The following is a 57,671-nucleotide window of genomic DNA, read 5'->3' as shown; positions in this document are numbered from 1 at the left end:
TGCGGATCCCATGCCGGATAGTTCAGATGTACCTGCCCTGCCCGGATGCGGGCGGCCACCGCGCGTACGCTTTCGTGGTCGCTGCCCTGCACATGCGCGCCGAGCCCGTACACCGTGTCGTTCGCAATGGCGATCGCTTCTTCCACCGTGTCGTAGGGAAGGATCGCGAGGACCGGACCAAAAATCTCCTGTTGCGCGATCGTCATGTCGGTGCGCACGTCGGAAAAAATGGTCGGCCGCGCGTAGAAGCCCCGATCGAATCCCGCCGGCCGCCCCGGGCCGCCGGCGACGAGCTTCGCCCGTTCGTCGATGCCCGCGTCGATCATCTGCGCGACCCGCCCGAACTGCGCGCGATTGGCAAGCGGCCCATGCGTCGTCGCCTCGGCGAACGGATCGCCGACCACCAGCCGCTCCACTGCCGCGACGGCCAGCGCCTCGACCGCGCCGAGCGCGGCGCGCGGCACGATCATGCGGGTCGGCGCGCTGCACGACTGGCCCATGTTCCTGAACGCGGCGGCGACGCCGGGTGCGATCGCCTGCTGCAAGTCCGCATCCGGCAACACGATGTTCGGCGATTTGCCGCCGAGCTCCTGCGCGACGCGCTTGACGGTCGGCGCGGCTGCCTGCGCGACCAGCACGCCCGCGCGGGTCGATCCGGTGATCGACACCATGTCGACCTCCGGATGCGACGAAAGCGCGGAGCCGACCTCCGCACCATTGCCGCTCACCAGGTTGAATACGCCTGCCGGCACCCCCGCATCGGCGATCACTTCCGCAAACAGCAATGCGCTGAGCGGCGACAGCTCGCTGGGTTTCAGGACGACCGTACAGCCGGCCGCGAGCGCCGGGCCGACCTTCGCGGTGATCTGGTAGATCGGCCAGTTCCACGGCGTGATCAGCGCGCACACGCCGATCGGCTCGCGTACGATCGCGGTCGTCCCGCGTCGGGAAACGAACGGATAACGCGCGAGATTGTCGCGCGCGACCCGGATATGCTCGGCCGCGAGCGGCACGTGCGCGGCGCGCGCATAGGTGATCGGCGCACCCATCTCGGTGGCCAGCGCCGTGGCGAACAGTTCCGCCCGCTCCAGCATCAACGTGTGGACGCGATTGAGCAGCGCGGCGCGCGCCTGCGGCGAAGTGGCCGACCACTGTTCGAAGGCCCGACGCGCGGCGGTGACGGCCCGGTCGGCGTCACGTGCGCTGCCGAGCGGGATGTCGCACACCGTGTCCTCGGTGGACGGGCACACGACCGCGAACCGGTCGCCGCCGTCGGGCAGGACCCAGTCGCCGTCGATGAAGAAACGATCCAGCCTGCCGGCTTGCATCAGGTGACGAACGGGGGAAATGACGGATGAATTCATTGCAGGATGTCCTTGAGGCGGTGCTGCACGCCCGCGAACGGCACGAACGACGGTCTGCCGAAGCGGTCGGATAAAACGGGCCGATCGAAGCTTGTCGACGGGTTGAGAGCGGCGCGTCCGTCGACGATTCGCGCCATCGGCACGACCACGGTCCGCGCCGTGGCCGCCATCGCCCCGCGTACTAGAAATCCGCGACCTTGCCCCACGCGGAATCGCTGAACCGTTCCGGCCGATACGGCACCGGGTCGACCAGCGGTTGCGCACCGGTCGCGAGATCCGCGATCAGATGCCCGGCGCCCGGCCCGATGCCGAAGCCGTGACCGGAAAAGCCCGCGGCAAGGATCAGCCCCGGCACACCCGGCACTTCGCCGATGCCCGGCACGCCGTCCGGCGTGCTGTCGACGAACCCGGCCCATGCGTGCGTGATCTTCGCGTCGCGAAGTTCGGGAAACAGTTCGGCGGCGCGGCGGTGGGTCTCGTTGACCGTCGGCATGTCCGGTTTCGGATCCAGAATGCGTACCGCCTCCATCGGCGTCGGTTCATCGAGCCGCCAGCGCTTCAGCGTTTCATGCCCGCCGCGCACGCCTTCGAGCCAGCCCGGCAGAAGATTGCGCCAGCGCTTCGCGAACATCGGCAAGAACTGCGGCGCGAATCGCAGGAACTGCGGCGTCACGTCCACGCGCGCGCGACCGCTGATCGCCAGCGCGTAGCGTCCGTCACTGCGGCGCGTCACGGACACGCCGGACGTATACATCGCATCCGGCAGCGGATGCTCGACAGGCGACACGCTCAGGATCGACTGACGGATCGACGCCTGCGGAAAGCGGATGCCGAGCTGGCGGCAGAACGACGACGCCCATGCGCCGCCGGCAAGCACGACCGTCCTGGTCTTGATGACGCCGGCCTCCGTGACGACGCCGCCGACACGCCCGCCCTCGAGTTCGATGCCGCGCGCCGCGCAGTGCTGGTGGACACTGCCGCCGAGCTTCATCAGCGCGGCGGCGACGGCCGGTGCGGCCTTCTCCGGGTCGGCCGTGCCGTCGGTCGGCGAAAAGACGCCGCCTTTCCACGTCCGCCCGGTCGCGTGCCCGCGCTCGGTGGCCTGCTTGCGGTCGAGCATGTATGTCGTCACGCCCGCGGTCTTCGCGAACTCGCCCCAGTTCGCCCAGCGCGACAGCTCGGCCTCGTCGTTACTCAGATACAACAGCCCGCAGCGATGAAAGCCGGTGTCTTCGCCGGATTCGGCGGCGAATCGTTCCCACAGATCGATGCTCTTGCTCGCCATCGGCAATTCGCGTTCGTCGCGGTTCTGCTGCCGGCACCAGCCCCAGTTGCGGCTCGACTGCTCGGCGCCGATTCGCCCCTTCTCGACGAGCGCGACCGATACCCCGCGCCGGGCCAGGTAATAGGCGGTAAAGACGCCGATGATGCCGCCGCCGATCACGACGACGTCGGCCGATGCCGGCGGCGTGGGCGAGGTTTCTATAAGGCGCAGCGGTGGGGACATGGTCAGTCTCGTTCGGTTGAGGCACGTACGTTCTGCACGACGTAAAACTTCGCGACGCGTTCGCTGCTTTCCCACCCGATCGATGCGCCGCGCGGCACGAACAGCGCATCACCGGTGCCGAGCGACAGCACGCTGCCGTCGGGGGCGGCGAACCGCACGCTGCCGGCCAGCAGGAGCATGAACTCGTTGACGCGATGCGGGCGAACGATCCGGTGATAGGGCGTCGAATCCCACGTACCGGCGCAATACCCGGCACCGTCGTCGAGGAACACGTTGTCGCTGCGGCATTGCGGTGCGGGGCCGAGCAGCACCTCGGGCGGCAGCGATGCGGAAGGCTTGAAGTCGGCGTCGGCCCGCAGCGGAAACAGGCCGTGTTTCGTCGGCGTCGTGCACTCGGCTGCGCAGAACATCAACAACACGCGCGATTCCGCGGCGATGCGAAGCGCCGTGCCGGCGCCGATGACTGCCCCTTCCCCCGGCCCGAGCACCAGCGGCGCGGCCCCGGCCGCTTCGAGCGTCAGCTCGCCTTCGATGACCGCGATCGTTTCGATGTGCGGAAAGCGCGCCACGTCGAGTTCGCCGACGAAGGCGATACGTCCCGCGGCCATCGAGTCGGGGCCTTCCCAGGCGATCTCCCGATGTCGCGCAAAGGGATCGCCCTCGCCGAACGCCTGCTTGCGGAACGAGGTGGAACAAGGCGCGCCGTCGGCACGATGCAACACGAAAGCTGCGGTCATTTCTGCTCCTCTGCAGTGCGCGGCGGCCGGATCGAAAACCGTCGCGCAATATTGGAAATCTCCGTTCGCCGGCGAACCCGCCGGAATCCCGTCAGGTGTGCACGCCGCCCGCACTTGCGCCCGCGCGGCGTTCGGTGTGCGCGCGCGCCGACGTCGTGCGCGCCGATGCACCGCCCGGTCGCGCGACCACGCAATCGCGCGGCGTGATCCCGAGCACCCGCCGAAAATGCCGGCACAGATGGCTCTGGTCGAAGAAACCGACGTCGGTCGCGACGACCGACGGCGCCACACCGGCGCGCAACAGGTCCTGCGCGCGCCGCACCCGGACGAGGCACAGATACCGGTGCGGGGACAACCCGGTTTCGCTGCGAAAGCGCGCGGTGAAACGCGATACGCTCAACCCGGCCACCGCCGCGAGCGTGTCGAGATTCAGCGGCTGCGCGAACGACGCGTCGATCGTGCGCAGCACATCGCCGATCGCCGGCGAGACGGGCCGCGCGACGCGCGGTGTGCATGGCGTCGTGTCTTCGACCGAATCGTGAATCAGGTCGAGCATGCTGGCAGTCCTCATGTCGCCGCCTGCGGTGTCACGCCCGGCAAGGCGACGCCCGCTGACGGGCAAACGAAACGCGCTTTCATGTTGAATTCTCCCCGGCGCCCGCTTCAGTGCAGGAAATCCTGCACCCGGTAATACGCGCCGACGAACGGCAGGAACCACGCGTGCCCGAAATGCCCGGGCATCGCCGGCCAGTCGAGCTCGCGCCACGGATTCGAGGCCGTCGCGCCATACAGCACGTCGGCCATGACGCGGCCCATGTGCACCGACATCTGCACGCCGTGGCCGCTGTAGCCCATCGAGTAATAGAGTCCGTCGTGCTGGCCCGCGCGCGGCAGCCGGTCGGCGGTGATGTCCACCAGCCCGCCCCAGCAGTAGTCGAGCCGGACGTCGGCCAGTTCCGGGAAATAACCGGCCATGCCGGCCCGCAGGATGTCGCCGCTTTTCGCGTCGGAGCGCGGGCTCGACATCGCGAAGCGGGCGCGGCCGCCGAACAGCAGCCGGTTGTCGGGCGTCACGCGGAAGTAGTTGCCGATCTGGCGCGACGTCACGTACGCACGGCGATGCGGGAACAGCCGGTTTAACTGCGCGTCGGCGAGCGGCTCGGTCACGACGATGAAGCTGCCGACCGGCGCGATGCGCCGCCGGAACCATCCGAACGGGCCGTGCTGCGATGCGCCGGTCGCGACGAGCACGCGATCGGCGACGATCCTGCCGCGCGTGCAGGTAATCGCGTGCCGCTCGCCGTCGAGCCGGTCCAGCTGCGTGACGGCCGCATGCTCGTAGACGCGTGCACCCGCGCGCACCGCCGCGTGCGCAAGCCCGACACCGAACTTGCCCATGTGCATCTGCGCACCGTTGCGCTGCAAGAGTCCGCCGTAGAAGCCGTCGGACGCGACTTCATCGCGAATCCGCGTGGGTTCGATCAGTTCGATATCCGGATCGACGTCGCGCCGCAACGCGTCGAACGTCTTCGCCAGCCCCGCGAAATGCTGCGGCTTCGCGGCGAGCTTCAGCTTGCCCGCGCGCCGGAAATCGCAGTCGATCGCGTGTTCGGTGACGATCGTCTCGACGCTCTTCACCGCGCTTTCGTATGCGCGATAGAACTGCTTCGCCGGCTCCGCGCCCATGCGCGCGGCCAATGACGCGTAATCCTGCGCGACGCCCGTGTTGCACTGGCCGCCGTTGCGGCCGGACGCTTCGCCCGCGACCTGCGCGGCCTCGAGCACGACCACCGATACGCCGCGCTGCGCCAGCGCGAGCGCCGCCGACAAGCCGGTAAAGCCGCCGCCGATCACGACCACGTCGGCGCGCCCTTCGACGGGGCCTTCGCAGCCCGCGCGAAATGCGGGGCGGGTATCCAGCCAGTACGATTCGAATTTCATCGGGTCCTTCTCGAGCTTGTTGGCGACGACGATCGGCTGCCGTTCACGGGAAATCATTTAATCACCATCAAAAACCGCAGTTGCCGCGTATTCGCGCACGGCACGCGCGCAAATCGCCGTTTTGCGCGACCGCCGCAGCAGACTATGCGGTGCACCGGCCGCCACGTCGCGCGCGCCGAACGGCGGCGTGTCGCGCATTACAGCTGCACGGGCTGCCCGGGCGCGGCACCCGCCTGCGTCGGCTCGGCCTGGAAGCGCGCCAGGTCTTCCTCGTTGCGATGGCACAGCACCTGCGCGCCGTTGTCGAGCCTGCGCAGCACCGGTGGCGTCCGGTTGCAGAGGCCGTCCACCCGCATCGCGCAGCGCGACAGGAACGGACACAGCTCGCCGTCGTCCGCGCGCTCGCCGATCGGCACCAGCGGCCGATGGCAGCGCTCGGCCGCATCGTCGAGCCAGCCCGCGCGCAGCTCCGGCGCGGACGACACGAGCAGGTGCGAATACGGGTGATAAGGCGGCGCGCACAACGCGTCGCGGCTGCCCGTCTCCACGCGGCGGCCCGCATACAGCACGACGATGTCGTCGCTGATCGCGCGCACCTTCGCGATATCGTGCGTGATGAACACGTAGGACACGCCGAGCTTCGCCTGCAGGTCGCGCAGCAGGTCCATGATCGCGGCGCCGACCACGGTGTCGAGCGCCGACGTGACTTCGTCGCACAGGATCAGGTCGGGTTCGGCCGCGAGCGCGCGCGCGAGGTTCACGCGCTGCTTCTGCCCGCCCGACAGCTCGCCGGTGCGCCGCGCGGCCACCGCCTGCGGCAGCCGCACGAGTTCGAGCAGCTCCGCGACGCGCTGCCGCGCACGCGCGCCCTTGATCCCGTGGTAGAACGCGAGCGGCCGCGCGAGCGTGCGCTCGACGGTATGCACCGGATTGAGCGCGGTGTCGGCGTTCTGGAACACGATCTGCACCCGGCGGTGCTGCTCCTTGGTGCGCTTGCCGATATCGCGCGCGAGCGGCTCGCCGTCGAGCAGGATCTTCCCGGCCGCCGCCGGCACCAGACCCGCGATCACCTTGGCGAGCGTCGTCTTGCCGGAGCCCGATTCGCCGATCACGCCGACCGTCTGTCCGCGCCCGATGCGCAGGTCGACTTCGTTCAGGATCAGCTTCGCGGGCCAGCCCTTCGCGTTGCGGCCGCCGTAACCGGCGACCGCGCCGCGCACCTTGAGCAACGGCGCCAGGTCGGCCGGCGCCGGTTTCCCGTCGCGTTGCGCATCGTTCGGCGTGACCGCCGCGATCAGGCTCTGCGTGTACGGGTGCGCCGGTGCATGCAGGATCTGTTCGGTGTCGCCCGTCTCGCGGATCACGCCGTCGCTCAGCACGACGATCCGGTCGGCCATCTGCGCGACCACGGCCAGGTCGTGCGACACGTAGACCGCGCTCATCCCGTAGCGCCGGATCACGCTCTTGAACGCCTGCAGCACGTCGATCTGCGTGGTGACGTCGAGCGCCGTGGTCGGTTCATCGAGAATCACGAGCTCCGGATCGGTGATCAGCGCCATCGCGGCCATCAGCCGCTGCAACTGCCCGCCCGACACCTGGTGCGGATAGCGCTTGCCGATCGTCTCCGGCTCCGGCAGCGCGAGCGCGCGGAACAGCTCGACCGCCTTTGCCTGCGCATCGCGCTTCGACATCGTCCGGTGAATCAGCGCGCTCTCGATCACCTGGTCGAGGATCGTGCGTGACGGGTTGAACGAGGCAGCCGCGCTCTGCGCGATATACGCGACCTTGCGGCCGCGCAGCGCGGCCAGGCCCGACGCCGACAGCCTGCAGACGTCCGTGCCGCCGATCTTCACCGAGCCTCCGGCAATCCGGCAACCGGTGCGCGCGTGGCCCATCAGCGACAGCGCGATCGTCGTCTTGCCCGAGCCGGATTCGCCGATCAGCGCGAGCACCTCGCCGCGCCCGATCTCGAAGTCGACGTCGTGGACGATCGTCGTTTCCGCGGCGCCCGGGCGACCGCCGACAACGCGCAGCCCGCGCACCTCGACGAGCGGAGTCGATTGATCTCGCATCAGTGTTCTCCGGCGGCCGCGGCCGCGCCCTTGCGGCGGCCGCGATGCGGCAGACCGTCGATCAACAGGTTGACGCCCACCGTCAGGATCGCGATCGCGACCGCGGGCATGATCGCGACAGCCGAACCGTCGCCGAGGCTCGCGATGTTCTCGCGCACGAGCGAGCCGAGGTCCGCATACGGCGGCTGCACGCCGAGCCCGAGAAAGCTCAGGCCGCTCAGCAGCAGCACGACGAACGTGAAGCGCAGGCCCGTATCGGCGAGCATCGGATGAATCATGTTCGGCAGCATCTCGACGCACGCGATGTACAGCGCGCTCTCGCCGCGCGCCTTCGCGACCTGCACGAATTCGAGCGTGCTGATGTTGACCGCCAGCGCGCGTGCGATCCGGTACGAGCCCGGCATGTAGCTGACCGCTGCGGTCAGGACCAGCAGCGGCAGCGACGAGCCGAACGCGGCGACGAACATCAGCGCGAACATCTTCGACGGAATCGACGTGAGCGCGTCGAGCAGCCGGCTCATCGTCTCGTCGACCGCGCGGCCCGACACGGTCGCGAGCAGCCCGAGCGTCGTGCCTGTCAGCGCGGCGAGCAGCACCGCGGCGAGCGCGAGCAGCACGGTCAGGCGCGTGCCGTACAGGATCCGGCTCAGCATGTCGCGGCCGAGGAAGTCGGAGCCGAACGGCAGCTTCGCGCTGAACCGCGCGAACACGTCCGGCGTGACGATCGCGCCCACGTCGTGCGGCGCGAGCAGCGGGGCGAACACCGCGATGAACAGCATCAGCCCGACCATCGACAGGCCGACACGGCCGCCGGCCGTCAATTCGATGCGTGCGGAACGGCGCTTGCGCGGCTGGTCGGGGGCCGGGGCGGCGGGCGGCGTCGCGCCGCCCCACGGCGGGCGCGGTTCGCCGGACGGCGGCAGCGTGTTGCTGCGTTGAACGGGGTCGGTCGGGTGCATGGGCGGCATCTCGGAAGAAGGGCGGGACGGTCAGGTCCGCAGTCGCGGGTTCGACACGATCGAGCACAGGTCGGCGAACAGCACGAGCGTCAGGTAGGCGACGCAGAAGATCATCGTGCACGCCTGGACCAGCGGGAAATCGCGGTTGCTGACGGCGTCGACCATCAGGCTCGCGAGGCCCGGATAGTTGAAGATCGTCTCGACGACGATCACGCCGCCGAGCAGATACGACAGGCTCAACGCGATCGCATTGGCGATCGGGCCGATCGCGTTCGGCAACGCATGGCGCAGCACGACGCGTGCGGGGCTCGCGCCCTTGAGCACGGCCATCTCGACATACGACGCGCTCAACTGCTCGATCACCGCGGCGCGCGTCATGCGTGCCATCTGCGCGATCACGACCGCGCACAGCGTCAGCACCGGCATCGCATACGCACGCAGGAAATCGTGCAGGCTTTCGATCTCGCCGCTGTACGACAACGCGGACAGCCAGCGCAGCTTCACGGCGAACACGAGCACGGCGACGGTCGCGATCAGGAATTCCGGCGTCGCGACGAGCGACAGCGTGCCGAGGCTGATCACGCGGTCGACCAGCGACTCGCGCTTGACCGCCGCGAGGATGCCGAGCAGCAGCGCGATCGGCACCGACACGGCGGTCGTGATCGCCGCAAGCGTGAGCGACTTCGGCAGGCGTCCGCCGATCATCTCCGACACCGGCATGTCGCCGGACAGCGAACGGCCGAAATCGCCGTGCATCAGGCCGGCGAGCCAGTGCGCGTAACGCACGTGCGCGGGCATGTCGAGGCCGAACTGCTGGCGCAGCGCGGCAACCGTCTCCGGTGTCGCCGACTGGCCGAGCGCGGCCTGCGCGGCGTCGCCGGGCAGCAGGTTCGTGATCGTGAAGATGATCGCGGACACGATCAGCAACGTCAGCGCGGTGAGCGCGATGCGTCGGACGATCAGGCCGATGAGAATTCGGTTCATGAAGCGACACTCCCGAAAAGGCCGCGCGTGGCCGGCGCGGTCGCCCGCACCGGCCGCAAAGCGGCCGCCAGCAACGACGTCACGCGTTCCACCACACGTGCTCGGCGAACATGAAGCCCATCATCCCGCCGGTCGGGATCGAACCGAGACCGGCGAGGCGCTTGTCATAACCGTCGAGGAAGCTGATGAAGGCCGGAATGCCGACCCGCCCCTGCTGCGACACGATCACCTGCATGTCGCCGTACATCTGCTTGCGCTTCGCGTCGTCGGTTTCCGAACGCGCGGCGAGCAGCAGCTGGTCGAACTTCGCGTTCTTCCAGCCCGACTCGTTCCACGGCGCGTCCGACTTGAAGAACTGCGTGAACAGCACGTCGGCGCTCGAGCGCGGGTTGATGTTGCCGAAGGTGAGCGGGTGCTTCATCCAGTGGTTCGACCAGTAGCCGTCGGGCGACGCGCGGTTGACCTGCAGGTTCAGCCCGATCTTCTGGCCGGCCTGCTGCAGCAGCACGGCCATCTCGACCGACCCGTTCGCGTCGGACGTCGCATACATCGGCGGCAGCGTGACGCCCAGCGCGCCCGCCTTCTGGAGCAGGAATTTCGCCTTGTCCGGATCGTGCGCGCGCTGCGGCAGCGACGCGTTGAAGTAACGATGCCCCGGCGGAATCGGCTGGTCGTTGCCGATCACCGAGTAGCCGCGGAACACCGCCGAGCGGATCTGCTCGCGATCGAACAGGTACTTCATCCCTTCGACGAAATCGGGATTCGAGACGATCGGGTTGTCGCTGCGCATGATCAGGTCGGTATAGAGGCCCGACTTGGTTTCCTTCAGCGCGTAGCCCGGCGTCGACGAGACCCGCTGCGTCGAGCGCGGATCGATCGCGTTGATCAGGTGCACGTCGCCCGACAGCAGCGCGTTCAGGCGCGCGGCGCTGTCGCCGATGCCGATCAGCTCGATCTCGTCGAGATACGGCCGGCCCGGCTTGAAGTAGCTGTCGTTGCGCACGCCGACGGTCGACACGCCCGGCTTGAACGACTTGAGCTTGTAAGGGCCGCAACCGATGCCGGTGCTGAAGTCGGTCGTGCCGTCCTTGACGATCACGAGCTGCGGCGTCGCGAGAATCACCGGCAGATCGGCATTCGCGCTGACCAGCGTGAGCGTGACTTCGTCCGGGCCGCTCGCCTTCGCGTCGGCGAACTGGTCGGCGAGCGGCTTGACCTTCGATGCGGTGGCGGCGTTCTTGTGGCGCATCAGCGAATACACCACGTCGGCCGGGCCGACCGACTTGCCGTCGTGGAACGTGACGCCCTTGCGCAGCTTGATGACCCACGTCTTCGCATCGGTGGTCTGCAGCGACTCGGCGAGATTCATCTGCGGCGTCAGGCTCGCGTCGAGCTGTGTGAGGCCGCTGTAGAACATGAAGAAGCGAATGTAGTCGGCGCCGGTCGAGCCCTTGGCCGGGTCGAGCGTATCGGCCGTCGAACCGGATTCGTTCGCGACCCGGATCTTGCCGCCGCGTTTCGCCGCGGGCGCCGCGAATGCGCTCGCGGGGTTCATCAGGAGTCCGCCGGCGCCGGCGGCCATCATGCCGCTCGCCGCCATGACCTTCATCATGTCGCGGCGAGTGAAACCACCGTTGCCGCCGCCGTTGTCGATATCGTCGCTCATCCGAACTGCTCCTGACTGTTGAAAGTGGGGTCTGGGGTCCAGCGTGGTTCTCGCATCCCGCAGTGCCCGCTTGCTGGTGGCGGGCGCAACGTCGTACACATGCAATTCATTTAAGCATCGCCAAAATGCGGTTTGTCGCGATTCGGGCCGCCCGCACGATACGAATCGACCGTTTTGAGCCGCCCGCGCAGCATGAATTGCTGCGTGCGCCCACGTGTCGCCGTGTACCCGGCGGCGTGTCGCGGCGGTTGCCCAACCCGTGTCGATGCAGGAAATCGTAAGGCCGCAGCCGCCGCAGATTGCGCCGACAAAATTGTCCGTTCGGCATCCGGCGCGCGTTTGGCACACGCAAACCGCACGTTTGTGTCGAATGCGTGTCCGCATGCCGATGACGGCTGAAACGCACGGTGTATTGCGGCAGATCGCCGCATGCACGGGCGTCGACGGTGGGGATCGCGACGGGACGTCGCGCAGGAAAGTTCAGAAGAATGCCGCTCGATCGGAACGGCTTGGCGGGAAGACGGGAGGATGACGGGACCGCCGGGAAACCGGACCCGTGCGGCCGTGCAGTCGTGCAGTCGTCAGGCAGCGAGCCGGAATACCGATACGGCGGCCCGCAGGCGCGCCGCCTGCTCGTCCAGCGACGAAGCGGCCGCCGCCGCCTGCTCGACGAGCGCGGCGTTCTGCTGGGTGACTTCGTCCATTTGCGCGACCGCCAGCCCGATCTGTTCGATGCCGGTGCTTTGCTCGGCCGACGCCGCCGAAATCTCGCCCATGATGTCGGCCACCCGGTCGATCGACCGGACGATCTCCGTCATGCGCTCGCCGGCCGTCTCGACGAGCCGGCTGCCGCTGCCGGCCCGCTCGACCGACGCGTCGATCAAGCCCTTGATGTCCTTCGCGGCCGCGGCGCTGCGTTGCGCGAGCGAGCGGACTTCCGACGCGACGACGGCGAACCCGCGCCCCTCCTCGCCGGCCCGCGCGGCTTCCACCGCGGCGTTGAGCGCGAGAATGTTGGTCTGGAATGCGATGCTTTCGATCACGACGGTAATGTCGGCGATCCGCACCGACCCATCCGAGATCTGCCGCATCGTTTCGACGACCGCCTGCACGGCGGCGCCGCCGAGTTCGGTCGCATCCTTGGCCTGGGCCACGAGCGCATTCGCCTGGCGCGCGTTGTCGGCGTTCTGTTTGACCGTGGACGTGATCTGCTCCATGCTCGCCGCCGTTTCCTGCAGCGACGCGGCCTGCTGCTCCGTGCGCTGCGACAGATCCAGGTTGCCTTGCGCGATTTCGCCGGTGCCGGTGGCGATCGAGTGGGTCGTGGTCTGGATCTCGGCGATGGTGTCGGTCAGCCGCGCCTTCATGTCGCCCAGCGCGACGAGCAGGCTGCCGGGCGCGGCGTGCGCCGTATCGAACTGCACGTCCAGTTCGCCGGCCGCGATGCGGGCGGCGATCTGCGTCGCATGCGCGGGCTCGCCGCCCAGCGTGCGCCGGACGCTGCGCAGCACGCCCCAGGCGATGGCCGCGAGCGCCGCGGCAATGACGAGCGCGACGGCGCCGAGCGCCATCGCGAGCCGGGCAAACGCCGCGTTGATGTCGTCGTAGAAAAATCCGGTGCCGATCCACCAGTTCCAGTCCGGAATCGCGACCACGCCCTGCAGCTTCGGCTCCAGGTCCGCGTCCGGGCTACGCTTGATCAGCACGTCGACGAGCGCGAAATGCGCCTGCGCCATCCCCGCGCGGTACGCCTCGCTGTCGGTCATGCCGCTGGTCGTGCGGTTGCCTTTCGCGCGCGTGCCGATGAATTTCGCGTTCGGGTGCACGAGGTTGACGCCGTCGGACGTCGTGACCCAGAAGTAGCTCTTCGAATTCGCGTTGAGCGCGGCCAGCGCGGCCTTGGCCTGCTGCTGCGCCTGCTCCTGCGTGAGCGTGCCGCTCGTCTGCAGCGCGCGATACGAATCGACCAGATGCTCGGCCTTGGTCAGCAGAATGACGATCTCTTCGCGGCGGCTGTCGATCAGCGCGTCGCGCAGCGTGTGCAGCGACAACGCGGCGAGCAGGACGACGCCGAGCAGCGCCGCGGCGACGAGCATCAGCAGTTTGGTGGACAACTTCATGCGGGGGCCTCGAAATATTAACCGTTCGGTACATATATCGGCCGGGGCGGCCCCGCCTTGAACGACTCGATATCGGTAATTACCCTCGTTTCGTACGCTGATCGAACGCGCGACGGGGCGCGCCGGCATCGCGGCCGCGTCCCGTCGCGCGATGGATCGGCCGGCCCCGGCGGCTTACAGGCCGAGCTGCGTCGCGAGATGGCCGATATCCGACACTTCGTAATAGTTGTAGAACGGCGTGCCCGGCTCGTGGCCGCGATTGACGAACGCCTTGTGCTTGATGCCCAGATCCTCGGCCGTCATCAGGTCGTAGCGCAGGCTCGACGACACGTGCAGCACGTCCTCGGGCTTGCAGCCGAGCTTGCCGAACATGTACTCGAAGCCCTGCATCCGCGGCTTGTACGACTGCGCCTGCTGCGCGGTGAACACCGCATGGAACGGCGCGCCGAGCTTGTCGACGTTGCTCATGATCTGCTCGTCCATTGCGTTCGACAGGATCACGAGCTTGTACTTCGTCGCGAGCCGCGACAGGCCCGCCGGCACGTCCGGATGCGGGCCCCACGTCGGCACCGCATGATAGAAGCGCTCGGCCTCGGCTTCGTCGAACTTCACGCCGACTCGCGCGCAGGTGCGCCGGATCGCGTTGACGACGACGTCGCGGTACGGCTTCCACGCGCCGAGCACCTCGTCGAGCCGGTAAGCGGCGAACGCACGCACGAAATCCTCCATCGCGACCGGCGAGAGCCGGTCCGCGTAGATCTCGCGCGCCAGGTCCGCCATCTGGAAGCGGGTCAGCGTGCCGTAGCAGTCGAACGTGATGTACTTCGGTTCAAATTGGATCATGGTGACGTCCTGTCGGTGTGAAGCCCCGGCAGGGCCGGGGACGGGCTGGGTGGTACGAAATTGAATCAAGGCAAAAAACCCGGCGTACGTCGTTCGACGCCGCCCAAAACGCAGAATCGCCGCGTGTTGCGCGGCGCGGGCAGCACGATCTGCGGCGCTTGCCGGCGCGGTCCCGCCGCACCGGCGGGGCGGCGCGCCGGCAAGCGGCCGCGACACCGGTGTTTTCATCGTAGTGCCGTTCCCACAGCAGGCGCTGTCGGATTGACGGGCCTCGGCGGCACGATCCGCGCGTTCGCACGCGCCGATCGAGCCGGTTTGCGTCGATCTTGCACGGCCGCCCGCCGTCGCCGGAAAACAGGCGAATCATCCTATCCGTGCCGCGGTGTCGCTGGCAGAGTCGATATGTCATTCCTACCCATCCGGAGTCCAGCGTGTCCGATCTCAACCCTTCCCGCACGCTTATTTATCGTCGGTTCGCCGAAACCGACCTGCCCGCCGCGCATCGTCTGTCGGAAGCAGTCAAGTGGCCGCACCGGCTCGACGACTGGCGCTTCGTGCTCCAGCTCGGCGACGGCTTCGTCGCCGAGGACGAAACCGGCATCGTCGGTACCGCGCTCGGCTGGCGCTTCGGCGAAGCGCACGCGTCGCTCGGCATGGTCATCGTGTCGCCCGAGCACCAGGGCCGCGGCATCGGGCGCGAACTGCTCACCCGCGTGGTCGACAGCTTCGGCACGCGAACCATTTTTCTGCACGCGACGCCGGCCGGCGAGCCGCTGTACGCGAAATTCGGGTTCGAGGTGATCGATACGATCGACCAGCACCAGGGTGCCGCCTTCCAGCCGCCGCTGATATCGCTGCCGCCCGGCGAGCGCCTGCGGCCCATCGGCGCAAACGACGGCCCGCGGCTTGCCGCGCTCGCCTCGCGAGCCGCGGGTTATCGGCGCGACGAGGTGATCGAGGCGCTGCTCGGCGTCGCGAACGGCATCGCGCTCGATCGCGACGGCGAACTCCTCGGCTTCGCGCTGTTCCGCCGCTTCGGCCGCGGCCATGCGATCGGCCCGGTGGTCGCGCCGGACGCGCAGCGCGCGCAGGCGCTGATCAGCCACTGGCTCGCGCTGCACGAAGGGAAGTTCGTGCGGCTCGACGTGCCCGGCGACAGCGGGCTGTCCGACTGGCTGCAGGGGCTCGGTCTGCCGCGCGTCGATACCGTCGTCGCCATGGCGCGCGGCGCGACGCCCGCGCGCGCCCCGGCGCTGCGCGCGTTCGCGATCGTGAACCAGGCCCTCGGTTGAGCGGTACCCACGATGAGCTTTCTCTACAAGGCCGACCCGGTGCGCGGTGCGCAATGGGCACAGCGCTTCGCGCAACAGGCGCCCGAGCTTCCGTTCCGGATCTGGCCGGACCTCGGCGATCCTGAAGCCGTCCGTTATCTCGCCGCGTGGCAGCCGCCCGACGATCCGGCCACGCTGCTGCCGAATCTCGAAGTCGTGTTCTCGGTCGGCGCCGGCATCGATCAGTTCGACCTGTCGCGCGTGCCTGCGCATATCCCGGTCGTGCGGATGATCGAGCCCGGCATCGTCGAAGGCATGGTCGAATACGTGACGCAGGCCGTGCTGACGATCCACCGCGACCTGCTCGACTACGCGGCGCAGCAGCGCGCACAAGTGTGGCGCGAGCAGCCGGTGCGCGCGGCCGCGTCGCGGCGCGTCGGCGTGCTCGGGCTCGGCACGCTCGGCCAGGCCGTGCTCGATACGCTGCGCCGCTTCGGCTTCCCGTGCGCCGGCTGGAGCCGCACGCCGCGCACGCTCGACGGCATCGACTGCTACGCGGGCGACGCGGCACTCGACGCGTTCCTCGCCCGCACCGACATCCTGATCTGCCTGCTCCCGCTCACCGACGGCACGCGCGGGCTGCTCGGCGCACGCGTGTTCGATGCGCTGCCGGCGGGCGCGTCGCTCGTGCAGGTCGGGCGCGGCCCGCAGCTCGACGAAGCCGCGCTGCTCGCGGGGCTCGCGAGCGGCCGGCTCGACAGCGCGATCCTCGACGTGACGGACCCCGAACCATTGCCGGCCGGTCATCCGTTCTGGACGCACCCGCGCATCCGGATCACGCCGCACATCGCGAGCGCGACGCGGCCGGACACCGCGGTCGAGGCCGTTCTCGCGAACCTCGCGCGCCATCGCGCGGGGCAGCCGATGATCGGCGTCGTCGATCGCGCGCGCGGTTACTGACGCGTGCGCCCGGCCCGGCGGGGCGCGCAGCAGAAAATGCCGAAGCGCCCCGCACAAACGCCGCGTTCGTATGTTTCAGACTGCAAATTGAAAACGCATGAGGATGGCTCGCCCGGTAGCATGAACTCATCGCTGACACCCGACGAGAGTCCCGCCCTGCCATGAACCACGCCGCGCTGATCGAAGCTGATCGTCAACACCTGATCCACCCCGTCGTCAACTATCGTGCGCACGAGGCGCGCGGCGTCACCATGCTCGAATCCGCCGACGGCGTGTTCCTGCGCGATGCCGCGGGCCATACGCTGCTCGATGCGTTCTCGGGCCTGTGGTGCGTCAACGTCGGCTACGGCCGCGACAGCATCGTGAAGGCCGCCGCCGAGCAGATGGCGAAACTGCCCTACGCGACCGGCTATTTCCATTTCGGCTCGCAGCCCGCGATCGAGCTGGCCGAACGGCTCGCGGCGCTCGCGCCGCCGTCGCTGAACCGCGTGTACTTCACGCTCGGCGGCTCGGACGCGATCGATTCCGCGGTGCGCTTCATCACGCACTATTTCAACGCGACAGGCCGCCCGTCGAAGAAGCAGATGATTGCGCTCGAGCGCGGCTATCACGGCTCGTCGTCGATCGGCGCGGGCCTCACCGCGCTGCCCGCGTTCCACCGCCATTTCGACCTGCCGCGTGCGGACCAGCACCACATCCCGTCGCCCTACCCGTACCGCCATCCGCTCGGCGGCGATCCGCAGGCGCTGATCGCCGCGTCGGTGGCCGCGCTGGAAGCCAAGGTTGCCGAACTCGGCGCCGACAACGTCGCCGCGTTCTTCTGCGAACCCGTGCAGGGTTCCGGCGGCGTGATCGTGCCGCCGGCCGGCTGGCTGAAGGCGATGCGCGACGCGTGCCGGCGCCTCGGCATCCTGTTCGTCGCCGACGAGGTGATCACCGGCTTCGGTCGCACGGGGCCGCTGTTCGCGTGCGAGACCGAACAGGTCGATCCGGACCTGATGACCGTCGCGAAGGGGCTGACGGCCGGCTATGCGCCGATGGGCGCGGTGCTGATGTCCGACGAAATCTACGAAGGGATCGCGGGCAGCCGTGCGGAATCGGCCGTGGTCGGGCACGGCCATACGTATTCCGCGCACCCGGTCAGCGCGGCGATCGGCCTCGAGGTGCTGAAGCTCTATCACGAAGGCGGGCTGCTCGCGAACGGCCAGGCGCTGGCGCCGCGCTTCGCGGCGGGGCTCGATGCGCTGCGCGCGCATCCGCTCGTCGGCGACGCGCGTTCGGCCGGCCTGCTCGGCGCACTCGAGCTGGTCGCCGACAAGGCGCACAAGACGCGCTTCGACGCGGCACTGAACGTGCCGGACAAGATCGCGGCGGCGGCCTACGCGAACGGCGTGGTGTTTCGCGCGTTCGGCGACGGCGTGCTCGGCTTCGCGCCGGCGCTGAGCTTCACCGCGGGCGAGTTCGACCTGATGTTCGAACGCGTGCGCAAGACGCTCGACGACGTGCTGGCCGATCCGGGCGTGCAGCGCGCCCTCGACGCCGCACACGCGCAGCCGGCCTGACCGGCCAAGGGAAAGCCGGGCTTGTGGCGGCCATCGTTCGACTCTAAAGTAACCGGACATTCCATTTTTCCGACTCACGTGAACATGACGGACAGCAAGCTGGATCGCATCGACCTGCGCATCCTCTCCCAGTTGCAGAAGCGCGGCCGCATGACCAACGTCGAGCTGGCGGATGCGGTCGGGCTGTCGCCGAGCCCCTGCCTGATCCGCGTGAAGCGGCTCGAGAAGGCCGGCTACATCGGCGGCTACGGCGCGCACATCCAGCTCGAGAAGCTCGGCGACGTGCAGGTCGTGTTCACCGAAGTCACGCTGGCCGACCACCGGCGCGAGGACTTCGACCGCTTCGTCGCGGCGATCCGCAACGTCGACGAGATCGTCGAATGCCACCTCGCGAGCGGCGGCTACGACTATCTGCTGAAGTTCATCACGCGCAGCGTCAGCCATTACCAGACGATCGTCGAAGGGCTGCTCGAGCAGAACATCGGCATCGAGAAGTATTTCAGCTACGTGATCATCAAATCGCCGTTCGTCAAACGGCACTACCCGCTCGAATCGCTGTTCGGCGAACGTCACTGACGGACGGCGCGCGGCAACCCCGAACGCGGCAACGTGCTGTCCGCGCGGGGTAGTCGCGCGCCCGCGCCTTCGCCGGCCGGCTTCATCCAAGGACCTGTCATGCCGCTTACGCTGTCCCGAACCGAACTCGTTCGCACCGCCAACCTGATCGACGGAACGTGGCGCGACGCGCTCGACGGCCGTCGCTTCGACGTCGTCGATCCCGCGACGCTCGACATCGTCGCGCACGCACCCGACAGCGGCGCCGCCGACGCGCGCGCCGCAACGGACGCGGCCGCGCGCGCGCTGCCCGCATGGCGCGCGACACCCGCCCGCGAACGGGCGGCGATCCTGCGCGCATGGCATGCCGCGATCGTTGCGCATACCGACGATCTCGCGAAACTGATGTCGCGCGAACAGGGCAAACCGCTCGCGGAAGCGCGCGGCGAAGTCGCATACGGCGCGTCTTACGTGCTGTGGTTCGCCGAGGAAGCGACACGCACGTACGGCGACCTGATTCCGCAGCAGCAACGCGGCAAGCGGCTGAGCGCGGTGAAGGAGCCGATCGGCATCGTCGCCGCGATCACGCCGTGGAACTTCCCGCTCGCCATGATCGCGCGCAAGATCGCGCCCGCCCTCGCGGCCGGCTGCACGGTGGTCGCGAAGCCGGCGGAGGACACGCCGCTGACCGCGCTCGCGCTCGCGTTTCTCGCGCAGGAAGCCGGCGTGCCGCCCGGGGTGCTGAACCTGATCGCCGCATCGCGCGAACGTGGCATCGATGCGGTGGCCGACTGGCTCGCCGACGGCCGCGTGCGCAAGATCACGTTCACCGGCTCGACGCCTGTCGGCAAGCTGCTGGCGCGCGAGTCGGCGGCGACGCTGAAGAAGCTGTCGCTGGAGCTCGGCGGCAACGCGCCGTTCATCGTCTTCGACGACGCCGAGCTCGATGCCGCGGTCGACGGGCTGATGGCCGCCAAGTTCCGCAACGGCGGGCAAACGTGCGTGTCGCCGAATCGCGTCTACGTGCAGGCCGGCGTCTACGACGCATTCGCCGCGAAGCTCGCGGCGCGCGTCGCCGCGCTGAAGGTCGCGCCGGCGACCGACCCGGCCGCGCAGATCGGCCCGATGATCAACGCGCGCGCGGTCGACAAGATCGCGCGGCACGTCGGCGATGCCGTCGAACGCGGCGCGCGCGTGCTGACGGGCGGCAAGCGTCTGGCCGAACTCGGTGCGAACTATTACGCGCCGACGGTGCTCGCCGACGCCACCGCCGACATGCAGCTGACCTGCGAGGAAACGTTCGGCCCGATCGCGGCGCTGTTCCGCTTCGATACCGAGGACGAAGCCGTCGACGCCGCAAACGACACGCCGTTCGGGCTCGCCGCGTATTTCTACACGCAGGACGTGCGCCGCATCGCGCGCGTGTCGGCGCGGCTTGAAACGGGCATCGTCGGGATCAACGAAGGCGCGCTCGCGAGCGAGGCCGCGCCGTTCGGCGGGGTGAAGGAGTCGGGTTATGGTCGCGAAGGCTCGCGCTACGGGCTCGACGATTATCTGTCGATCAAGTACCTGTGCCAGGGCGGGCTCGACTGATCGGATGAATCCGGGCCGTCCGCGAGGCGGCCCTCGCCGCGCCCGGTCGACAGGCATGCGTTGACATCGGAACCGATCGGTTCATATAATGCATCCAACTTTTGGCACCGCATCGTTTGCGACACCGATCAATGGCAAATCCGGCTGGCGTGGGCCGCCCACGCGAATTCGAACTTGGCGATGCCGCGCGCGACGCGATGGACGTTTTCTGGGACCGCGGATACGAAGGCGCGTCCCTGCCCGACCTGATGGCCGGCACCGGCCTGTCCCGCGGTAGCCTGTACAAGGCGTTCGGCGACAAGAAGGCGCTGCTGCTGGCGGCGCTCGACCTGTACATGGCCGACGGGCTCAAGGCGACCGCGGACATTCTGTCGCAACCCGGCGCCGTCAAGGATGCGATTCGCGATTCGCTGCTGCGCTATGCGTGCCTGTCCGTCGGCGAGGCGGGCCGGCGCGGATGTCTCGCGGTCGCGATGACCACGGAACTGGCCGCGCGCGACGCGGATGTCGCGGAGCGCACCGGGCGCATGTTCCGGCGGCTGCAACAGCTCTATGCCGGTGCGATCGTCCGTGGCCAGGCGAGCGGCGAGATCGCCGAACAGGACGAACAGGTGCTGGCGCGTTTGCTGGTCTGCCAGATCGAGGGCATGCGCGTGCTGGGCAAAACCGGCGTGTCGGAGCAGGACATGCTCGCGCTGGTCGACCGCACGATGCGCATCCTCGACTGATATTTTTTTACCCAATTTGGAACCGTTTGGTTCCGTATGGAGAACCGTCCATGTCACGGAATGACCCCGTATCACCCGACCCGCGCCGCTGGGCGATGTTTGCGGTCCTGCTCGTCGGCGCGTTCCTGCCGCCGCTGGATTTCTTCATCGTCAACGTCGCGCTGCCGTCGATCCGCGCGGAACTGGGCGCCTCGTCGTCGGCCGAGCAACTCGTCATTTCATCGTATGCGGGCCTGTACGCGGTGACGCTGATCACCGGCGGGCGATTGGGAGACCTGTTCGGCCGCGGCCGCGTGTTTTTCCTCGGGTTGATCGGCTTTGCGATCGCCTCGACGCTGTGCGGTTTCGCCAGTTCGCCGTGGACGCTCATCGTCGGCCGCGCGTTGCAGGGCGTGACGGCCGCGATCATGGCGCCGCAGGCGCTCGCTTCGATCCAGGCGATCTTCCCCGAAGCGGAAAAGCCGCTCGCGCTCAGCTTGTACGGCGCGGTATTCGGCCTCGCCGCCGTGGTCGGGCAGGCGCTGGGCGGGATCCTGATCTCGCTGAATCTGTTGAATCTGGGCTGGCGCACGATCTTCCTCGTCAACCTGCCGCTGGCGATTCTGGTCGTCCTGTTCGGGATTCCGCTGTTGAAGGAAACGCGTGCGCAGCATGCGCGCAAGCTCGACCTCGGCGGCACCGCGCTGTCGATGCTGACGCTGGGCGCGCTGATCGTGCCGCTGATCGAGGGGCGCGAAGCAGGCTGGCCCGTATGGGCATGGGTGTCGCTGCTCGCGGTGCCGGCCCTCACCGGGTTCTTCTGGCGCTACGAGCGCCGGCTCGGCCGCCGCGGCGGCGCACCGCTGCTCGATCCGGCCGCGCTGCGCGCACCGGGGCTCGGCCGCGCGTTGCTGATCGCGCTGCTGCTGTACTCGATCGGCGCGTTCTTCCTGCTGTTCTCGGTGTATCTGCAGAATGCATTGCACGTCGACGCACTGAGCGCGGGCCTCGTGTTCTTGCCGTTCGGCGTCGGGTTCCTGCTCGGCCCGTTGTCGACGCCTGCCTCCGCGCGTGTCATCGGCGCTTACGTCAATCCGTTCGGCATGAGTCTGGAGATCGTCGGGCTCGTCGGCCTCGCGTGGTTGATCGATGCCACGCCGATCGGGATGCCGCTCGCTGCCGCGCCGCTCGCCGTCGTGCTCTTCGTCATCGGTTTCGGACAAGGTCTCGCGCTGCCGACGCTCATGCGCATGGTGACGGGGCGCGTCGCACCGGCGCTGTCCGGCATGATCGCCGGCATCGCCAGCTCGACGCTGCAGGTCAGCACGTCGCTGAGCGTGGCGATCATCGGCGGCATTTTCTATACGACGCTCGGCACGCGCCAGGATCCGGCGGCCATCGCGCATGCGTTCATCGTCGCACTGCTGTCGATCTCGGTGTTCCTCGCCGTGGGCGCCGCGCTGGGCATCTCGCTTGCACGGGCGGGCGCCGCTCATACGTCGATGCGGGCCGCCGCGCGTCCGGGCTTCGGCCCCGAACGCGAACGGCCGTGATCGGTTGTATTTGCCCGTATTTTCCCGTACCGACATTCATCGCCGCGTCAGTCCGACCTGGAGGTTCTTCGTGTATTTCATCGTCTCCTATCGCCGAGCCGCGGGCACGCGATTCGATGCCCGTTACTACGTCGAACAACACATTCCGCTGGTGGAAAAATCCTGGAAGCCGTACGGGCTCGACGCTATCGACGCTTTCTTTCCAGCACGTGAGGATAGCGAACTGATCGTCGTGGCGATGTGCCGTTTCAAGGACAGTGCGGCGCTGGACGCTGCGTTCGCGTCCGCGGAGACGGCAGACGTCATGGCAGATATCGATGCGTTCACCGACATCGAACCCGACCGGCTCATCACGGACGTGTTCTCGCGCGTGTCGTAGCGCCGATCGCGCGCCGCCATGCATCGGTTTAGGCCGGCGCCATCGGTCACTTGTCCGATGGCGCCGCGAACGATCGGGTGTCAGGATAGGCAGCCGTCACGCGATACCGGACCGGGAGGATCACTGCAATGTCGGGACGTCAGATCTTCATCGTCGCATTGGCGAGCGGCCTGCCGCGTGCGTTCGGCGTGCTCGCTATCGTGTCGGGCCTGTTTCGGATCGGCACCGCAGTGCATCGCGGGAAACACGCCGACGCGCCGGCGCAAATGGTCTCGGGTGGAGCGCGAATGGCGCTGGCCGGCGCGCTGCTTTCCTGCGAAGCCGTCGGTGCCGTCTACTTCGCAATCGCGACGTTGGGGTACGGTTGGGCCGACACCGACGCGACAGCCTCGGATCGCAGGGAACGGATCAACGACTGGTCGACTTGAATGGTGCAACCGCCATCTTCGATACGCGGGATAAGCCACCGGACAGGCGGAGCGTCAAAGGTCGCGCCGGCCCGACGGGCCGTCCGCGCACACACGAAAGCGAATCCGCGTCGCGGAGCGCGTCAGAGCAGCCCCAGCGCCGACGCCTTGAGGGTCGCCGCGGCGCGCGTCGAGCATTCGAGCTTGCGGAACGCCTTCTCGACATGGGTGCGCACCGTGCTCGGACTCATCGCGAGCGCCTGCGCAACCTGCTTGTTACTCGCGCCGCGGGAGATTGCCCGCAGGACGTCGATTTCCCGCGCGGACAGGCGCGGGCCAACGGCCGACGCGCCCGTGGCGATGCGCCGGGGCACGGGCGTCCCGCCCGTCACGAGCGCGGCTACCACTTCGCCGCATAGCCGGCCGCACGCCGCTTCTTCCTGCAACTGGACGGCGGCGGCCGCATCGCTCAGCGCCGCGCGCCACGGACGCGCCGAGCGCAACGCGACCCACGCCAGCGACGCCGCCAGCACGCGCGCTTCGAGCGTCAGCGCCACATCGCGCGCGCCGCGAAAATAGCCCGAACCGTCCTGCCGCTCGTAGGCATACGACGCAAGCACCGCGGCTTCGCCGAGCGCGCCGGTCTGCCTGCCGGCGCGCTCGGTCCAGTACGGGACGAGTCGCACCTTTTCCCATGCGCTCGCAGGCAGCCGCGTCGGCAGATTCCACACATCGTTCGGCACCGCGGCCCTGCCGATGCCATGAATCAGTCCGGCCCGGTACACGCGTTCGCGCGCGGCCTCGTCCGGCGAAAGACGGCCATAACAGGCGGCCGCAGTCGCCGCGACCGAACGCGAAAAACCCGTCATCCACGGCAGTTTCAGATCGATGACGTCCGCAATCAATTCGGCGGACGTCGCGCCCTGCATGTCCGGCGTGGCCAATGCGGCATCCAGGTCGGCGGGCGCCATGTGCTCGAGCGCCGCCAGCCAGCGCGGTGCGTCGCGCGCAGCAGTCTCGACGAGCACGGCCGGATAACGTGACCCCGCGCGCTGGCCGATCAAGTCGAGGGCCTGTTCGATGCCGTACGTGCGGCTGAGCACGTCCAGGTCGCCCGCCAGCGCGACGATCGACACGGCGGGCGGCACCTGTTCGCGTTCGAGCCGCGCAGGCAGCCCGTTGCCGTCCCAGGTTTCGAAAATGTGCCGCAGCGCGGTTTCCGTCGCGCTGGACAGACCGAGTATTCGCGCCACCTCGCCCGAGACTTCGCAATGAATCTGCGCGAGCGGGATCAGCGCGACACCCGCGCTGCCGATCGCTTCAGCCATGGCGGGCCGGCTCTCGAGCATCGCGGCGCGGATCGCGACGTCATCGCCGAATACCTGCGCGAAGCCCGCCGCGTTCGCCGTGCAGCCCGACCAGCGCAACAGCGCCACCTCGCGAGCCGTGTCGCACACCGATGCATCGAATCGTGCCGCGTGCGCGAGCTGCGCCGCCAGCCAGCCGGTGCGCGGCGAATGGTCGGTCGGCTGGCCCATGCTGAGATCGCCGATGAAGGCCAGCGCGCGCACGGCGTCGACTATGCGCAGCGGGGCGTGACGGGCTTCGGCGTCGGGCATCGGATGGGCGGAGAGATTCGCGAGGACGGGGAAACGATCATACGCGACGGCGTCGCGGCGTGCAGGGGCATGCGCGTCGGGCGGCGCGCCCCGGGGCCAACACGGTGCGATGTTCGCTCGCATCTCTGCGGAGCGCCCCGCGGACTTCGCCATCGGACATCTGACCGATGGCGGCAGGCGCGGACGATTGCGATACTCGGCGCACTGGAGATCCGTCCCGGCGCCGCATCCGAATCCGCATGGCGGACATCCTGCGTGCCGGCCGGAACGACGTTTCGATGTAAAAGGAGTGCAAATGACTGATCGCTACCCTGAATTCCACGCCCTGGCCGACGAACACTGGCTGAAGCGGTACTACTTTTCCCGGGCGGTGTTCTCGCTGATCTGGGTCGCGCTGGCGTTTTCCGTCGGCCGGCGGAGCGCGGCCGGCGCGGCGGTCCTGCTGGTCGTTTATCCGGCCTGGGATGCGCTCGCCAATTTCGTCGACCTGTCCCGCAGCGGCGGGATGGCGGCAAACCGCACGCAGGCGGTCAACGTCGCGATCAGCGCCGTCACGACACTGGCGGTATTTCCGGCGTTGAATGCGGGCCTGCCCGCGGTCCTCGCGGTGTTCGGCGTATGGGCGATTCTGTCCGGCGCGCTGCAGCTCGGCACTGCCGTGCGGCGCTGGAAGCAGGCCGGCGCGCAGTGGGTGATGGTGCTGAGCGGCGCGCAATCGGCGTTGGCCGGGTTGTTCTTCATTTTGCAAAGCCATGCGCCGATGCCGCCGGCGATCGTTAAGATCGCGGGTTACGCGGGAGTGGGCGCGCTCTATTTCCTGATATCCGCCATCTGGCTGCAGGTGCGGGGGATGCGGCGCAGGGTGTCGTGAGCCGTCGGGCGGAATGAAGACCTGCACGCGGGCACGAATGGCTCTGAACGACCCTTCTGAGACAGTGATCGTGCTCGATAGCGGTCATTGAGCGCAGCGAGAGCGGACTCTCAGCCGCACACATGTGCTGCGATGCGCCACTGATGAGACGCAGGAGCCCCAAGCACGCCCTGTTGCATTGCACGCGACCAATGAGAGAAAAAAGGGCCCATCTCTCCGCGTTCAGTGCGACAGGCCGCCGTCAACCGCGACTCCGGTAACGCTCGATCTGGGCTTTCTTCTCCGCGAAAGCCTTAATCGGCCCTTCCAACGGCGGCACGAGCTCATGAAAACCGTCGTGCAGACTGATCGCAATCTTCTGCACGAGGCCGATGAGCCGGTGCACATCCTCGCGCGTTTCCCGGATGTGCTGCTTAAGGCGCACCGTGTCGTCACCGCTCGCATCCAGATATTGCTGATCGACTTCGCCACCGTTGTGCTCATATACGTGCCGCCGCAGGAACATTCGCACGACAAATTGCTCGTCCGCGCTGGACATACCGTCGCAAACATCGATATCGAACCAATCCCGAAACAAGCGGCGCACGTCCGTCAGGTCGTGAAACCGCTGCTTCGTTAGCCGGATGAAACGCCGCTTGGACATCGGTACCAGCGCGGCGAGCTGCTTCGCGTACTGACCCGCGAAAGTGTCGAAGGCACCAACGATATTCTTGACGGCATCTTCAGGTGTACCGCCGTTGTTGAGCGCCATGCGGGTGGCCGGCACAGTGCTGGTAGTAAAGTCCTGCAGATCGTTGCGCGTCCCGCAGGACGAGCAATAACCGAAGCGCCCAAGAATGTCGTTGTACTCCTCGCACGCCACGCACGTGAATTTCCGCTGCTGGCTCTGTTCAGCGACAAAAAAAGCGGGCTTGGGGCCGTCGCTGCCGGCGGCGTCGGCAACCGCATCCATGTCGATCTTCACGTCCCCATTCTCGATAGTTTGCATGCCGGTGATGAGGGTGGAGCAGTAGTGCTGCACGTAACGCAACTGCGCCTCAGACAGAAACTGGTAATCCTCAGCCTCCATGCGGCAGTAAGGGCACAGATTGGGCCACGGCCCGCTGCGCCAATAGCTTTCGCAGGCGGGGCAGTGGTGGCCGAACTTGCCCTGACTGTCGCAAGTAATGAGGACCGGTAGACAACCGGGCACCGGCGGCGGGTTCCATGCATCGCCAATGCCGCCGAGCTGTATGCGCCCGACCGGCACGCCGGGATCGAGAGCGTAAACGCCGATCATCACCATGGGCACAGGACGACAGCTGGTGTACTCAACCTGATAGCCGCGTCGACCGTCTTCCGTTGTGCGGATGTGAAAGGTGATCTGGCCGCCCGAGTGGCCAATTTCCTTGAATTCGTCAGTCATTGCTGGTTCTGTCTAGGCCCGAAGGAGAGACCGCAGCGCACGCAGTCTCAACTAGGTTGGCTATCAAGGGTTTCACGTGAACGGCGCCTTTGCGGAAGTTTATGCGATATCAGCGAAGGGCTGTTCGTGGCCGACTGCATCCGAAAGGAATCGCCTCTGATCCGCCCTGTAGCTCTCTCGTTAGCGGACATCCAGCACGAACGTTCAGGCAGCAATGTGTTTCTGCATGAACACACTCAATGGATCGTCCGTGTAATCTCCAAACGGTCCCCGGCGCTCATAGCCCGCTGAAGCATACAAAGCCAACGCCTCCTGTTGGTATGGACCCGTTTCAAGTTTGAGCAACCTGCAGCCAAGATCTATGGCCCGTGTCTCGAGGAAAGCGATGAGTTGCTTGGCGATGCCTTGTCCTCGTCCGCGAGGGCTGACATACATTCGTTTGAGTTCGCCAAAATCCGGGCCGACAACGATTGCTCCACAGCCGATCGCCTGGCCCTCAATGTCCCGCGCGACAGCAAACAGGACATTCGATTGCCTCAACGATGCTAGATCCAGGGCGTGCCTGCTCTCAGGCGGATACAACGTATCTTGGTAAGCATCCAGATCGGCGATGAGGGCGATCACGTCCGGTTGATCGGGGATTCCAAAGCGATGGTCATAGCTGAATAAGCACGGGAAATTAAAGCGCCACGCCGGCCAGCGGAAGTGCAATCGACGGCGGCTGCTGGTCGGAGCACATTCGCAGATTGTCAACGATCCATCTGGAACTGTCGAACGTCTCAACTTGGCCGAATCTGGTTGGTTGCCATCCCGGTGGCCCGCGACGGCCTCAACCCGATCCTGACCAGCCACTCAATTGCTCTCGAAGCGGTCGCTGGATCTAGCTAGCCGAATCTGAACCGAACGCTCTATTGGAAAGTTAGTCGAAATCGATCCGAAAGGCACTCTCATCTTCGTATTGCAGCTTTAAATCGACCAGGATCGCACTTGCGAGTGCGGTTACCAACGCGATCTTCAATTCTGGTATGACGCCATTGAGATGAAATGAAAACTCCCATCCCGGCGACGCATCGATCCAGGACACGAATAGATCATCGCTGTCGGACCGCCAAAACTGAACGTTCTTCATTACACCTGTCGATGCTTCATCAACAATCTTGGCTCTGGATACATCGATCTGTTGGCCGTCATCGCTCCAGTGCGTTATTCGCCCACTATCAGGGTTGGCAAGCAGAAATCCAAGAGGCTTGAGCAAAGTCTCGACAAAGCAAAAAGCTTCCGGAAATGGACCTTTCAGCAATACGATCAAGATAGGTTTTGCCATCGCGTTTACCGACCCGAGTGTTGGCTGGCTGCAGTTGCCGTCATAAGAGCGCGGTCGATTGTCGACGATTCCGGTGACAGTGTCGAACGACTGTTGGTGGCCGGATGCCGCCCGACGCGTTTGACTATAGCTACCCCAGAGAAAACGCCAGCCATTCCCCATACCAGCCTTCCGCACCGGTCAATGCCCCCGGCCTGACCCACATCCCTACCGCCCACGCAACGCCTGAGCCAGCGCATCCCCCGCAGCCAGAATATGCGCGGACAGCGCCGCACACGCCGCGTCCACATCCCCCTCACGTATCGCCCGAACGATGTCCCGATGTTCGTCGTTCGAGCGATCCTGCCAGTCGAGTTGCTGCCACGTCGCATACAGATGCCGTGAACTGGCCCGATGCATGTCGCCGATCGCGGCGACGAGCCGCGGCATCCCGCACGGCGCGGTCAACGCCCGATGAAACCTCAGATTCAGCGTGCCCAGCACGGCGATGCCACGCGCCGCGGCCTCCTGATCGAGGATCGCATCGAGTTCCTCCAGCGCCCGTGCATCGAGCGCGGGAATCGCCTCACGCAACGCCAGCGCCTCGAAAGCAGCACGCATCTTGGCCATTTCAAGCACGTCCGCCGGCTCGAGCGGCGCCGCCCGCACGCCTCGTCGCGGTTCCACCACGGCCAACCCCTGCGCTTCCAGCCGTCTGAACGCCTCGCGTACCGGCACATGACTCGCGCCGAACTCTGCCGCGATGTGGTCCTGACGCAGCCACTCCCCCGGCGCGATGACGCCCGAGATGATGCGGTCCGCCAATGCGATAGCGATCCGATCGGCCAGCGAGCGCTCCTCCTTGACTTCAAAGTTCATCCCGACCACCATGCATATATTATCTATAAAATTGTAACAAAATCGGAGGTCCGATGCACCGCCACCGCCCTGTCCGTCTGCAGCACATTGCCGGCATCGGCGTCGATCGCATGGGGTCGATCGCCGATCATGCCGACGTCGACCTTTTGCGACTCGAAAATCTCGACACCGACCTCCCCCCCACTTCAGAAGCGCTGGCCTTCACCCGAGAAGCCATCCAGCGAGACTCGGCCAACTCCTATTTGCCCTTCGTCGGTCAGGATCGGCTGCGCGCGAGCGCTGCCGCCCACGTGTCGGCGCTTTCGGGGCAGCGCTTCACGGCCGACCAGGTGGTGGTGTCGGCGGGTGGACTCTCCGGCATTCTGAATACGCTGCTCGCCACCGTCGAGACGGGCGACGAAGTCATCGTCACCGATCCGACGTACGCCGGTCTGCTGAACCGCATCCGCCTGGCGGGCGGCGTGCCTAAGCAAGTCCCGTTCACTTTCACGCCGGGCAGCGAATGGAAGCTGGACCAGACGGCACTGCGGGCAGCAATCGGTCCGAAAACGCGGGCCATGCTGCTGATGTCGCCGTCGATGCCTTCGGGCGGCTTCTTCGATGCGTCCGACTGGCAACTGATCGCGAGCCTGTGTGTGCAGAACGATCTGCTGCTGATCCTCGACAGCGCGATGGAACGGCTGCTCTTCGATGGACGCAAGGTCATCCATCCCGCCGGCCTGCCCGGCATGGCCGAGCGTACGGTCACGGTCGGCGCGGCGTCGAAAGAGTTGCGCATGATCGGCTGGCGGGTCGGCTGGATCGTCGCGCCGGAATGGCTGATTCCGGATCTGGTGGCCGTGTCGCTCGCCAATGTCGTGGTACCGGTCGGCATAGCCCAGGAGGCCGCGGCGGTTGCGCTCGAACATTCCGCATCCGATCTGCCTGGCTACGTGAGCGAACTGGAGAGACGGCGGGATACGGTCGCCGCCGAACTGTCGGGACTCCCGTTCGGCATGCCGGCGGGCGGCTGGTCGATGCTGCTGCGCGTCGCCGATTTCGGTCTGACCGGATCGCAGATGTCGGAGCGGTTGCTGCGCCACGGCGTATGTGCGACGGCCATGACCGGATGGGGCGTCGCCCACGGCGAGCAGTACGTCCGTTTCGTGTTCTCGAACGAACCGGTCGACCGGTTGCGCACGCTCGGGGACAAGGTGCGCTTCGCACTGGAGGACGCATGACTGCCGCTCACGAGAAAGCAGAGTCGCGCGCCGGGCGTCCCTGGCTGGAAGTAGCCGGAATTCCGCGTGTGGTGGTCGAGCAAACTCACACAAGATCGATCCGCGCGACGTGATGCATCCGGCGCCGAGGCGGCGCGATGCCCCCGCCCCGGCCGGACGTAACGTCGCGCGAACGCCCTACCGCCCCACCGGCGGCCGCAGGATATCGCGCGGAATCGACGCGATCAACACGCAGCTGACCAGCAGGCAAGCCCCCAGCGCATAAGTCCCGTTGTTGATGTTGCCGGTCATCTGCTTGGCGACGCCGGTGATCATCGAGCCCGTGAAGCCGGACAGGTTCCCCACCGAGTTGATCAGTGCGATGCCGGCGGCCGCGGCCGTGCCGGACAGGATCTGCCCCGGAAAGGTCCAGTAGATCGGCATCAGCGCAAGGATGCCGCAGGTGGCAATGGTCAGGAATACGATCGACAGCGCCACGTTGTGCGCGAACGCCGCGCTCAGGATCAGGAAGACGCCGCCGATCAGCGCGGGAATCGCCGCATGCAGCCGGCGTTCGCCGGTCTTGCGCGAGTGCGACGCGTTCCACACCATCGCGAAGATCGCCGTCAGGTACGGAATGGCCGTCAGCACGCCGATGTGCAGCGGGCTGTGCACGCCCGACGCGCGGATGATCGACGGCAGCCAGAAGGCCAGCCCGTAGAAACCGGTATTGAACGTCAGCAGAATGAAGGTGAGCAACCAGACGCGCGGGCTGCGCAGCGCGGCGCCGATGCTGTGCGACTTGTGCGCGGCCTCGGATTCGAGGTTGCGCGACAGCACCGCCTTTTCGTCGGCGGACAGCCACTTCGCCGTCTGCGGGCCGTCGCCGAGGCAGGCCAGCACGATGAACGCCACCACGATCGACGGCAGCCCTTCGAGCAGCAGCATCCATTGCCAGCCGCTCATGCCCGACAGGCCGTGCGTCTGCTCCATCAGCCAGCCGGACAGCACGCTGCCGAGCGTCAGGCTCAGCGGGATCGCGACCAGGAAGCCCGACATCGCCACGCTCTGGCGCCGCGCCGGGAACCAGTAGTTCAGGTACAGGATGACGCCCGGGAAAAAACCCGCTTCGCACAGCCCCAGCAGGAAGCGCAGCGTGTAGAACATCGTGGTCGTCTGCACGTGGAAGAACTGCGCGAGCGGCACGATGAACGCCATCGACGACGACACGATGCCCCACGTGATCATGATCCGCGCAATCCAGAAGCGCGCGCCGTAGCGGTGCAACAGCAGGTTGCTGGGCATCTCGAACAGGAAATAGCCCCAGAAGAAGATGCTGGCGCCGAGCGCATAGACGCCGTCGCTCAGGTTCAGGTCGTCGAGCATCTGCAGCTTCGCGAAGCCCACGTTGACGCGGTCCAGGTAGGCCACGACGTAACAGAGCAGCAGCAACGGCAGGATGCGCCGCATGACCTTGCGGTAAAGGGCGTCTTCGGACGAGTCGGCCGCGGCCGGTGCGGCAGCGGCCTGCGTAAGGGATGGCATCGGTCTGTCTCCTGATTGTGTCGATCTTCTTCGTACCGTCGCGTGCGCTGCGCGCATCGATGTTACCGATAACATCAGGTGCCCAAAAAAAGCCGACGAGGCGACGGGAGCGATCGGCAAGCTGATACCGGTAACACATTCGAAGGTAGCATGCGGCGACACGCGTGTACAAGTGCCGCCGGACACGTGGTTTCCCTAGTGCGACTCTCACCGCGGCGGGCACGCCGCGCCCCGCCTGCGCGGTATGCCGCACCGGTATGATGTAGCCTTTCCTGCCTCCTCCCGATCGCGATTCCGATGCCCAGTCCCACCGCCGTCCGGCCCGCCGGGCCGCCCCGCATGTCCGACGTAGCGCGCCTCGCCGGCGTATCGAAGATGACGGTGTCGCGCGTGCTCGCCGGCCACAGCGTGGCCGCCGAGACGCGCGCACGGGTCTGCGAGGCCATCGACCAGCTCGGCTACGTGGCGGATGCCGCTGCCGGTGCGCTGTCGTCGGGGCGCTCGGAATTCGTCGCGGTGCTGGTGCCGTCGCTGTCGAGTTCCAACTTCTCGGACACCGTGCGCGGCCTGACCGATGCGCTCGAGCCGCATGGTTTGCAACTGCTGCTCGGCGATACCGACTACGACCTCGAACGGGAAGAACGGCTCGTCCGGTCGATGCTGCGACACCAGCCGCGCTGCATCGCGCTGACGGGGTCGCAGCACACCGATGCGACGCGCAAGGTATTGGAGCGCTCGGCGATTCCAGTGGTCGAGATGTGGGACCTGCCCACGCGCCCGATCGACACCGCCGTCGGCTTCTCGAACGTGCGCGCCGCCCGTGCGATGGTGCGCCACCTGGCCGAGCGCGGTTACCGGCGCATCGGCTTTCTGGTCGGCGCGAGCGAACTGGATCGCCGCGGCCTGGACCGGCTCAAGGGCTACCAGGCGGAGATCAAGGCGCAGGGGCTGGGCGAACCGCGCGTCGTGCGGCTGGGCGAATCGCCGATCACGATGAGCCACGGCGGGCCGGCGATGGCCGCGCTGCTGGAGCAATGGCCGGATACCGACGCGGTGATGTGCGTGAGCGACATGTCGGCGTTCGGCGCGATCATGGAGTGTCACCGGCGCGGGCTCGCCGTGCCGGCCGATATCGCCGTGGCCGGCTTCGGGAACTTCGAAGTGGCGACATGCTGCCATCCGACCATCACGACCGTATCGGTCGACGCGTACGGCATCGGGCTGCGCACGGGCGAAGCGTTGCTGGCGGCGCTGCAAGCGCGTGACGGCGGCGAGCGGACCGAATCGAAAAGCATCCGTATCGACTACACGATCATCGCGCGGGAAAGCGCCTGACAAGCCGACGGCCGCGCGCATCCCGACCGCCACGCGCGCGGCTTCGTACCGCCCCCCTGCCCTCACCTTAGCCACATGCGCACGAAATCCCTTCCGCTGCGCAAAAAACCCGTGCTAACATCCAAACAATGTTACCGGTACCATCCGGCATGCAGAATGACAAAGGCCCCTCAGGAGACAGCCTGCCATGTCACACACCCCTCGCCGCCTGCGCAGCCAGGAATGGTTCGACGACCCCGCGCACGCGGACATGACGGCACTCTATGTCGAGCGCTTCATGAACTACGGGTTGACGCGCGAGGAACTGCAGTCGGGCCGCCCCATTATCGGCATCGCGCAGACGGGCAGCGACCTCGCGCCGTGCAACCGCCATCACATCGAGCTGGCCGAACGCACCAAGGCGGGCATCCGCGACGCGGGCGGCATTCCGATGGAGTTCCCCGTGCATCCGCTCGCCGAGCAAAGCCGCCGGCCCACCGCCGCGCTCGACCGCAATCTCGCGTACCTCGGGCTGGTGGAAGTGCTGCACGGCTTTCCGCTGGACGGTGTGGTGCTGACGACCGGCTGCGACAAGACCACGCCCGCGTGCCTGATGGCGGCCGCCACCGTCGACATGCCCGCGATCGTGCTGTCGGGCGGCCCGATGCTCGACGGCTGGCACGAGGGCAAGCGGGTCGGCTCGGGCACGGTGATCTGGCATGCGCGCAACCTGCTCGCGGCGGGCGAGATCGACTACGAAGGCTTCATGCAGCTGACCACGGCCTCGTCGCCGTCGATCGGCCATTGCAACACCATGGGCACCGCGCTGTCGATGAACAGCCTCGCCGAGGCGCTGGGCATGTCGCTGCCCGGCTGCGCGAGCATTCCCGCCGCCTATCGCGAGCGCGGCCAGATGGCTTACGCGACCGGCAAGCGCGCGGTCGAGCTCGTTCGGGAAGACCTGCGCCCGTCAACAATCATGACGCGCGCGGCATTCGAGAATGCGATCGTCGTCGCGTCCGCGCTGGGCGCATCGACCAACTGCCCGCCGCACCTGATCGCGATTGCGCGCCACATGGGCGTCGAACTGAGCCTGGACGACTGGCAGCGCCTGGGTGAATCGGTGCCGCTGCTCGTCAACTGCATGCCGGCCGGCGACTACCTCGGCGAGAGCTTCCACCGCGCCGGCGGCGTGCCCGCCGTGCTGCGCCAGCTCGATTCGGCCGGGCTGCTGCGGCGCGACTGCCTGACCGTATCGGGCCGCGCGATCGGCGAGATCGCCGACACCGCGCAGGACGCCGACCGCGACGTGATCCGCACGCCCGATGCGCCGCTCAAGCATGGCGCCGGCTTCATGGTGCTGTCGGGCAACTTCTTCGACAGCGCGATCATGAAGATGTCGGTGGTGGGCGACGCGTTCCGCCGCACCTACCTGTCCGAGCCGGGCGCGGAGAATACGTTCGAGGCGCGCGCGATCGTGTTCGACGGCCCCGAGGACTATCACGCGCGCATCAACGATCCCGCGCTGAACATCGACGAGCGCTGCATCCTCGTGATCCGCGGCTGCGGCACGGTCGGCTACCCGGGCAGTTCCGAAGTCGTGAACATGGCGCCGCCTGCCGAACTGGTGAAGCGCGGCGTGACGTCGCTGCCGTGCATGGGTGACGGACGCCAGAGCGGCACATCGGCCAGCCCGTCGATCCTGAACATGTCGCCGGAAGCCGCGGTCGGCGGCGGCCTCGCGCTGCTGCGCACGAACGATCGCGTGCGCGTGGACCTGAATCGCCGCAGCGTCGACGTGCTCGTCGACGAGGACGAACTCGCGCGCCGCCGCGAAACCGAAAGCTTCACCGTGCCGCAGGCGCAAACGCCGTGGCAGGAACTCTATCGCCGGTTCGTCGGCCAGCTGTCCACCGGCGGCTGCCTCGAACCGGCCACGCTGTACCTGAAGGTGATCGAGCAGCGCGGCAACCCGCGCCATTCGCACTGACCCACCGCCCCCGACTCTTGCCGAGCTGACCATGCATACGCCTTCCGTTTCCGATTGCCTGCCGCACGACCTCGACCACGCGCTGCTGATCGGCCGCGTCTGGCGGCACGACGGCGCCCACGCGGGCCCGAGCGTCGTCGCCGTGCGCGGCGGCGAAGTGTTCGACATCACACGCACCGTGCCGACCACCGCCGACCTGTTCGATCGCCCCGATGCAGTCGCCATCGCGCGCACCGCTGCCGGCGAATCGCTCGGCCGTGTCGAGCCGTTGTTGCAGGCCGCGCTGGACGGCACGCCGGGCGCGACGCACCTGCTCGCGCCGTGCGACGTGCAGGCGATCAAGGCGTGCGGCGTGACCTTTGCGGTCAGCCTGATCGAGCGCGTGATCGAGGAACAGGCGGGCGGCGATCCGGCCAAAGCGCGGGAGGTTCGCGACACCATCGCCGCGACCATCGGCACCGATCTATCAAAGATCGTGCCGGGCTCGGAAGCCGCGCTGCGCCTGAAGGCGGAGCTCGAACGCCGCGGCGCATGGTCGCAATACATGGAAGTCGGCATCGGCCCGGATGCGGAGGTGTTCTCCAAGGCGCAGCCAATGTCGGCGGTCGGCTTCGGCGCGGATGTGGGGCTGCTGCCCGTGTCGGTGTGGAACAACCCGGAACCGGAGATCGTGCTGGCGGTCGCCCGTGACGGCAGGCCGGTGGGCGCGACGCTCGGCAACGACGTGAACCTGCGCGACATCGAAGGCCGTTCGGCGCTGCTGCTCGGCAAATGCAAGGACAACAACGGCTCGTGCGCGATCGGCCCGTTCGTGCGGCTGTTCGACGACGGCTTCACGCTCGACAGCGTGCGGGCATGCAGCGTGTCGCTGCGCGTCGAAGGCGCGGACGACGGCTTCGTACTCGACGGCATCAGCCATATGCGCGAGATCAGCCGCGACCCGACCGACCTCGTCGCGCAGACCTGCGGCGCGCATCACCAATATCCGGACGGCTTCATGCTGTTCCTCGGCACGATGTTCTCGCCGATCCAGGATCGCGACGCGCCCGGCGGCGGATTCACGCATCACCTCGGCGACCGCGTCACGATCTCCACGCCCGCACTCGGCGCACTCGTCAACACCGTGCGGCTTTGCACGGAGATCGCGCCGTGGACCTTCGGCGTGCGCGCGCTGTATGCGAATCTGGCGGCACGCGGGCTGCTTGCCTGAGCGGAACGGCAGCAACACCGGCCTCCCCACGGGTGATCGATCGCAGTCAGCCACGGCGTGGGCGACGTACAGCGGACCGGTGCAGGATACGAACGAAATCCCGCCCGTCGTCGGCGGGTGCGCCAGCCGGACTGGCTTCGCCGCGCCGCATGAAACCGGGGCCCGCCGGCCCCGTCACGCGAACCGTCACGCCGCCACCGCGCGCTCCGCGAGCCTGAACTCGCCGACCGTCTGCGCGAGCCGGGCCGCCTGCTCGCGCAGCGACGTCGCGGCAGCCGCCGATTGCTCGACCAGCGCCGCGTTCTGCTGCGTCGTATCGTCGAGCTGCGACACCGCCTGATTCACCTGCTCGAGCCCCGTGCTCTGCTCCTTCGCGGCGACGCTGATTTCGGCGATCACGCTCGTGATGTTGCGCACGCCGTCGACGATTTCGTCCATCGTCGCACCGGCCGTCTGCACGAGCCCGGAGCCGCCCTCGATCTTCTCGACCGATGAGTGGATCAGCTGCTTGATTTCCCCCGCGGCCTGCGCGCTGCGCTGCGCGAGCGCACGCACTTCCCCGGCGACGACCGCGAAGCCGCGGCCGTGCTCGTTCGCGCGGGCCGCCTCGACGGCGGCGTTCAACGCGAGAATGTTGGTCTGGAACGCGATGCCGTCGATCACGCCGACGATGTTGGCGATCTCCGCCGACGCCTGCGTGATGTCGTTCATCGTCGACACGACGTCGCGCACGACCGTGCCGCCCCGCAGCGCGACGTCCGACGCCGATTCCGCCAGACGGTTCACCTGGCTCGCCGCATCGGCCGGGTTGCGGGCCGTGCCGGCGATCTCCTCGAGCGCGGCGGCCGTTTCCTGCAGGCTCGACGCCGCGTGTTCGGTGCGGGCCGACAGATCCTGGTTGCCCTGCGCGATCTCGGCGCTCGCGAGGTTCACGGACGTGCTGAAATCGCGGATCTGCCGCAGGATCGTACTGATCTTCTCGGCGAACGCGTTGAACGCTCTCGCGATCTGCGCGGCTTCGTCCGCGCCGTCGGCCGGCAGGCGCTTCGTCAGATCGCCGCTGCCGCTCGAGACGTCCGTGAGCGCGTCGCGCACTATCAGGATGTGCTTGAAGGCCGCGCTCGTCATCGCGCCGACCAGCGCCGCCGCGATGATGGCGACACACGTCGCAAGTATCCGTGCGCGAATTGATGACAGCATGATGACTTCGGTCTCCGTTACCGCGTGATCGAAATGGGATCGCTGAACAAGGCGAACCTGATCCGTTTAACGGCACGGCGGGCGAAAACAGCGCCGGTCTCCGGCTCAGCGTGACGAATGCGGATCGCGGTCGGATTTATTTTGACGACAGGCAACCCGCAAACGATTGCCCCGCAGCGCCGGTCCTAAACCTTTCTTTCACCATTCCGTTAATCAGGAAATCTATTTGATAACCACAACCGGATTCCTCCCATGAACGATCGACGATTAACCGTTCGCACGAAGCTGATCATGGCTTTCGGACTTCTTACGTGTACGGTCGTGCTCGTCTCCATCGTCGGCATCGTCTCGCTCGGCAACGCGAACGCGGCATTCGACGACTATGTCAACGGCACCAACGCCCGCGCGAACCTGGCCGACAAGATTCGCTTCGCGGTCGACCGGCGCGCGATCGCCGCCCGCAACCAGGTCCTCGCGGCCAGCCCGCGCGACGCGGACATCGAGAAGGAAGCGGCGCTGCAGGCCGACCACGAAGTCGGCGCGCTGATGGGCGAACTGACGAATGCGGTCCGCGAGGGCAGCGGCGTATCCGACAAGGCGCGCGAACTGGTTCGGCAAATCGGGGCGGTCGAGGCGCAGTACGGCCCCGTGGCGCGCGCCATCGTCGACGCGGCGGCGAACAACCGGCGCGATCAGGCGATCACGATGATCAACGAACAGTGCCGACCGCTGCTGGCCCAGCTCGTCGCGGCCACCGACACGTATGCGACGTACTCGCGCGCGCGGGCCGATCAACTGGTGAAGGAATCGGACGACCGTTATACCTCGCGACGCCTGATGCTGATCGCGATCTGCATCGCCGCCGCGGCCGCGCTCTCGGGCCTCGTCATCACCCGCGGCCTGCTGCGCTCGCTGGGCACGGAGCCCGCCGTGCTCAGCGATATCGCCGGCCATATCGCCGCCGGCAATCTCGGCGCCGAAGCCACGACCGGCGCCGCGCCGGCCGGCAGCGTACTGGCTTCGATGCGCGACATGCAGGCGAACCTGATCCGCCTGATCTCGGAAGTCCGTACCGCATCGGGCAACGTCGCGACCGGCGCCGGCGAAATCGCGTCCGGCAACCAGGACCTGTCGTCCCGCACCGAACAGCAGGCCGCGTCGTTGCAGGAAACCGCGTCGAGCATGGAGCAACTGACCTCCACCGTGCGCCTGAACGCCGACAATGCGCAACAGGCGAGCGGCCTGGCCAACAACGCATCGGAGGTCGCGCAGCGCGGCAGCTCGGCGGTCGGCCTGATGGTCGACACGATGACCGACATCAGCGCGAGCTCCGCCAAGATCGCCGAGATCACCGGGATCATCGAAGGGATCGCGTTCCAGACCAACATCCTCGCGCTCAACGCGGCCGTGGAGGCTGCCCGCGCCGGCGAACAGGGCCGCGGCTTCGCGGTGGTGGCAAGCGAAGTCAGAAGTCTTGCGCAGCGTTCGTCGAGCGCCGCGAAGGAAATTCGCGAGCTGATCTCGCAATCGGTCCGGAAAATCGAGGACGGCTCGCATATCGCGAACAACGCGGGCGATACGATGAGCGAGGTCACGCATGCGATCTCGCGCGTGACCGACATCATGGGCGAAATCGCCGCGGCGTCGAGCGAACAGAGTCGCGGCATCGAGCAGGTCAATCTCGCCATTACGCAAATGGACGAGGTCACCCAGCAGAATGCGGCGCTCGTCGAGCAGGCAGCCGCCGCCTCGAAGTCGCTCGAGGAACAGGGAAACCGGCTTGCCGAGGCCGTCTCGTTGTTCCGGCTCGACGCGCGCATGGCCGGCGCGTAGGTCGGCGCCCGCCGCCCTGCCGCCGGCTCACCTCGACACAGAGTTCGAGCGCCCGTGCGCGCGTCTCGGCGAGCAAGCGCAGCGCTTCGCCGAGCAAGCCCTTCTCCAGGTCGGAGAGATGATCGTAGCGGCCGATTTCGCCGATCGCCGGCTCGCTCATGCGGGTTTCCATCGCGGCTTCTCCTTCGCTGTCCGATTGCGCACGCGGTCGCATGTCGCCTTTCGCGTCACATGACCGCACCGCGCAGCCACGGCACGAACTCGCGTTCGCCGATGCCGTTGTCCTCGCTGCGGGATCGTCGTCCGGAGGCAACGTCGAGCATCAGCCGGAACAGCCGCTCGCCCGCTTCGCCTACCGAGAGCGAACCGGCGACGATCCCGCCGCTGTCGAAATCCATGTCCGATTGCATACGCTCGTACAGGCCGGTCGTCGTCGCGATCTTGATCGTCGGCACCGGCTTCGAGCCGAACACCGAACCGCGGCCCGTCGTGAAGCACACGAGATTCGCGCCGCCGGCGATCTGCCCGGTGGCCGACACCGGGTCGTAACCGGGCGTATCCATGAACACGAGCCCCGCTTGCCGCACCGGCTCCGCATAGTCGTAGACCGCGCGCAGCGGCGAGCGGCCGCCCTTCGACACCGCGCCGAGCGATTTCTCGAGAATCGTCGTGATGCCACCGGCGAGGTTGCCGGGCGACGGGTTGTTGTTCATTTCGCCGCCGTTGTCGGCGACGTAACGCTCCCACCACTGCAACCTGCCGAGCAGACGCTCGGCCACGTCGCGCGACGCCGCTCGCGCGATCAGCAGATGCTCGGCGCCGTAGATCTCGGGCGTCTCGGACAGAATCGCGGTGCCGCTGTTGCGGACCAGCAGATCGACGGCCGCGCCGAGCGCCGGATTCGCGGTGATGCCCGAGTAACCGTCGGAGCCGCCGCATTGCAGGCCGACCGTCAGCCGCGAGGCCGGCACGGCGCTGCGACGCGCGCCGTCGGCCGCCTCCAGCAACTCCCGCACGATCGACACGCCTTTGGCCACGGTGTCGCGCACGCCGCCTTCGTCCTGGATCACCAGCGTGCGCACGGTACCAGGTGCCGTCGCGTCGAGCCGCTGCGCGAGCGCGCCGACCTGGTTGACCTCACAACCGAGGCCGACGAGCAGCACGCCGGCGAAATTCGGGTTGCGCGCATAACCGACGAGCGTGCGTCGCAGCAGTTCGATGCCGTCGCCGGTCGCCGACATGCCGCAGCCGCTCTGATGGGTGATCGCGACGACGCCGTCGACATGGCCGAACGCGTCGAGCGCGCCGTGCCGGTATGCATCGGCGATCGCATGACAGACACTCGCCGAACAGTTGACGCTCGCGATCACGCCAACGTAGTTGCGCGTCCCCACGCTGCCGTCGGGACGCACGAATCCGTCGAAGGTATCGCGGCGATCGGCCGGAACGTCGTGCGTGTCGCCCGCCGGCCCGTCGTCGTGCGCATGCCGCTCAGGCATCCCGACGTTATGCACGTGCACGTGCTCGCCCGCGGCGATGTCCCGCAGCGCGACGCCGATCGGCTGCCCGCATTTGACGATCGCGTCGCCACGCGCGATCGGCGTGGTGGCGATCTTGTGGCCGGCCGGTATCGCGGCCGCCGGCCGCAGCGGTGCGCCGTGCACGTCGATCGGCACGTCCGGCGCCAGCGCATCGAGTGCGACGGCGACGTTGTCGTTGCCGTGAAGGATCACGATGGTCGGTTGCTTCACGATGGTCTTCTCCCTGTCGTTGCGGCCACCGGTTCGCAGCGGGCGACGAGTTGCCGCAACCGCGGTTGTTCGGCCGCCAGCGCCAGCGAATCGGCGAGCGCGAGCAGCGGCTCGATCCGCCGCGCGACCTTCTCGCGATGGTTGACCGCGATATCGGCGATGCGATGCGCGAGAAACGGATTGAGAAAGCGCTCGCGCACGCTGTCGACGTAGTGTTCGGCCGTTTCGCGCAAGCCCAGCGCCACGAATACCGGCGCGACTTCATCGCGCCACACGGCTTCGAGACCGTCGCGCAACCGCGCATCGTTCATCGCGTCCAGCACCGTTTCCGATGCGTCGCGCCCCGCCGCGAGCCACTGCTCCGCGAGCCAGCTGTGCCCGAGATTGAGGAAGAACAGCTTCAGGCGCTCGTGGCTGCGCAAATCGTCGGTGACGACGACCCGAGCATGCGTGCACGGCAGCGCCATGCCGGCACGCCGCTCGATCGCCCACAGCGCGTAGGGCTCCGCGATCGCGCCGACCGGATGGAGCGGCTCGGATACGATGCGGTCGACGAGCGAGTTGACCCACACGCAGCGGTTGCCCAGATAGTCGGCGAACGCGTCGGGCAGCCGCCACTGGCGCGCGAGGTCCAGCACGATGTCGCGCAGCGTGTCGCCGTTGTCCGTCACCAGTTCGCAAGGCAGGATGGAGACGCCGTCATCGGGCCGCACCTGCCAGCGCGCATGCAGCAGCGCGAGCAGCTTCGCCGGAAAGCCGTGCGGTGCGTGCTCCTGCTGGGCCAGCAGGTCCACGGTGTCGCGCGGATCGGCGCGATACCCTGCGTCGCCGGTGTTCGACACGATGACGCGTACGGTCTCGATCGCGGCACCGCGTATCTCCGCCCAGTCGTGCTCGGCGTCCCACGCGCGATGCACGGCGCGGCACTCGACGACTTCGTCGACCACGCCGCCGCGGTCACGCCCGCGAATCCGCACCGGATAGCGACCGGTGGCGCGCAGCGCGTCGATGCGGGCGCGGCTGGCCGGATTGCCGGTCGTCTGCACGATGCCGATGCCGCCCATCGCGTTGCCGTCGTCCAGCGCCTGCGAGACGAACAAGTCGACGTGCGCGAGCAGGAAGCGGCTCGTGCCGAACTGGAGGATCGGCGGCGTCATCGCATGCGCTCCGCGTGCCGGATTCGATCGATCAGCATTCGACGAGCGCCTTCACGACGGTCTGCCCCGCATCGAGCAAACGCGGCAGCGCATCCGGCACCTCTTCGAGCCGCATCCGGTGCGTGTTCAGCGCGCGGTCCGGAATACGCCCCCCGCGCATCGCGTCGAGCACCGTCGCGAAATCCTCGGCCGTCGCATTGCGGCTCGCGAGCAGCGTGGCTTCCCGCTTGTGGAATTCGGGATCCGAAAAGGCGACGTGCCCGCGCACGATCGAGATCAACGTGTATTTGCCGCCATGCGCGACGAATTCGAAACCGCGATTCATCGCATCGAGGTTGCCTGTGGCGTCGAACACCGCATCGAAATACTCGCCGTTCGTCAACGCCGCGAGACGCGCCGCGTCATCCTCGCCCACCTCCACGGTCGCATCAACCGTCAGATGTTGCCGGCAAAACGCCAGTCGATCCGCCCGCGTGTCGAGGCATGTGACGTCGGCGCCACGCAGCTTCGCGAAGATCATCGCGGCCATGCCGATCGGCCCGGCGCCGACGACCAGCGCGCGCTGCCCGGCGCGGACGTCCGCGCGCCGCACCGCATGCGCGCCGATCGCGAGGAATTCCAGCATCGCCGCCTGATCGAGCGAAATGCCGTCGGCCTTGTGAACGAACTGCGCAGGCACGCTCAGGTATTCGGCGAGCGCGCCGTCGCGATGCACGCCGAGCACCTTGATGTTCACGCAGCAATTCGTGTTGCCGTGCCGACAGGCGATGCAGTGCCCGCACGACAGATACGGCATCACGTACACCGCGTCGCCGACGCCGAGCCCCGACTCGGGTTCCGCCTCGACGACGACCGCCGAAAGCTCATGGCCCATCACGCGCGGATAGTCGAGGTACGGCTGGTTGCCGGTGAAGATATGCAGGTCGGTGCCGCAAATGCCGACCCGTTGCACGCGCAACAGTACTTCGCCGCTGCCGCGTACGGGCAGTTCGCGCTGCTGCACGCGCAGCACGCCGGGGGATTCGCAAATCACGCTGAGCATGTCGGGTTCCTTTCGTTCTGGTTCATTCGTCGTGGCGTGCGGTGTCGATCCGGTAGAAGCGGTGTGCGTTGCCGCCGAAGAGGCCGTCCAGCGCCGCGGCGCCGAGCAACCGCGCGCAATCGTCCTCGCACGCGGCCAGCCATTCGCCGTAGCCGCCGCACGCCGACGCCAGCCGCAGCACCGGCCAGTCGCTGCCCCACATCAGGCGCGTCGGCCCGAACAGCTCGGCCAGCGCGTGGACATACGGCCGCGTGCGCGCGCGCACGGCATCGGGCCCAGCCGACGGCCCTGCTTCGGTCCAGAGGCCGGACAGCTTGCAATGAAGGTTCGGCAGGCGCGCAAGCCGGCCCATCGCCGACAGCCACGGCTGCCATTCGCCGCGCTCGATGAACGGCTTCGCGCCATGGTCGATCACGATCGGCAGATCCGGATGGCGTCGCGCGAATGCATGCAGCGCATCGAGATGACGCGGCATCACCAGTGCATCAAAACGCAGCCCGTGCTCGAGCATCGCGGCGACCGCGCGATCCAGCCGCGGATCGTCGATCCACGTGTCGTCGGGCAGATCCTGCAGCATCGGTCGCAAGCCGCGCGCCTTTGGCGCGGACGCAAACGCCGCGATCCGCGCCGGTGCGTCGTCGGCCTTCAGGTCGACCCAGCCGACCACCGCGCCGACGCTCGGCGTTTCGTCCGCGAGATCGAGCAGAAAGCGCGTGTCGGCTTCGCTCGGCAGCGATTGCACGAGGACAGTGGTGTCGATGCGCGCAGCGTCGAGCAGCGGCGCCAGATCGGCCGGACCGAAATCCCGGTGAATCGCATCGAGTTCGGCCGGCGGCCAGCAGCCGGCCCGTGCGTCGATGCGCCAGTAGTGCTGATGGGCGTCGATGCGCATGGTCATGCGTGGGCTCCCGGAACCGGCGCGTGCGCCGCGATCAACCCTTCGTCGCGCAGCGCATCCCACAGTTCGGCCGGCGCGGGACGCTCGAACCAGTCGACGTTCTGCTTCAACTGCGCCACGCTGCGCGCGCCGACCACGCACGATACGACGGCTGGATGACCGAACGGAAACTGCAATGCCGCGGCGGGAAGCGGCACGTCGAAGCGGTTGCACAGCGCGCCGAGCCGCGTGGCCTTGTCGATCACGTCGGCGCTCGCATCCGCATAGTTGAACTTGCCGTTGCCGGCGAGCAGGCCGGAATTGAACACGCCGCCGATCACGATCGCCGTCCCGTCACGGGCGCACGCGTCGAGCAGCGGTTCGAGCGCCGTCTGTTCGAGCAGCGTGTAGCGGCCGGCCAGCAGCACCGCATCGAGCGCCGCTTCGTTCAGCGCGTCGGCCGCGACTTCCCATTCGTTCACGCCGAGACCGAACGCGCCGATCTCGCCGCTGGCGCGCAGCGCCTCCAGCGCGCGAAACCCGCCGCCGCGCGTCAACTGTTCCCAGTAGTGCGCGTGACGATCGCCGTGCGTCATCGCGCCGATGTCGTGCACGTACAGCATGTCGATCCGCGCGAGCCCGAGCCGTTGCCGGCTGTCGTCGTGCGAGCGCATGATGCCGTCGTAGCTGTAGTCGTAGACGGGCCGGAACGGCAGCGGCTCGGCCCAGCCGTCGTCGCCCGGCCGCACGCTCGCGTCGGCGCGCATCAGCCGCCCGACCTTCGTGCTGAGCGTGAACGCGCTGCGCTCGCGCGGAGCGAGCCCCGCCCCCACGCGCCGCTCGGACAGCGTGTAGCCGTAATACGGCGCGGTGTCGAAGTAGCGCAGGCCGGCAGCCCACGCGGCGTCGACCAGCGCGGCGGCGTCGGCCGCCGACATCGGCCGATAAAGGCCGCCGAGCTGCGAGCAGCCGAGGCCGAGCGCGGACACCGTCAGCCCACTGCGCGGCAAGGTGCGCGTATCGTTTGCGTTCATGAGTGGTGACTCGATGCGTGCAAGCGGGACGGGCGATCAGTACAGGACATTCTTCGCTGCCTGCGAATCGAGGTTCTGCTTGTCGACCATCACGACGCCGGTATCGATCAGCTTCGGCGCGGGCTTGCGCTCGATCACGTCGAGCGCCGTGCGCACGCCCTGGTTCCCCATCTGCCACGAGCCCTGCACGGCGATCGCCTGCACGGTGCCGTCGCGCACGAAGCCCTGCAGGTCCTCGTTGCCGTCGAACCCGATCGCCACCACCTTGCCCGCCTTGCCCGACTGCTTCAGCGCACGCCCCATGCCGACCGCGGTCGGCTCGTTCGCGCCGAAGATGCCCTTCAGGTCCGGGTTCGCCGACAGCACGTCGGTCGTCTGGTTCAGCGCGGTCGCCATTTGCGATTGCGAGTAGTACGGGCCGACGACCTGCAGCTTCGAATGGCTCTCGATGTACTTGCGGAACCCGCCGACGCGGCTGACCTCGGAGCCCGCGCCCGGTACGTACGACATGATCGCGATCTTGCCCGACTGCCCGACGCGGTCGATCAGCGCCTTCGCGCACAGCGCGCCCGCTTTCTCGTTGTCGGTCGACAGGAATGCCTGGTAGTACGGCTTGCCCGCGTCCGCGATCGCCGAGTCGATCAGCACGACGGGAATGTGCGCTTCCCACGCCTTCTTGATCGCGGGCACGAGCGCATCGGGATCGGACGGCGCGAGCACGATGCCCGCCACATGACGCGTAACCGCGTTGTCGACCATGTTGACCTGCCCGCTGATGTCGGACTCGGCCGCCGGGCCCTGGAACGTCATCGTGTAACCCTTGGCGCCGCCGAGCGCCGCCTTCGCGCCCTTCTGCACGTTCTGCCAGTAGTTCGAATTGACCGTCTTGACGATCACGGCGATCTCGCCGCCCGCCGCATACGCGCCGCTGCTGCACACCGCGAACACGCACGCCGATGCCGCCAGCAGGATGGATTTGTTCATGTCTCGCTCCGCTTCTCGTTGGTAGGGACTGCTTGCTGCCGGTCAGGGTCGGCGATTGCGCAACTGGTCGATCCACACCGTGCCGAGGATCACGACGCCGATGATGATCTGCTGGATGAAGCTCGACACGCCGTTCATGTTCAGGCCGTTGCGCAGCACGCCGATCACGAACGCGCCGATCGCCGTGCCGGAGATCGTGCCGACGCCGCCCATCAGCGACGTGCCGCCGATGACCGAACTGGCGATCGCGTCGAGCTCGTACATCACGCCTTCGTTCGGCTGCCCGGTGACGAGCCGCGACATCAGCACGCAACCGGTCACGCCCGCGAGCGCGCCGGACAGCACGTAGGTGAACAGCTTCACGCCCTGCACGTTCACGCCCGACAGCCGGGCGGCTTCCGCGTTCGACCCGACCGCGTAGATATGGCGGCCGAGCGACGTTCTCGACAGCAGCACGGACACCACGACGAACAGCACGACCATGATCACGACCGGATACGGAATGCCGGGAAAGGTCGTGTCGGGGAACCCGTCCGCGCCGATGCGCGAGATCCGCAGCAGCGCGCCGTTGCCGAGCGCGCCGAACGCATCGCCGAGATCCGATACCGGCCGCGCGCCGGTGATCTGCAGCGCGATGCCGCGCGCGACGAGCATCATGCCGAGCGTCGCGATGAACGGCGGCAGGCCCATCTGCGTCACGCAGATGCCGTTGACGAGCCCGCACAGCGCGCCGACCAGGATGCCGGCCGCCATCGCCGCGGGCACCGGCGCGCCGGCCTTGACCAGCAGCGCCGCGCACACGCCGGACAGCGCGAGCACCGAGCCGACCGACAGGTCGATGCCGCCCGTGATGATCACGCAGGTGGCGGCCACGCCCAGATAGGCGATCGACGTGACCTGCAGGCCGACCGTCATCAGGTTGTCGACCGAGAAGAACGCCGCGCTCGAGATCGAGAACGCGAACACGAGCACGACGAGACTGCCCAGCGCCGCGAACTTCTGGATCAGGTCGCGCCGCCGCTGTCGCGCCGCCCGTTCGTCGGCCTGGCTTCGATCGGATGTCATTTCAAGCATGGGAACGCCCCGACGCGTAGTGCATGATCTCCTCCTGACTGGTGTGTTTCGTATCGAGAAATGCGGTCAATCGACCTTCGTGAAAAACGGCGATCCGGTCGGTCATGCCGAGCAGTTCGGGCAGTTCCGAACTGATCAGCACCACGCCGACGCCGTCGGCGGCGAGCCGGTCCATCAGCCCGTAGATCGCGAATTTCGCGCCGACGTCGATGCCGCGCGTCGGCTCGTCGAAGAACAGGATCTTCGAGCCGCGGTACAGCCATTTGCCGATGACGACCTTCTGCTGGTTGCCGCCGGACAGGTTTCGGACGCGCTGGTGCACGGACGGCGTGCGAATCGCGAGGTCCTGCACGTAGCGGCGCGCGACGTCGAGTTCGTCGTCGAAGCGCAGGAATCCGAAGCGTGACGTGATGCCGCGCACGTTCGCGAGCGTGAGGTTCGCCGCGACGGGCATCGGCAGCGCGAGACCCTCCTTCTTGCGGTCTTCCGACAGATACGCGATGCCGTGCCGGATCGCCTCGCGCGGCGAGCGGATCGTCACGGGCCGGCCGTGCAGCCCGATCGTGCCGCCGTCGGGGCGATCCGCGCCGAAGATCGCGCGGGCGATCTCGGTGCGCCCGGCGCCCATCAAGCCCGCGAAACCGAGGATCTCGCCGCGGTGCAGCGCGAACGACACCGGCCCGAACACGCCGTCGCGGCGCAGGTCCCGCACGTCGAGCAGCACCTCGTCGGTCGGCACCGATTGCCGCGACGGATAGGCGTCGTCGAGCGTGCGTCCGACCATGCGCGCGACGATGTCGTCGATGCTCACGTCGGCGAAAGCGTCCGTCGAGATGTGGCGCCCGTCGCGCAGCACCGTCACGCGATCGACGATCTGCGCCATTTCGTCGAGCCGGTGCGAGATATACAGAATCGCCACGCCGTCGGCGCGCAGTTCCTCGATGATGCGAAACAGCTGCACCGTTTCCGTTTCGGTCAGCGACGACGTGGGTTCGTCCATGATCAGCACACGCGCATCGTGCGACAGCGCCTTCGCGATCTCGACCATCTGCTGCTGCGCGATGGACAGCACGCCGACCTTCGTCGTCGGCGCGACGTTCAGGCCGATGCGCGCGATGCAGCGCGCCGCCTCCGCGTTCATGCGTTTCGTATCGACGAACGGCCCGCGCCGCGGCTCGCGCGCGAGGAACAGGTTCTCCGCCACGCTCAGGTGCGGGACGAGATTGAGCTCCTGATGAATGATCGAGATGCCGGCCGCCTGCGCTTCGGAGGCCGAATGAAACCGCACCGGCGCGCCGCGATAGTGGACGACACCGTCGTCGGGCAGGTACTGGCCGCTGATGATCTTCATCAGCGTCGATTTGCCTGCGCCGTTCTCGCCGCACACCGCATGCACCTCGCCGCGGCGCAGGTCGAGGCGAATCCCGTCGAGCGCGAGGACGCCGGGGAAGCGCTTGCGAATCCCGTCCAGGCGCAGGATCTCCCGGTCCGGTTCGTCCTGCGCGGCCTGACCGGGCAGATTGCGAGGCATTGCCATTGCGTCTCCTGGGGATGGATCGACCTCGACACTAACCGGTCAGTCCAATTTGGATGAATTACAGCAATCAAAGCCATTTTGGTCAAGCCAATTTAATTATTCACATCTGATCTTACCAATAGTGAAAACCCGGACATCCGGATGAACGCGCCGCTACACGGGGCGATGCGTCCGGCGTGATAGACTCCGCGACACGCGCTTGCGCCCGAAGCGCATTGATCCCTATCACTCGGATGAAATCGACAGAACCCAAGCGGCTTTACCAATCGGTCGCGGCCCAGATCGTCGCGTTGATTCGCCAGGGCGAATTCGCGATCGGCGAGCGGCTGCCGCCCGAGCGCGAGCTGGCGCTGACGCTCGGCGTGTCGCGGCCGTCGCTTCGGGAGGCGCTGATCGCGCTGGAAATCGGCGGGCAGATCGAAATCCGCATGGGCTCCGGCGTCTATGTGCGCGATACGGCCGCCGACGCTGTCGGCCCGATGGCCACGCTCGGCGACAGTCCGTCGGAATTGATGCAGGCTCGCGCGGCCGTCGAAGGCAGCGTCGCCGCGCTGGCCGCAGCGCGGATGACGGCCGCCATGCTCGAGCGGCTGCGCCGCACCGTTCAGCGCATGAAGCGGCTCGCGGAGGCCGGCAAATCCCCGGTCGAAGCCGACCGGCAGTTCCACATGCTGATCGCGGAAGCCGCCGGCAACTCGGTGCTCACCCGCTTCGTCGGCGAGCTGTTCGACAGCCGCCACGACCCGATCGCGGCCGCGATGCGCGGCCATGCGGAGAATCCGCAGACGTGGACCGCCGCGGTGCGCGAGCACGAGGACGTGCTGCTCGCGTTGCAGGCCGGCGATCCGATCGCCGCGCAGACGGCCATTCGCGCGCATCTTCGCGCGTCGGAAGCGCGGTGGATCGAGGGTGGGCTGAAAGCCGATCCGGATTGAGCTGAACACGCACGGGCGTCGGCGAGCGCGGTGTCGTGCATCGCGTGGCGCCGTGCCCCCTGCAATTTCACTCATATTTCTCGCGCAGGCGTGACGAAAGCGCTATCCGGCCGTCACCACGCCATGGTTTGTTTTCCCCGCCGTTCGGCATTTCAGGAAATCCACCCATCCCCTCGCTCGCATCCGTGCGCCCCACCGTTTCGCTCCCCGTACCAATCCTCAAAATTACGATTGCAAATGCCTCTCATTTGCATTAAATTGCCGCGCAAATGTACTGTTTGGAACACCGATGTCGGCGCAAGGCCGCCCGCCGTGCCCGAACGCGAACGACATGAAAGGGAGAGGTATGAGCAGGAGGAACTGGGCGGCCGCACCGATGGCCATCGTCGTCGGCGCGGCAGGCGTGGGCACGGCCGACGCGCAGGAGGCGACGCTGCCTGCCATCGAGATCTCGGGGCAGCGCGCGAGCGCGCCGTTTCGCACACGTGACTCGACGAGCGCGACGCGCGGCGACGCGGACGTGATGGAGATCCCGTTCGCGGTCAGCAGCGTCGATGCGAAACTCGTGCGCACGGTCGCGGCGACGCGCGGCGAGGACCTGTACGACTGGGTCGCGGGCGTCGCGCGGCAGAACAACTTCGGCGGTCTTTGGGACAACTACGCGGTGCGCGGCTTCGCCGGCGACGGCAACACGTCCGGCACCGACTACCTCGTCAACGGCTTTTCGTGGAATCGCGGGATCAGCGTGCCGCGCGACACCGCCAACCTCGAGCGCATGGAAGTGCTCAAGGGGCCCGCGTCGGCGCTGTACGGGCGCGGCGATCCGGGCGGGCTCATCAGCTACACGACGAAGCAGCCGCAGTTCGCGCGCGCGAACACCGTCGGCGTGTCGGCCGGCAGCTACGGCGCATTGCGCGAGACGCTCGATTCGACCGGCCCCGTGACGAAGTCGCTCGCGTACCGCTTCGTCGCGATGAACGAGAACAACGGCAGCTTCCGCGATACCGTGTCGAGCAAACGCTACCTGTTCGCGCCGTCGTTCACGTGGGACATCGGTGCGGACACGACGCTTCATTACGAATTCGAGAGTGCGCGCCAGCGCGCGCCGCTCGATCGCGGCGTGGTCGCGGTGGGCGGGCAGCTCGGTGCGATTCCCGCATCGCGCTTCCTCGGCGAGCCGCGCGACGGCGACTACGACGTGCGCAACACGGGCCATCAGTTCACGCTCGAGCATCGCGTCGATGCGAACTGGTCGGTCAACGCCGGGTTCGCGCAGCGCACCACCGACCTGTCCGGCCGCTCGTCCGAGGCATTCGCGCTGCAGCCGGACGGCCGCACGCTGTGGCGCCGCTACCGGCAAGTCGCGTTTCATTCGAACGACCTGCAGGGCCGCATCGAAACGACCGGCAAGTTCCGCACCGGCGGCATCGGCCACACGCTCGTGCTGGGCGTCGATGCGTACCGCTTCAACTACGACCAGTTCGTCGCGCGCTCGACGCCCACGGCCGCCGCGCCGTATGCGATCGACATCTTCGATCCCGTCTACGGCCAGCCGGCGCCCACGCCGCGCACCGCGACCAACCTGCTCGAGCGCGACGACGGCCAGGGGCTCTACGCGCAGGACACGCTCGCGTTCGGCCCGCACTGGAAAATCCTCGCGGGGCTGCGCTGGGATCGCTTCCACCAGTCGGTCGAGAACCGCCTGAAAGGCACGACGAGCAGCCAGGTGCAGACCGCGTTGAGTCCGCGCATCGGCATCGTGTACGAGATGAGCCCCGCCCTGTCGCTCTATGCGAACACCGCGTATTCGTTCCGGCCGAACAACGGCGCCGACGTCGACGGCCGCGCGTTCGATCCGGAGAAGGGGCACGGCTACGAAGCCGGCGCGAAATGGGCCGGCGCGCGCTGGCTCGCGACCGTCGCGGCGTTCTACGTCAACAAGCGCAACGTGCTGACCGCCGATCCGGCAAACGCCGGCTTCTCGCGCGCGGCCGGCGAGGTGCGCAGCCGCGGCGTCGAATTCGAATGGAACGGCGACCTCGGCCACGGCGTGCGCGGCCTCGTCAACCTTGCGTATGTCGACGCCGAAGTCACGCACGACGCGGTGCTGACACCCGGCGCACGCCTCGTCGACATTCCGCGCCTGAGCGGCAGCGCGCTGCTCCTGTACGAAACCGCGGTACCGTTCGCGGACAAGGCCGGTGCCGGCGCCGGCCTGATCTACGTCGGGCGCCGGGCCGGCAACACCGCGAACACGCAGGACGGGTTCGAGCTGCCGGCCTATGCGACCGTGCAGCTGAACGGCTATGTGCAGGTCAACAAGCACCTGCGTGCGTCGGTCGTGCTGAACAACCTGTTCAACCGCACCACCTACGTCAGCTCCTACAACAGCTTGTGGGTCACGCCGGGCGCGCCGCGCAGCCTGTTCGCGTCGCTCGCCTATACGTTCTAGCGGGGGTTGGCAGGCCGGCGCTGCGACTCGTGCGCTTCACGCGCCGAGCGCGAGCCGCGCCGCCAGCGCGAGCAACAAGGCCGGCAACATCACGCACGCGCCGACCGCGAGGAACGCGCCGAACCCGACCCGCAACCCTTCACGCCGGATGGCCGCGAGCCACAGAATCGTCGCGAGCGATCCGGTGACGGACAGGTTCGGCCCCAGGTCGACGCCGATCAGGATCGCGTCGATCACCGCTTGCGGGCTGCGTGCGGCGTCGACCGTCGAGCTCGCGATCAGCCCGGCAGGCAGGTTGTTGACCAGGTTCGACGCCAGTGCGATCGCAATGCCCGCCGCGGCCGCGGCGGTCTGCTCGCCGCTTGCCGTCAGCGCGCGCAGCAGCCCGGCGAGCGCACGCACCGCACCGCTCCGGTCGAGCGCCTCGACGAGTACGAACAGCCCCGCGACGAGCGGCAACACGCTCCATGAAATCGCGCGAACGATCGGCACGCATGCGGTGCGATCCTTGACCAGCACGCATGCGACGGTGACGATCCCCGCCGCCGCGGTCGGCAACCCGAGCGGAAGATCGAGCGCCGACACCGTCATCAGCGCGGCGGCCGTGATCGCGATGCCGGCCAGCGCGATACGCCCGCCGCCGGTGAGCGGCCGGGTCGGCAAACCGGATTCGCAACGGCCGCCGAGCGCGTGCCGCTGGGTCATCCGAAGCATCAGGAACGTGCATGCGATCGATGCGACGGACGGGATCGCGAAGTGGGCCAGCCATACGCCGAGCGACGGCATGCGCGCGCCGTACAGCACGAGATTCGCGGGGTTCGAGATCGGCAGCACGAAACTCGCCGCGTTCGCGACGAACGCGCAGATGTACAGCAGCGGCAGCGGATCGGCCTTCGCCCGGCGCGCGGCCGCGATGACCGCGGGCGTCAGCACGACGGCGGTCGCATCGTTCGACAGGAAGACCGTCGTCACGATGCCCACCAGGTAGACGAGCGCGAACAGGCGCCGGGGCGAACCCTGCGCGAGATTGACGACGCGCGTCGCGACCCAGTCGAACAGCCCTTCGCGCCGCGCGACCTCGGACAGCAGCATCATGCCGGTCAGGAACAGGTACACGTCGCCGCCCTTCGCGACGGCATCGAGCGCCGGATGCACGGGCAACAGGCCGCACACTACCAGCAGCAACGCGCCGCTCACGGCCCAGGTCGCCTCGGGCCAGCCGAACGGGCGGGCGATGACGCCCGCCGTGGCGAGCGCGGAAATCAGCCATGCAAGTGAAACGGAATTCATGGGCAGGTCGGGAATCGCAGGGAGAAGGAAAGCACGTTCAGGACGACGCGGCCGGCAGGTCGGCCGGCTTGCCGCACACGCTGCTCAGCGCTCGCGCATGGCCGAGCCAGAGCGCGAGCGCGCCCGTCGACACGGCGCCCAGCACGACGAATGCGACCGGATAACCGAAGTGCTGCGCGAGCACGCCGCCCAGCGCGGGACTGAGCGCCGCGCCGATCCCCTGCGCGGTCGCGACGGCGCCCTGCCCGGCGTTCACGCGGCCGGAGCCGTGCAGCAGGCGCACGACGAGCGCCGGCACGACGACGCTTTGCAGGCCGGCACCGATCCCGTCGAGCACCTGCACCGGCCAGACGCCCGCCTCGCTCATCAGCGTGGCGGCAAGCACGCCCCGCACCGGCAATACCAGGTAGGAAAGCAGCAGCACGCGCCAATAACCATGCGCGTGAATCAGCCGGGGCGCGACCCACGCGGCCGCGATCATCACGAGCTGCGCGATGACGATGGTTTGCGCGGTGAACATGCTCGCGTTGCTGCGATGCGTGGCGACCACGCCCATTCCGTAGAGCGGCAGCATCGCCGCGTTGCCGAGATGAAACAGCGCGAGCGACGCGCCGAGCAGGACCAGCGGCCGGTTCGAGGCGAGCGTGCGCAAGCCGCCTACGTGCGGCGCCGACACGCCCATGGGCGGATCATCGCGCACGGCATGCGTTCGCGGCTCGACATGGTCCATGTCGAGGCCGCGTGCGCACGCGTGGTCGATGGCCCGTGCGGGAATCGCCAACGTACTCGCGATCGCGAGGAGCGTGAACACGGCGACGAGCGCGAACACCGCGTCGAATCCCGCATGCCAGCCGAGCCATCCGGCGAGCGCCGCGCCGACCACGTTGCCCGCATGGTTCGCCATCTGGTTGCGGCCGAACTGCCGGTCGAAACCCTGCCGGCGCGCGATGCCGAGCGTCACGCCCGCGACGGCCGGCGCCAGCGCCGCGCCGCCGACGGCGGCCAGGATCTGCGACGCCGCCACCGCCGGATAACCGTCGGCGAACATCAGCGCCAGCGAGGCCAGCGCCGTCAAGGCGGTGGCCGTGACGATCAGCGCGCGCTTCGCGCGCAGCGCATCGACGAGCGCACCGGCCGGCGGCGTCGCGGCCATCGCGGCGAGCCCGGCCAGTGTCATGACCGAGCCGATCGCGTCGGCACTCCAGCCGCGCGACAACAGGATCACGCCGATGAACGGGCCGATGCCGGCCTGCACGTCGGCCAGGAAGAAATTGAGCGCCTCGAGCGCGCGCGCCGCTCTCATCGTCGACGGGCAGTCATTCGTCGTCCGCGTCGACGAGCTCGGCGATCTCGCTCACTTCGAGCACCGCGCCGTACCGCGTGACGACGCCTTGCCCCCACGCCATGACATGGATACCGGCGCGCAGATAGTCGCTCAGCTCGGCTGCCGCATGCGGCGGCATCCGCAGCACGACGCCGTTCGTCAGCAACGCGCCGTTCAGCTCGCCTTTCGGGCCGTGCAGCGCGAACGCGACTTCGCCGCTCATCTCCATCAGCTTGCGGCCGCCATGCGGCGGCTTCGGCGCACCGGGCACGGGCCCGTTGTCGACGATGTCGACGCCGTGGCGCCCGGTCAGCTGCACCGCCACGATCATCGCGGCGCCGCGCGACTTGACGCCGCGCACGCGGATGCGGTCGCCCACCTCGACATGGCGAACCAGTTCGCGGCCCAGGTGCGGCGGCACGTGAACCTGCAGGTCGCCGTTCAGGATCAGGCCGTCGATGTCCCCGTGCGGGTTGAGCAGGAACTGTGTGACGCGGCCGCGCGTTTCGGGCAGGCAGGCGGGATCGATCCAGTGCATGGCAGGACTCCTTGTGGGATGGCAGGAAGACGACGTGCGATCAGCGCACGACGTCGTCATAAAGATTCACGACACGGCCCGGCGAGCCGAATGCGGTGGCCTGCAGCGCTTCGCCGTAGGCATTGCGCGTGCCGTATCCGACCGCGGCAACGCGCGCGCCGGGTACGAGCAGCGCGCCGAACTGCTGCGCGGCCGGCACCGTCAGCTTGACGATCGCGCCGCTGTCGAGCATCACGCCGTCCGGCTCGCCGCGTGGTGCGCGCATGACGCGCCGCACGACACCCGACACGCTGAGCCGGGCCAGATTGACGCCGCGCAGCGCGGGCGGCATCGGCGCGGCGGATGGCGGCGGCTGGTCGGACAACGATGCGCCGCTGCGGTCGTTGCGCACGACGCGCGCGTGGATGTCGTCGCCGACGCGACGTTCACCGGCCACCGTTACCCGGTCACCCGGCCGCGCGAGCGCGATCAGCTGCGTGCCGAGATGCGGCGGCACCTCGACGAGCGTACCGTCGGTCAGCACGAAACCGTCGACCGCGCCTTCCGGGTTGATCGTCAGGCGCGAAAGCGTGCCGGACACGAGCGTGTCGGAGGCGACGGGCGACAGCGGCGGAGGCGAAAGAGGAGCCGGTTCGAAACCGGCGCGCGGCGGCGCACCGGGCGGTTCGTCCGCAGGCGGCGGGGGTGGAACCTGCGCGGCGCAGGCGGTCGCCGCGGCGATCAGCGCGGCGGCGCACAGTCCGGCACAGCTGCGGCGAACGACGACGCGGCGCGGCGGCCGCGAACGCGCGACGCGTGGGGTCGACTTCATGGCGGGCTCCGGCAACGGGTTGCGATGCCGTGATATCTGCAACATGCGTGCCAGCACGCATGTGCCCGCCGGGCGGCGTATCGAACCATGAACCGTGCACAACGTGTCGGGATTCCCGACACGTTTTACCCGCCGTTGTCGGGAATGCCGACAGGCGTCATGGCACCGCTACTCGTCGCGCTCGATACCCAGATGGGCCATGCGCGCATAGAGCGACTGACGGCCGATGCCGAGCTGCCGTGCCGCCTCCGCGCGATTGCCGTTCGCGCGCTCGAGCGCGCGCAGGATCGCGGCGCGCTCGACCGCCGCCAGTGCGTCGGGCAACGGCATGTCGAACAGCGGCGCGGGCAGCGCAAGCGCGTCGCCGCCGGGCGCCGGCGCCGCCACGACGCCGAACCCGAGATCGGCCGCGCCGATGGCCGGCCCGGGCGCCAGCGCGGCCGCCCGCTCCATCACGTTGCGCAGCTCACGCACGTTGCCGGGCCAGCGATGATCGAGCAGCGCCCGCTGTGCGTCGTTCGTCAGGTGCAACGGGCGCGCGCCTGCCGCGCACGCCAGGAAATGCGCGGCCAGCGGCAGGATGTCGGCCACGCGATCCGCGAGCGGCGGCAGGTGCAGCGGAATCACGTTCAGCCGGTAGAACAGGTCTTCGCGAAACGTACCGTTCGCGACGGCCTCGGCGAGATCGCGGTGCGTCGCGGCCACCACCCGGATGTCGATCGCCGTCGGACGATCCGCACCGAGCGGCGTCACCTCGCGCTCCTGCAGCGCGCGCAACAGCTTGGCCTGCATGGCCGTGGGCATGTCGCCGATCTCGTCGAGAAACAGCGTGCCGCCGTCGGCCTCGACGAGCCGCCCGGCGCGATCGACGTGCGCCCCCGTAAACGCGCCGCGTCGATGCCCGAACAGTTCGCTTTCGAGCAGGTCGGCCGGAATCGCCGCGCAGTTGACCGCGACGAACGGCCCGGCATGCCGCATCGACGCGGCATGCAACACGCGCGCCGCCACTTCCTTGCCGGTGCCCGTCTCGCCGGTGACGAGCACGGTCGCGTCGCTCGTCGCGGCCCGGCCGATCTGCTTCTGCACGTCGCGCATCGCGGCGCTCACGCCCAGCAGCCGGGGGCGGGCCGATGCGGGTTCGCGCGCAAACCCGCCGCCGTGCGGCTCGACGGCCGCCGGCGGCGCGTTCGCGGAAACGACGCGCGCGAGCAGTTGTGCGATGTCGCGACGCCCGATCGGCTTGGTCAGGTGATCGAACGCGCCGAGCCGCATCGCGTCGATCGTGTTGTCGCTGGTCGCATGGGCGGTCAGCATCAC

The 57,671-nt window shown here is 67.8% G+C and carries 48 protein-coding genes and 1 pseudogene (2 of these 49 running past the window's edge); 17 read left to right on the top strand and 32 right to left on the bottom strand.

Annotation, left to right across the window (positions count from 1 at the left end; all coding sequences use genetic code 11):
- The 12 genes from ABIC51_RS13765 to ABIC51_RS13710 form a co-directional block, all read right to left on the bottom strand.
- On the bottom strand, positions 1 to 1,364 hold the 5' portion of the coding sequence (locus ABIC51_RS13765; protein ID WP_354006528.1) for an aldehyde dehydrogenase family protein. 106 nt of this gene lie to the left of the window's left edge; 1,364 of the gene's 1,470 nt are visible here — the first part of the coding sequence; its start codon is at positions 1,362 to 1,364; the stop codon falls past the left edge of the window.
- Positions 1,365 to 1,545: 181 nt separating this feature from the next.
- Positions 1,546 to 2,871 (bottom strand): NAD(P)/FAD-dependent oxidoreductase, encoded by a 1,326-nt coding sequence (locus tag ABIC51_RS13760; RefSeq protein WP_059699513.1) that lies wholly within the window; start codon positions 2,869 to 2,871, stop codon positions 1,546 to 1,548.
- 2 nt (positions 2,872 to 2,873) lie between these two features.
- Positions 2,874 to 3,608 carry a cupin domain-containing protein gene (locus tag ABIC51_RS13755; protein WP_175853887.1) on the bottom strand — a complete coding sequence of 245 codons (735 nt, stop codon included), beginning with the start codon at positions 3,606 to 3,608 and terminating at the stop codon, positions 2,874 to 2,876.
- A 91-nt stretch (positions 3,609 to 3,699) separates the two neighbouring features.
- A complete protein-coding gene (locus ABIC51_RS13750) occupies positions 3,700 to 4,164 on the bottom strand; it encodes a helix-turn-helix domain-containing protein (protein WP_051363326.1) in 465 nt (154 codons plus the stop codon).
- A gap of 107 nt (positions 4,165 to 4,271) precedes the next feature.
- Positions 4,272 to 5,549, bottom strand: a complete 1,278-nt coding sequence (locus tag ABIC51_RS13745; protein ID WP_034196295.1) for an NAD(P)/FAD-dependent oxidoreductase — start codon at positions 5,547 to 5,549, stop codon at positions 4,272 to 4,274.
- Between the two features lie 57 nt (positions 5,550 to 5,606).
- The gene (locus tag ABIC51_RS13740) at positions 5,607 to 5,747 is read right to left on the bottom strand and encodes a hypothetical protein (RefSeq protein ID WP_155706102.1); all 141 of its coding nucleotides are present in this window, start codon (positions 5,745 to 5,747) and stop codon (positions 5,607 to 5,609) included.
- Entirely contained in the window at positions 5,747 to 7,621 is a 1,875-nt protein-coding gene (locus ABIC51_RS13735) for an ABC transporter ATP-binding protein (protein WP_354006518.1), read from the bottom strand. Before ABIC51_RS13735 ends, ABIC51_RS13740 begins: the two co-directional genes overlap by 1 nt.
- The gene (locus ABIC51_RS13730; protein WP_027792823.1) at positions 7,621 to 8,580 is read right to left on the bottom strand and encodes an ABC transporter permease; all 960 of its coding nucleotides are present in this window, start codon (positions 8,578 to 8,580) and stop codon (positions 7,621 to 7,623) included. Before ABIC51_RS13730 ends, ABIC51_RS13735 begins: the two co-directional genes overlap by 1 nt.
- A 30-nt stretch (positions 8,581 to 8,610) precedes the next feature.
- Positions 8,611 to 9,564 carry an ABC transporter permease gene (locus tag ABIC51_RS13725; protein ID WP_027792824.1) on the bottom strand — a complete coding sequence of 318 codons (954 nt, stop codon included), beginning with the start codon at positions 9,562 to 9,564 and terminating at the stop codon, positions 8,611 to 8,613.
- 79 nt (positions 9,565 to 9,643) lie between these two features.
- Positions 9,644 to 11,230 (bottom strand): ABC transporter substrate-binding protein, encoded by a 1,587-nt coding sequence (locus ABIC51_RS13720; protein WP_027792825.1) that lies wholly within the window; start codon positions 11,228 to 11,230, stop codon positions 9,644 to 9,646.
- Between the two features lie 581 nt (positions 11,231 to 11,811).
- A complete protein-coding gene (locus ABIC51_RS13715; protein ID WP_027792826.1) occupies positions 11,812 to 13,350 on the bottom strand; it encodes a methyl-accepting chemotaxis protein in 1,539 nt (512 codons plus the stop codon).
- 174 nt (positions 13,351 to 13,524) lie between these two features.
- Complete coding sequence (locus ABIC51_RS13710; protein ID WP_021156521.1) at positions 13,525 to 14,193, bottom strand: haloacid dehalogenase type II; 669 nt, start codon at positions 14,191 to 14,193, stop codon at positions 13,525 to 13,527.
- Positions 14,194 to 14,624: 431 nt separating this feature from the next.
- Here ABIC51_RS13710 and ABIC51_RS13705 point away from each other — a divergent pair, with 431 nt between their 5' ends.
- From ABIC51_RS13705 to ABIC51_RS13665, 9 genes are all read left to right on the top strand, one after another.
- Positions 14,625 to 15,485, top strand: a complete 861-nt coding sequence (locus tag ABIC51_RS13705) for a GNAT family N-acetyltransferase (protein ID WP_175899613.1) — start codon at positions 14,625 to 14,627, stop codon at positions 15,483 to 15,485.
- A 12-nt stretch (positions 15,486 to 15,497) separates the two neighbouring features.
- Complete coding sequence (locus tag ABIC51_RS13700) at positions 15,498 to 16,424, top strand: 2-hydroxyacid dehydrogenase (RefSeq protein ID WP_060174521.1); 927 nt, start codon at positions 15,498 to 15,500, stop codon at positions 16,422 to 16,424.
- Positions 16,425 to 16,585: 161 nt separating this feature from the next.
- Positions 16,586 to 17,986, top strand: a complete 1,401-nt coding sequence (locus tag ABIC51_RS13695; protein WP_060197020.1) for an aspartate aminotransferase family protein — start codon at positions 16,586 to 16,588, stop codon at positions 17,984 to 17,986.
- An 84-nt stretch (positions 17,987 to 18,070) separates the two neighbouring features.
- The gene (locus ABIC51_RS13690; RefSeq protein ID WP_006749694.1) at positions 18,071 to 18,562 is read left to right on the top strand and encodes an Lrp/AsnC family transcriptional regulator; all 492 of its coding nucleotides are present in this window, start codon (positions 18,071 to 18,073) and stop codon (positions 18,560 to 18,562) included.
- A gap of 99 nt (positions 18,563 to 18,661) precedes the next feature.
- On the top strand, positions 18,662 to 20,134 hold the full coding sequence (locus ABIC51_RS13685) for an NAD-dependent succinate-semialdehyde dehydrogenase (RefSeq protein WP_060286125.1): 1,473 nt from the start codon (positions 18,662 to 18,664) through the stop codon (positions 20,132 to 20,134).
- A 131-nt stretch (positions 20,135 to 20,265) separates the two neighbouring features.
- The gene (locus ABIC51_RS13680) at positions 20,266 to 20,862 is read left to right on the top strand and encodes a TetR/AcrR family transcriptional regulator (protein WP_027792831.1); all 597 of its coding nucleotides are present in this window, start codon (positions 20,266 to 20,268) and stop codon (positions 20,860 to 20,862) included.
- A gap of 50 nt (positions 20,863 to 20,912) precedes the next feature.
- Positions 20,913 to 22,394: an MFS transporter gene (locus ABIC51_RS13675; RefSeq protein WP_027792832.1), complete on the top strand. Its 1,482-nt coding sequence runs from the start codon at positions 20,913 to 20,915 to the stop codon at positions 22,392 to 22,394.
- A 70-nt stretch (positions 22,395 to 22,464) separates the two neighbouring features.
- The gene (locus ABIC51_RS13670; RefSeq protein WP_027792833.1) at positions 22,465 to 22,773 is read left to right on the top strand and encodes an EthD family reductase; all 309 of its coding nucleotides are present in this window, start codon (positions 22,465 to 22,467) and stop codon (positions 22,771 to 22,773) included.
- A 128-nt stretch (positions 22,774 to 22,901) separates the two neighbouring features.
- A complete protein-coding gene (locus ABIC51_RS13665; protein ID WP_059699531.1) occupies positions 22,902 to 23,201 on the top strand; it encodes a hypothetical protein in 300 nt (99 codons plus the stop codon).
- A 122-nt stretch (positions 23,202 to 23,323) separates the two neighbouring features.
- Here the strand turns inward: ABIC51_RS13665 and ABIC51_RS13660 are convergent, their stop codons facing one another.
- Positions 23,324 to 24,799: an HD domain-containing phosphohydrolase gene (locus tag ABIC51_RS13660; RefSeq protein WP_027792835.1), complete on the bottom strand. Its 1,476-nt coding sequence runs from the start codon at positions 24,797 to 24,799 to the stop codon at positions 23,324 to 23,326.
- A 295-nt stretch (positions 24,800 to 25,094) separates the two neighbouring features.
- Between ABIC51_RS13660 and ABIC51_RS13655 the strand changes: the two genes are divergently transcribed.
- Positions 25,095 to 25,670: a DUF308 domain-containing protein gene (locus ABIC51_RS13655; RefSeq protein ID WP_027792836.1), complete on the top strand. Its 576-nt coding sequence runs from the start codon at positions 25,095 to 25,097 to the stop codon at positions 25,668 to 25,670.
- A gap of 241 nt (positions 25,671 to 25,911) precedes the next feature.
- Here ABIC51_RS13655 and ABIC51_RS13650 read toward each other — a convergent pair whose 3' ends face one another.
- From ABIC51_RS13650 to ABIC51_RS13635, 4 genes are all read right to left on the bottom strand, one after another.
- Positions 25,912 to 27,075, bottom strand: coding sequence for a hypothetical protein (locus ABIC51_RS13650; protein ID WP_058036679.1), 1,164 nt, complete (start codon positions 27,073 to 27,075; stop codon positions 25,912 to 25,914).
- A gap of 204 nt (positions 27,076 to 27,279) precedes the next feature.
- The gene (locus ABIC51_RS13645) at positions 27,280 to 27,927 is read right to left on the bottom strand and encodes a GNAT family N-acetyltransferase (RefSeq protein WP_354006517.1); all 648 of its coding nucleotides are present in this window, start codon (positions 27,925 to 27,927) and stop codon (positions 27,280 to 27,282) included.
- 67 nt (positions 27,928 to 27,994) lie between these two features.
- On the bottom strand, positions 27,995 to 28,561 hold the full coding sequence (locus ABIC51_RS13640) for a hypothetical protein (protein ID WP_226128528.1): 567 nt from the start codon (positions 28,559 to 28,561) through the stop codon (positions 27,995 to 27,997).
- 45 nt (positions 28,562 to 28,606) lie between these two features.
- The gene (locus ABIC51_RS13635) at positions 28,607 to 29,257 is read right to left on the bottom strand and encodes a GntR family transcriptional regulator (protein WP_226128526.1); all 651 of its coding nucleotides are present in this window, start codon (positions 29,255 to 29,257) and stop codon (positions 28,607 to 28,609) included.
- A 53-nt stretch (positions 29,258 to 29,310) separates the two neighbouring features.
- On the opposite strand from ABIC51_RS13635, the gene ABIC51_RS13630 reads away from it, so the two are divergent.
- Positions 29,311 to 30,477 (top strand): pyridoxal phosphate-dependent aminotransferase, encoded by a 1,167-nt coding sequence (locus ABIC51_RS13630; protein WP_146253072.1) that lies wholly within the window; start codon positions 29,311 to 29,313, stop codon positions 30,475 to 30,477.
- A gap of 177 nt (positions 30,478 to 30,654) precedes the next feature.
- On the opposite strand, the gene ABIC51_RS13625 is transcribed toward ABIC51_RS13630, so the two are convergent.
- Entirely contained in the window at positions 30,655 to 32,001 is a 1,347-nt protein-coding gene (locus ABIC51_RS13625) for an MFS transporter (RefSeq protein ID WP_021163208.1), read from the bottom strand.
- Between the two features lie 297 nt (positions 32,002 to 32,298).
- Between ABIC51_RS13625 and ABIC51_RS13620 the strand changes: the two genes are divergently transcribed.
- The 3 genes from ABIC51_RS13620 (at position 32,299) to ABIC51_RS13610 (ending at position 36,515) form a co-directional block, all read left to right on the top strand.
- Positions 32,299 to 33,336: a LacI family DNA-binding transcriptional regulator gene (locus tag ABIC51_RS13620; protein WP_174392705.1), complete on the top strand. Its 1,038-nt coding sequence runs from the start codon at positions 32,299 to 32,301 to the stop codon at positions 33,334 to 33,336.
- 187 nt (positions 33,337 to 33,523) lie between these two features.
- Entirely contained in the window at positions 33,524 to 35,305 is a 1,782-nt protein-coding gene (locus ABIC51_RS13615) for an IlvD/Edd family dehydratase (RefSeq protein ID WP_048027410.1), read from the top strand.
- A 31-nt stretch (positions 35,306 to 35,336) separates the two neighbouring features.
- Entirely contained in the window at positions 35,337 to 36,515 is a 1,179-nt protein-coding gene (locus tag ABIC51_RS13610) for a fumarylacetoacetate hydrolase family protein (RefSeq protein WP_027792844.1), read from the top strand.
- Positions 36,516 to 36,701: 186 nt separating this feature from the next.
- Here ABIC51_RS13610 and ABIC51_RS13605 read toward each other — a convergent pair.
- Positions 36,702 to 37,676: pseudogene (locus ABIC51_RS13605) on the bottom strand (methyl-accepting chemotaxis protein); the annotation flags it as partial.
- Positions 37,677 to 37,967: 291 nt separating this feature from the next.
- Here ABIC51_RS13605 and ABIC51_RS13600 point away from each other — a divergent pair.
- Positions 37,968 to 39,548 carry a methyl-accepting chemotaxis protein gene (locus ABIC51_RS13600; protein ID WP_354006516.1) on the top strand — a complete coding sequence of 527 codons (1,581 nt, stop codon included), beginning with the start codon at positions 37,968 to 37,970 and terminating at the stop codon, positions 39,546 to 39,548.
- A 227-nt stretch (positions 39,549 to 39,775) separates the two neighbouring features.
- Here ABIC51_RS13600 and ABIC51_RS13595 read toward each other — a convergent pair whose 3' ends face one another.
- Genes ABIC51_RS13595 through ABIC51_RS13560 form a run of 8 tightly spaced genes read right to left on the bottom strand, consistent with a single transcriptional unit; the run spans position 39,776 to position 49,004 of the window.
- Complete coding sequence (locus ABIC51_RS13595) at positions 39,776 to 41,299, bottom strand: UxaA family hydrolase (protein ID WP_301761802.1); 1,524 nt, start codon at positions 41,297 to 41,299, stop codon at positions 39,776 to 39,778.
- Positions 41,296 to 42,456 (bottom strand): mannitol dehydrogenase family protein, encoded by a 1,161-nt coding sequence (locus ABIC51_RS13590; protein ID WP_226228809.1) that lies wholly within the window; start codon positions 42,454 to 42,456, stop codon positions 41,296 to 41,298. Before ABIC51_RS13590 ends, ABIC51_RS13595 begins: the two co-directional genes overlap by 4 nt.
- A 31-nt stretch (positions 42,457 to 42,487) precedes the next feature.
- Complete coding sequence (locus tag ABIC51_RS13585) at positions 42,488 to 43,498, bottom strand: zinc-binding alcohol dehydrogenase family protein (RefSeq protein WP_027792848.1); 1,011 nt, start codon at positions 43,496 to 43,498, stop codon at positions 42,488 to 42,490.
- 22 nt (positions 43,499 to 43,520) lie between these two features.
- Positions 43,521 to 44,396, bottom strand: coding sequence for an amidohydrolase family protein (locus ABIC51_RS13580; protein ID WP_081066322.1), 876 nt, complete (start codon positions 44,394 to 44,396; stop codon positions 43,521 to 43,523).
- Positions 44,393 to 45,409 carry an aldo/keto reductase gene (locus ABIC51_RS13575; protein WP_146253067.1) on the bottom strand — a complete coding sequence of 339 codons (1,017 nt, stop codon included), beginning with the start codon at positions 45,407 to 45,409 and terminating at the stop codon, positions 44,393 to 44,395. Before ABIC51_RS13575 ends, ABIC51_RS13580 begins: the two co-directional genes overlap by 4 nt.
- Before the next feature lie 36 nt (positions 45,410 to 45,445).
- Positions 45,446 to 46,393 (bottom strand): ABC transporter substrate-binding protein, encoded by a 948-nt coding sequence (locus ABIC51_RS13570; RefSeq protein WP_059699561.1) that lies wholly within the window; start codon positions 46,391 to 46,393, stop codon positions 45,446 to 45,448.
- Positions 46,394 to 46,435: 42 nt separating this feature from the next.
- On the bottom strand, positions 46,436 to 47,467 hold the full coding sequence (locus ABIC51_RS13565; RefSeq protein WP_027792852.1) for an ABC transporter permease: 1,032 nt from the start codon (positions 47,465 to 47,467) through the stop codon (positions 46,436 to 46,438).
- Entirely contained in the window at positions 47,460 to 49,004 is a 1,545-nt protein-coding gene (locus ABIC51_RS13560; protein ID WP_146253066.1) for a sugar ABC transporter ATP-binding protein, read from the bottom strand. The genes ABIC51_RS13565 and ABIC51_RS13560 overlap by 8 nt, the downstream gene beginning before the upstream one ends.
- Positions 49,005 to 49,237: 233 nt before the next feature.
- On the opposite strand from ABIC51_RS13560, the gene ABIC51_RS13555 reads away from it, so the two are divergent.
- Both ABIC51_RS13555 and ABIC51_RS13550 read left to right on the top strand, forming a co-directional pair.
- The gene (locus ABIC51_RS13555) at positions 49,238 to 49,939 is read left to right on the top strand and encodes a FadR/GntR family transcriptional regulator (protein WP_027792854.1); all 702 of its coding nucleotides are present in this window, start codon (positions 49,238 to 49,240) and stop codon (positions 49,937 to 49,939) included.
- 346 nt (positions 49,940 to 50,285) lie between these two features.
- Positions 50,286 to 52,391: a TonB-dependent siderophore receptor gene (locus ABIC51_RS13550; RefSeq protein ID WP_354006515.1), complete on the top strand. Its 2,106-nt coding sequence runs from the start codon at positions 50,286 to 50,288 to the stop codon at positions 52,389 to 52,391.
- Positions 52,392 to 52,427: 36 nt separating this feature from the next.
- On the opposite strand, the gene ABIC51_RS13545 is transcribed toward ABIC51_RS13550, so the two are convergent.
- The 5 genes from ABIC51_RS13545 to ABIC51_RS13525 all read right to left on the bottom strand — a co-directional run.
- Complete coding sequence (locus tag ABIC51_RS13545) at positions 52,428 to 53,681, bottom strand: arsenic transporter (protein WP_354006514.1); 1,254 nt, start codon at positions 53,679 to 53,681, stop codon at positions 52,428 to 52,430.
- Between the two features lie 37 nt (positions 53,682 to 53,718).
- Complete coding sequence (locus tag ABIC51_RS13540; protein ID WP_354006513.1) at positions 53,719 to 54,984, bottom strand: MFS transporter; 1,266 nt, start codon at positions 54,982 to 54,984, stop codon at positions 53,719 to 53,721.
- A gap of 13 nt (positions 54,985 to 54,997) precedes the next feature.
- A complete protein-coding gene (locus ABIC51_RS13535) occupies positions 54,998 to 55,543 on the bottom strand; it encodes a hypothetical protein (RefSeq protein ID WP_048027420.1) in 546 nt (181 codons plus the stop codon).
- 40 nt (positions 55,544 to 55,583) lie between these two features.
- Positions 55,584 to 56,354 (bottom strand): hypothetical protein, encoded by a 771-nt coding sequence (locus tag ABIC51_RS13530; RefSeq protein ID WP_354006512.1) that lies wholly within the window; start codon positions 56,352 to 56,354, stop codon positions 55,584 to 55,586.
- A 168-nt stretch (positions 56,355 to 56,522) separates the two neighbouring features.
- A protein-coding gene (locus ABIC51_RS13525; RefSeq protein ID WP_354006511.1) for a sigma-54-dependent transcriptional regulator crosses the window boundary here: on the bottom strand, positions 56,523 to 57,671 show its 3' portion. 237 nt of this gene lie beyond the right edge of the window; the window shows 1,149 of its 1,386 coding nt (coding positions 238-1,386); the start codon falls outside the window, past its right edge; it ends in the stop codon at positions 56,523 to 56,525.

Source organism: Burkholderia sp. 572 (assembly GCF_040545135.1).
Lineage (GTDB): Bacteria > Pseudomonadota > Gammaproteobacteria > Burkholderiales > Burkholderiaceae > Burkholderia > Burkholderia cepacia.
Note: the sequence above shows the minus strand (reverse complement) of the source record. Positions and strands in the feature narration are given on the sequence as shown.

Excerpts from the sequence above, each read along its gene's own strand:
- ABIC51_RS13560 (WP_146253066.1), bottom strand. The coding sequence starts at position 49,004 with ATGGCAATGCCTCGCAATCTGCCCGGTCAGGCCGCGCAGGACGAACCG.
- ABIC51_RS13635 (WP_226128526.1), bottom strand. The coding sequence starts at position 29,257 with ATGAACTTTGAAGTCAAGGAGGAGCGCTCGCTGGCCGATCGGATCGCT.
- ABIC51_RS13550 (WP_354006515.1), top strand. The coding sequence starts at position 50,286 with ATGAGCAGGAGGAACTGGGCGGCCGCACCGATGGCCATCGTCGTCGGC.
- ABIC51_RS13735 (WP_354006518.1), bottom strand. The coding sequence starts at position 7,621 with ATGCGAGATCAATCGACTCCGCTCGTCGAGGTGCGCGGGCTGCGCGTT.
- ABIC51_RS13700 (WP_060174521.1), top strand. The coding sequence starts at position 15,498 with ATGAGCTTTCTCTACAAGGCCGACCCGGTGCGCGGTGCGCAATGGGCA.
- ABIC51_RS13745 (WP_034196295.1), bottom strand. The coding sequence starts at position 5,549 with ATGAAATTCGAATCGTACTGGCTGGATACCCGCCCCGCATTTCGCGCG.
- ABIC51_RS13720 (WP_027792825.1), bottom strand. The coding sequence starts at position 11,230 with ATGAGCGACGATATCGACAACGGCGGCGGCAACGGTGGTTTCACTCGC.
- ABIC51_RS13535 (WP_048027420.1), bottom strand. The coding sequence starts at position 55,543 with ATGCACTGGATCGATCCCGCCTGCCTGCCCGAAACGCGCGGCCGCGTC.
- ABIC51_RS13690 (WP_006749694.1), top strand. The coding sequence starts at position 18,071 with ATGACGGACAGCAAGCTGGATCGCATCGACCTGCGCATCCTCTCCCAG.
- ABIC51_RS13680 (WP_027792831.1), top strand. The coding sequence starts at position 20,266 with ATGGCAAATCCGGCTGGCGTGGGCCGCCCACGCGAATTCGAACTTGGC.
- ABIC51_RS13725 (WP_027792824.1), bottom strand. The coding sequence starts at position 9,564 with ATGAACCGAATTCTCATCGGCCTGATCGTCCGACGCATCGCGCTCACC.
- ABIC51_RS13565 (WP_027792852.1), bottom strand. The coding sequence starts at position 47,467 with ATGCTTGAAATGACATCCGATCGAAGCCAGGCCGACGAACGGGCGGCG.
- ABIC51_RS13695 (WP_060197020.1), top strand. The coding sequence starts at position 16,586 with ATGAACCACGCCGCGCTGATCGAAGCTGATCGTCAACACCTGATCCAC.
- ABIC51_RS13730 (WP_027792823.1), bottom strand. The coding sequence starts at position 8,580 with ATGCACCCGACCGACCCCGTTCAACGCAGCAACACGCTGCCGCCGTCC.
- ABIC51_RS13685 (WP_060286125.1), top strand. The coding sequence starts at position 18,662 with ATGCCGCTTACGCTGTCCCGAACCGAACTCGTTCGCACCGCCAACCTG.
- ABIC51_RS13580 (WP_081066322.1), bottom strand. The coding sequence starts at position 44,396 with ATGACCATGCGCATCGACGCCCATCAGCACTACTGGCGCATCGACGCA.
- ABIC51_RS13650 (WP_058036679.1), bottom strand. The coding sequence starts at position 27,075 with ATGACTGACGAATTCAAGGAAATTGGCCACTCGGGCGGCCAGATCACC.
- ABIC51_RS13600 (WP_354006516.1), top strand. The coding sequence starts at position 37,968 with ATGAACGATCGACGATTAACCGTTCGCACGAAGCTGATCATGGCTTTC.
- ABIC51_RS13615 (WP_048027410.1), top strand. The coding sequence starts at position 33,524 with ATGTCACACACCCCTCGCCGCCTGCGCAGCCAGGAATGGTTCGACGAC.
- ABIC51_RS13740 (WP_155706102.1), bottom strand. The coding sequence starts at position 5,747 with ATGCGCGACACGCCGCCGTTCGGCGCGCGCGACGTGGCGGCCGGTGCA.
- ABIC51_RS13640 (WP_226128528.1), bottom strand. The coding sequence starts at position 28,561 with ATGGGGAATGGCTGGCGTTTTCTCTGGGGTAGCTATAGTCAAACGCGT.
- ABIC51_RS13530 (WP_354006512.1), bottom strand. The coding sequence starts at position 56,354 with ATGAAGTCGACCCCACGCGTCGCGCGTTCGCGGCCGCCGCGCCGCGTC.
- ABIC51_RS13660 (WP_027792835.1), bottom strand. The coding sequence starts at position 24,799 with ATGCCCGACGCCGAAGCCCGTCACGCCCCGCTGCGCATAGTCGACGCC.
- ABIC51_RS13610 (WP_027792844.1), top strand. The coding sequence starts at position 35,337 with ATGCATACGCCTTCCGTTTCCGATTGCCTGCCGCACGACCTCGACCAC.
- ABIC51_RS13675 (WP_027792832.1), top strand. The coding sequence starts at position 20,913 with ATGTCACGGAATGACCCCGTATCACCCGACCCGCGCCGCTGGGCGATG.
- ABIC51_RS13750 (WP_051363326.1), bottom strand. The coding sequence starts at position 4,164 with ATGCTCGACCTGATTCACGATTCGGTCGAAGACACGACGCCATGCACA.
- ABIC51_RS13755 (WP_175853887.1), bottom strand. The coding sequence starts at position 3,608 with ATGACCGCAGCTTTCGTGTTGCATCGTGCCGACGGCGCGCCTTGTTCC.
- ABIC51_RS13575 (WP_146253067.1), bottom strand. The coding sequence starts at position 45,409 with ATGAACGCAAACGATACGCGCACCTTGCCGCGCAGTGGGCTGACGGTG.
- ABIC51_RS13715 (WP_027792826.1), bottom strand. The coding sequence starts at position 13,350 with ATGAAGTTGTCCACCAAACTGCTGATGCTCGTCGCCGCGGCGCTGCTC.
- ABIC51_RS13620 (WP_174392705.1), top strand. The coding sequence starts at position 32,299 with ATGCCCAGTCCCACCGCCGTCCGGCCCGCCGGGCCGCCCCGCATGTCC.
- ABIC51_RS13655 (WP_027792836.1), top strand. The coding sequence starts at position 25,095 with ATGACTGATCGCTACCCTGAATTCCACGCCCTGGCCGACGAACACTGG.
- ABIC51_RS13630 (WP_146253072.1), top strand. The coding sequence starts at position 29,311 with ATGCACCGCCACCGCCCTGTCCGTCTGCAGCACATTGCCGGCATCGGC.
- ABIC51_RS13625 (WP_021163208.1), bottom strand. The coding sequence starts at position 32,001 with ATGCCATCCCTTACGCAGGCCGCTGCCGCACCGGCCGCGGCCGACTCG.
- ABIC51_RS13585 (WP_027792848.1), bottom strand. The coding sequence starts at position 43,498 with ATGCTCAGCGTGATTTGCGAATCCCCCGGCGTGCTGCGCGTGCAGCAG.
- ABIC51_RS13760 (WP_059699513.1), bottom strand. The coding sequence starts at position 2,871 with ATGTCCCCACCGCTGCGCCTTATAGAAACCTCGCCCACGCCGCCGGCA.
- ABIC51_RS13545 (WP_354006514.1), bottom strand. The coding sequence starts at position 53,681 with ATGAATTCCGTTTCACTTGCATGGCTGATTTCCGCGCTCGCCACGGCG.
- ABIC51_RS13570 (WP_059699561.1), bottom strand. The coding sequence starts at position 46,393 with ATGAACAAATCCATCCTGCTGGCGGCATCGGCGTGCGTGTTCGCGGTG.
- ABIC51_RS13555 (WP_027792854.1), top strand. The coding sequence starts at position 49,238 with ATGAAATCGACAGAACCCAAGCGGCTTTACCAATCGGTCGCGGCCCAG.
- ABIC51_RS13710 (WP_021156521.1), bottom strand. The coding sequence starts at position 14,193 with ATGATCCAATTTGAACCGAAGTACATCACGTTCGACTGCTACGGCACG.
- ABIC51_RS13540 (WP_354006513.1), bottom strand. The coding sequence starts at position 54,984 with ATGAGAGCGGCGCGCGCGCTCGAGGCGCTCAATTTCTTCCTGGCCGAC.
- ABIC51_RS13665 (WP_059699531.1), top strand. The coding sequence starts at position 22,902 with ATGTCGGGACGTCAGATCTTCATCGTCGCATTGGCGAGCGGCCTGCCG.
- ABIC51_RS13590 (WP_226228809.1), bottom strand. The coding sequence starts at position 42,456 with ATGACGCCGCCGATCCTCCAGTTCGGCACGAGCCGCTTCCTGCTCGCG.